39 protein-coding genes and 1 pseudogene are annotated in these 53,543 nt (G+C 71.7%); 27 read left to right on the forward strand and 13 right to left on the reverse strand.

Going from position 1 to position 53,543, the window contains the following annotated elements:
* The first annotated feature begins 161 nt into the window (after positions 1–161).
* The 3 genes from dnaK to AB0O67_RS14105 all read left to right on the forward strand — a co-directional run bounded on the left by dnaK (position 162) and on the right by AB0O67_RS14105 (position 8,769).
* Complete coding sequence (dnaK, locus tag AB0O67_RS14095) at positions 162–2,033, forward strand: molecular chaperone DnaK (RefSeq protein ID WP_365449615.1); 1,872 nt, start codon at positions 162–164, stop codon at positions 2,031–2,033.
* Between the two features lie 204 nt (positions 2,034–2,237).
* Entirely contained in the window at positions 2,238–6,242 is a 4,005-nt protein-coding gene (locus AB0O67_RS14100; RefSeq protein ID WP_365449617.1) for a HAMP domain-containing protein, read from the forward strand.
* Between the two features lie 91 nt (positions 6,243–6,333).
* Positions 6,334–8,769 carry a SpoIIE family protein phosphatase gene (locus AB0O67_RS14105; RefSeq protein ID WP_365449619.1) on the forward strand — a complete coding sequence of 812 codons (2,436 nt, stop codon included), beginning with the start codon at positions 6,334–6,336 and terminating at the stop codon, positions 8,767–8,769.
* Between the two features lie 16 nt (positions 8,770–8,785).
* On the opposite strand, the gene AB0O67_RS14110 is transcribed toward AB0O67_RS14105, so the two are convergent.
* Positions 8,786–9,652, reverse strand: coding sequence for a helix-turn-helix transcriptional regulator (locus tag AB0O67_RS14110; RefSeq protein ID WP_365449621.1), 867 nt, complete (start codon positions 9,650–9,652; stop codon positions 8,786–8,788).
* A gap of 296 nt (positions 9,653–9,948) precedes the next feature.
* On the opposite strand from AB0O67_RS14110, the pseudogene AB0O67_RS14115 reads away from it, so the two are divergent.
* A pseudogene (locus AB0O67_RS14115) lies at positions 9,949–10,254 on the forward strand (hypothetical protein); the annotation flags it as partial.
* On the opposite strand, the gene AB0O67_RS14120 reads toward AB0O67_RS14115, so the two are convergent.
* Complete coding sequence (locus tag AB0O67_RS14120; RefSeq protein WP_365449623.1) at positions 10,236–11,066, reverse strand: helix-turn-helix transcriptional regulator; 831 nt, start codon at positions 11,064–11,066, stop codon at positions 10,236–10,238. The pseudogene AB0O67_RS14115 and the gene AB0O67_RS14120 sit on opposite strands and share 19 nt — an antisense overlap.
* A gap of 158 nt (positions 11,067–11,224) precedes the next feature.
* Here AB0O67_RS14120 and AB0O67_RS14125 point away from each other — a divergent pair, with 158 nt between their 5' ends.
* Positions 11,225–11,530 carry a 4a-hydroxytetrahydrobiopterin dehydratase gene (locus tag AB0O67_RS14125; protein ID WP_365449625.1) on the forward strand — a complete coding sequence of 102 codons (306 nt, stop codon included), beginning with the start codon at positions 11,225–11,227 and terminating at the stop codon, positions 11,528–11,530.
* A 7-nt stretch (positions 11,531–11,537) separates the two neighbouring features.
* On the forward strand, positions 11,538–12,281 hold the full coding sequence (locus AB0O67_RS14130) for a class I SAM-dependent methyltransferase (protein ID WP_365449627.1): 744 nt from the start codon (positions 11,538–11,540) through the stop codon (positions 12,279–12,281).
* Positions 12,282–12,312: 31 nt separating this feature from the next.
* On the opposite strand, the gene AB0O67_RS14135 is transcribed toward AB0O67_RS14130, so the two are convergent.
* Positions 12,313–13,146: a hypothetical protein gene (locus AB0O67_RS14135; RefSeq protein WP_365449629.1), complete on the reverse strand. Its 834-nt coding sequence runs from the start codon at positions 13,144–13,146 to the stop codon at positions 12,313–12,315.
* A 182-nt stretch (positions 13,147–13,328) separates the two neighbouring features.
* Between AB0O67_RS14135 and AB0O67_RS14140 the strand changes: the two genes are divergently transcribed.
* On the forward strand, positions 13,329–14,234 hold the full coding sequence (locus AB0O67_RS14140; RefSeq protein WP_365449631.1) for a methyltransferase: 906 nt from the start codon (positions 13,329–13,331) through the stop codon (positions 14,232–14,234).
* A 123-nt stretch (positions 14,235–14,357) separates the two neighbouring features.
* Here AB0O67_RS14140 and AB0O67_RS14145 read toward each other — a convergent pair whose 3' ends face one another.
* From AB0O67_RS14145 to AB0O67_RS14155, 3 genes are all read right to left on the reverse strand, one after another.
* A complete protein-coding gene (locus AB0O67_RS14145; protein WP_365449633.1) occupies positions 14,358–15,194 on the reverse strand; it encodes an aldo/keto reductase in 837 nt (278 codons plus the stop codon).
* Between the two features lie 96 nt (positions 15,195–15,290).
* Complete coding sequence (locus AB0O67_RS14150) at positions 15,291–17,117, reverse strand: AMP-dependent synthetase/ligase (RefSeq protein ID WP_365449635.1); 1,827 nt, start codon at positions 17,115–17,117, stop codon at positions 15,291–15,293.
* 236 nt (positions 17,118–17,353) lie between these two features.
* Positions 17,354–18,217 carry a LysR substrate-binding domain-containing protein gene (locus AB0O67_RS14155; protein ID WP_365449637.1) on the reverse strand — a complete coding sequence of 288 codons (864 nt, stop codon included), beginning with the start codon at positions 18,215–18,217 and terminating at the stop codon, positions 17,354–17,356.
* 171 nt (positions 18,218–18,388) lie between these two features.
* Between AB0O67_RS14155 and AB0O67_RS14160 the strand changes: the two genes are divergently transcribed.
* On the forward strand, positions 18,389–19,402 hold the full coding sequence (locus AB0O67_RS14160; RefSeq protein WP_365449690.1) for a bile acid:sodium symporter family protein: 1,014 nt from the start codon (positions 18,389–18,391) through the stop codon (positions 19,400–19,402).
* Here the strand turns inward: AB0O67_RS14160 and AB0O67_RS14165 are convergent.
* Both AB0O67_RS14165 and AB0O67_RS14170 read right to left on the reverse strand, forming a co-directional pair.
* Complete coding sequence (locus AB0O67_RS14165; RefSeq protein ID WP_365449639.1) at positions 19,338–20,564, reverse strand: DUF4185 domain-containing protein; 1,227 nt, start codon at positions 20,562–20,564, stop codon at positions 19,338–19,340. The two genes, AB0O67_RS14160 and AB0O67_RS14165, sit on opposite strands and share 65 nt — an antisense overlap.
* A gap of 11 nt (positions 20,565–20,575) precedes the next feature.
* Entirely contained in the window at positions 20,576–22,453 is a 1,878-nt protein-coding gene (locus AB0O67_RS14170; RefSeq protein WP_365449641.1) for an exo-alpha-sialidase, read from the reverse strand.
* A 289-nt stretch (positions 22,454–22,742) separates the two neighbouring features.
* Between AB0O67_RS14170 and AB0O67_RS14175 the strand changes: the two genes are divergently transcribed.
* Positions 22,743–23,177: a MarR family transcriptional regulator gene (locus AB0O67_RS14175; protein ID WP_365449643.1), complete on the forward strand. Its 435-nt coding sequence runs from the start codon at positions 22,743–22,745 to the stop codon at positions 23,175–23,177.
* A 97-nt stretch (positions 23,178–23,274) separates the two neighbouring features.
* Here AB0O67_RS14175 and fdhD read toward each other — a convergent pair whose 3' ends face one another.
* From fdhD to AB0O67_RS14200, 5 genes are read right to left on the reverse strand one after another with little or no spacing between them, the layout of a single operon-like run.
* Positions 23,275–24,123, reverse strand: coding sequence for a formate dehydrogenase accessory sulfurtransferase FdhD (gene fdhD / locus AB0O67_RS14180; protein WP_365449645.1), 849 nt, complete (start codon positions 24,121–24,123; stop codon positions 23,275–23,277).
* A 7-nt stretch (positions 24,124–24,130) separates the two neighbouring features.
* Positions 24,131–24,991 (reverse strand): 2Fe-2S iron-sulfur cluster-binding protein, encoded by an 861-nt coding sequence (locus tag AB0O67_RS14185; RefSeq protein WP_365449647.1) that lies wholly within the window; start codon positions 24,989–24,991, stop codon positions 24,131–24,133.
* A complete protein-coding gene (locus tag AB0O67_RS14190) occupies positions 24,988–26,805 on the reverse strand; it encodes an NAD(P)H-dependent oxidoreductase subunit E (protein WP_365449649.1) in 1,818 nt (605 codons plus the stop codon). The genes AB0O67_RS14185 and AB0O67_RS14190 overlap by 4 nt, the downstream gene beginning before the upstream one ends.
* A gap of 5 nt (positions 26,806–26,810) precedes the next feature.
* Complete coding sequence (locus AB0O67_RS14195; RefSeq protein WP_365449651.1) at positions 26,811–28,733, reverse strand: molybdopterin-dependent oxidoreductase; 1,923 nt, start codon at positions 28,731–28,733, stop codon at positions 26,811–26,813.
* Positions 28,730–29,701 (reverse strand): 2-dehydropantoate 2-reductase, encoded by a 972-nt coding sequence (locus AB0O67_RS14200; RefSeq protein WP_365449653.1) that lies wholly within the window; start codon positions 29,699–29,701, stop codon positions 28,730–28,732. The genes AB0O67_RS14195 and AB0O67_RS14200 overlap by 4 nt, the downstream gene beginning before the upstream one ends.
* A gap of 201 nt (positions 29,702–29,902) precedes the next feature.
* Here AB0O67_RS14200 and AB0O67_RS14205 point away from each other — a divergent pair, with 201 nt between their 5' ends.
* The 18 genes from AB0O67_RS14205 (at position 29,903) to AB0O67_RS14290 (ending at position 53,407) form a co-directional block, all read left to right on the forward strand.
* On the forward strand, positions 29,903–31,237 hold the full coding sequence (locus AB0O67_RS14205) for an OFA family MFS transporter (protein ID WP_365449655.1): 1,335 nt from the start codon (positions 29,903–29,905) through the stop codon (positions 31,235–31,237).
* Positions 31,238–31,504: 267 nt separating this feature from the next.
* On the forward strand, positions 31,505–32,443 hold the full coding sequence (locus AB0O67_RS14210; protein WP_365449657.1) for a beta-ketoacyl-ACP synthase III: 939 nt from the start codon (positions 31,505–31,507) through the stop codon (positions 32,441–32,443).
* A gap of 171 nt (positions 32,444–32,614) precedes the next feature.
* A complete protein-coding gene (locus AB0O67_RS14215; protein ID WP_365449659.1) occupies positions 32,615–33,292 on the forward strand; it encodes a GntR family transcriptional regulator in 678 nt (225 codons plus the stop codon).
* A gap of 284 nt (positions 33,293–33,576) precedes the next feature.
* The gene (locus AB0O67_RS14220) at positions 33,577–34,758 is read left to right on the forward strand and encodes an ROK family transcriptional regulator (RefSeq protein WP_365449661.1); all 1,182 of its coding nucleotides are present in this window, start codon (positions 33,577–33,579) and stop codon (positions 34,756–34,758) included.
* 101 nt (positions 34,759–34,859) lie between these two features.
* A complete protein-coding gene (locus AB0O67_RS14225; RefSeq protein WP_365449663.1) occupies positions 34,860–36,377 on the forward strand; it encodes a sugar ABC transporter ATP-binding protein in 1,518 nt (505 codons plus the stop codon).
* Positions 36,374–37,393, forward strand: coding sequence for an ABC transporter permease (locus AB0O67_RS14230; protein ID WP_365449665.1), 1,020 nt, complete (start codon positions 36,374–36,376; stop codon positions 37,391–37,393). The genes AB0O67_RS14225 and AB0O67_RS14230 overlap by 4 nt, the downstream gene beginning before the upstream one ends.
* Positions 37,394–37,410: 17 nt before the next feature.
* A complete protein-coding gene (locus AB0O67_RS14235) occupies positions 37,411–38,451 on the forward strand; it encodes a substrate-binding domain-containing protein (RefSeq protein WP_365449667.1) in 1,041 nt (346 codons plus the stop codon).
* Positions 38,452–38,536: 85 nt separating this feature from the next.
* Positions 38,537–39,742, forward strand: coding sequence for a Gfo/Idh/MocA family oxidoreductase (locus tag AB0O67_RS14240; protein WP_365449669.1), 1,206 nt, complete (start codon positions 38,537–38,539; stop codon positions 39,740–39,742).
* A gap of 12 nt (positions 39,743–39,754) precedes the next feature.
* Positions 39,755–40,753 (forward strand): sugar phosphate isomerase/epimerase family protein, encoded by a 999-nt coding sequence (locus AB0O67_RS14245; RefSeq protein ID WP_365449671.1) that lies wholly within the window; start codon positions 39,755–39,757, stop codon positions 40,751–40,753.
* Positions 40,754–41,016: 263 nt separating this feature from the next.
* The gene (locus AB0O67_RS14250; RefSeq protein WP_365449673.1) at positions 41,017–44,736 is read left to right on the forward strand and encodes a ThuA domain-containing protein; all 3,720 of its coding nucleotides are present in this window, start codon (positions 41,017–41,019) and stop codon (positions 44,734–44,736) included.
* 83 nt (positions 44,737–44,819) lie between these two features.
* On the forward strand, positions 44,820–46,046 hold the full coding sequence (locus AB0O67_RS14255) for an inositol-3-phosphate synthase (RefSeq protein ID WP_365449675.1): 1,227 nt from the start codon (positions 44,820–44,822) through the stop codon (positions 46,044–46,046).
* Complete coding sequence (locus AB0O67_RS14260) at positions 46,043–47,011, forward strand: SCO3242 family prenyltransferase (protein ID WP_365449677.1); 969 nt, start codon at positions 46,043–46,045, stop codon at positions 47,009–47,011. Before AB0O67_RS14255 ends, AB0O67_RS14260 begins: the two co-directional genes overlap by 4 nt.
* Positions 47,008–47,982 carry a sugar phosphate isomerase/epimerase family protein gene (locus AB0O67_RS14265; RefSeq protein WP_365449679.1) on the forward strand — a complete coding sequence of 325 codons (975 nt, stop codon included), beginning with the start codon at positions 47,008–47,010 and terminating at the stop codon, positions 47,980–47,982. The genes AB0O67_RS14260 and AB0O67_RS14265 overlap by 4 nt, the downstream gene beginning before the upstream one ends.
* On the forward strand, positions 47,979–48,698 hold the full coding sequence (locus tag AB0O67_RS14270) for an EboA domain-containing protein (protein WP_365449681.1): 720 nt from the start codon (positions 47,979–47,981) through the stop codon (positions 48,696–48,698). Before AB0O67_RS14265 ends, AB0O67_RS14270 begins: the two co-directional genes overlap by 4 nt.
* Complete coding sequence (locus tag AB0O67_RS14275) at positions 48,698–49,546, forward strand: TatD family hydrolase (protein WP_365449683.1); 849 nt, start codon at positions 48,698–48,700, stop codon at positions 49,544–49,546. The genes AB0O67_RS14270 and AB0O67_RS14275 overlap by 1 nt, the downstream gene beginning before the upstream one ends.
* A gap of 3 nt (positions 49,547–49,549) precedes the next feature.
* Positions 49,550–50,719: a metabolite traffic protein EboE gene (eboE, locus tag AB0O67_RS14280; RefSeq protein ID WP_365449685.1), complete on the forward strand. Its 1,170-nt coding sequence runs from the start codon at positions 49,550–49,552 to the stop codon at positions 50,717–50,719.
* Complete coding sequence (locus AB0O67_RS14285) at positions 50,716–52,110, forward strand: nucleotide pyrophosphatase/phosphodiesterase family protein (RefSeq protein WP_365449687.1); 1,395 nt, start codon at positions 50,716–50,718, stop codon at positions 52,108–52,110. The genes eboE and AB0O67_RS14285 overlap by 4 nt, the downstream gene beginning before the upstream one ends.
* A 91-nt stretch (positions 52,111–52,201) precedes the next feature.
* On the forward strand, positions 52,202–53,407 hold the full coding sequence (locus AB0O67_RS14290) for a sugar phosphate isomerase/epimerase family protein (RefSeq protein ID WP_365449688.1): 1,206 nt from the start codon (positions 52,202–52,204) through the stop codon (positions 53,405–53,407).
* Positions 53,408–53,543 lie beyond the last annotated feature (136 nt).

Consider the following 53,543-nt stretch of genomic DNA (forward strand, 5'->3'; position numbering starts at 1 on the left):
GCCGGGCCTCCCGCGCCGGTGCGGGGGCCGCGCGCGGACTGAGCGGGCCCTGCCCGGGTATGTACCTGAATGGCCGCATGAACGACCTAGGGCCCCGTTGACAGGAGCCCACTCAAGTTTTGTGCTGGACTTCAAGGGCGCCCTGGCGGAAGGGGACAGCGATGGCACGCGCGGTCGGAATCGATCTCGGGACCACGAACTCGGTGGTGGCCGTCCTGGAGGGCGGCGACCCCACGGTCGTCGCCAACGCGGAGGGGGCCAGGACCACACCGTCGGTCGTGGCCTTCGCCAAGAACGGCGAGGTACTCGTCGGCGAGGTCGCCAAACGGCAGGCCGTGACCAACGTCGAGCGCACCGCGCGCTCCGTCAAGCGGTACATGGGGGACGCGAACTGGCGGTTCCCCGAGGAGGGCTCCGTCGACGGCACCCGCTATCGGGCCCAGGAGCTGTCGGCGCGGGTGCTGCAGAAGCTGAAGCGGGACGCCGAGGCGTATCTCGGCGAGGACGTCACGGACGCGGTGGTCACCGTGCCGGCGTACTTCGACGACGCCCAGCGGCAGGCGACCAAGGAAGCCGGGGAGATCGCGGGCCTGAAGGTGCTGCGGATCATCAACGAGCCCACCGCAGCCGCCCTCGCCTACGGCCTCGACCGGGGCGAGGAGCAGACCGTCCTCGTCTTCGACCTGGGCGGCGGCACCTTCGACGTCTCGCTCCTGGAGATCGGCGACGGCGTCATCGAGGTCAAGGCCACCAACGGCGACACCCACCTCGGCGGCGACGACTGGGACCAGCGGATCGTCGAGTACCTCGCCAAGCGCTTCAAGGGCCAGAACGGCATCGACCTCGGCAACGACAAGATGGCGCTCCAGCGGCTCCGCGAGGGCGCCGAGAAGGCCAAGATCGAGCTGTCCAGCTCCTCGGAGACGACGATCAACCTGCCGTACATCACCGCCTCCGCCGAAGGCCCGCTGCACCTGGACGAGAAGCTGACCCGCGCCCAGTTCCAGGAGCTCACCGCCGATCTCCTCGACCGCTGCAAGACCCCCTTCCACCAGGCGGTCAAGGACGCCGGCGTCAAGCTCGCCGCGATCGACCACGTCATCCTCGTCGGCGGCTCCACCCGGATGCCGGCCGTCACCGACCTGGTCAAGGAACTCACCGGCAAGGACCCGCACAAGGGTGTCAACCCGGACGAGGTGGTGGCTGTCGGCGCCGCCCTCCAGGCCGGTGTCATCCGCGGCGACGTCAAGGACGTGCTGCTCCTCGACGTCACCCCGCTGTCCCTGGGCATCGAGACCAAGGGCGGCATCATGACCAAGCTGATCGAGCGCAACACGACGATCCCGACCCGGCGTTCGGAGATCTTCACGACCGCCACCGACAACCAGCCGTCGGTCGGCATCCAGGTCTACCAGGGTGAACGCGAGATCGCCGCCTACAACAAGAAGCTCGGCACGTTCGACCTCACCGGCCTGCCGCCCGCCCCGCGCGGCGTCCCGCAGATCGAGGTCGCCTTCGACATCGACGCCAACGGCATCATGCACGTCTCGGCCAAGGACCTGGCGACCGGCCGTGAGCAGAAGATGACCGTCACCGGTGGCTCGGCGCTGCCCAAGGACGACATCGACCGCATGATGCGGGAGGCCGAACAGTACGCCGAGGAGGACCGCAGGCGCCGGGAGGCCGCCGAGACCCGCAACCAGGCAGAGCAACTCGTCTACCAGACGGAGAAGTTCCTCCGCGAGAACGAGGAGCGCGTCCCGGCCGACACCCGGTCGGAGGTCGAGTCGGCGATCACGGAACTGAAGCAGACGCTGGAGCGCGACGCGGACACCGGCGAACTGCGCACCGGCGTCGAGAAGCTCGCCGGCGTCAGCCAGAAGATGGGCCAGGCCATGTACGCGCAGGCCCAGCAGACGCCCGCCGAGGGCGCCGCCGGAGGCGACGGGGAGCGTGCCGCCCCGCAGGACGAGGACGTGGTCGACGCGGAGATCGTCGACGACGAGAAGGACACCAAGGGCGGGGCGGCCTGACCGCCGGGCGGCGTCACGGAATCTCCCTCACCCGGTGCCGCCCGAGAGGTTCCGTGGTCTGTTTCCGCCAGGTGATCCCCCCGTATGTGCACGCAGGGGGGAGAGTTTGTGCGCACCCTGGAGACTGTTAGCCTGCGGCGTATTTCCCGTCGCGCAGATCCATGGACAGTCGGCATTGCCCCTGGGAGGGGAACGAGGGTGCGCATGACCAGCAACACGGGCGAGGTCACCGAGTCGGTGCCGGGCGACCAGGAGCTCGGGCGGCTCCTGGCGGGCCTGACAGCGGTGCGGGACGGTGACTTCGGCACGCGGCTGCCCGAGGACGCAGACGGCCTCATGGGCGACATCGCCACGGTGTTCAACGGCATGGTGGACCAGCTGTCCGTGTTCACGTCCGAGGTCACCCGCGTCGCCCGCGAAGTGGGCACCGAGGGGACGCTGGGGGGCCAGGCGGAGGTGCCGGGGGTCTCCGGCACCTGGGCCGACCTGACCGACTCGGTCAACGCCATGGCCGGCAACCTCACCACCCAGGTCCGCGACATCGCCCAGGTGGCCACGGCGGTGGCCAAGGGCGACCTCTCGCAGAAGATCGACGTCCCCGCGCGGGGCGAGATCCTGGAGCTGAAGAACACCATCAACACGATGGTCGACCAGCTCTCGGCCTTCGCCGACGAGGTCACCCGGGTCGCCCGCGAGGTGGGCACCGAGGGGCGCCTCGGCGGCCAGGCGGACGTCAAGGGCGTCAAGGGCACCTGGCGTGACCTCACCGACTCGGTGAACTTCATGGCGGGCAACCTGACCTCCCAGGTGCGCAACGTCGCCCAGGTCGCCACCGCGGTGGCCAAGGGCGACCTCTCGCAGAAGATCACCGTCGACGCGCGCGGGGAGATCCTGGAGCTGAAGAACACCATCAACACGATGGTCGACCAGCTCTCGGCCTTCGCCGACGAGGTCACCCGGGTCGCCCGCGAGGTGGGCACCGAGGGAAGCCTGGGCGGCCAGGCGCACGTGCGGGGCGTGTCGGGCACCTGGAAGGACCTGACCGACAACGTCAACGTGATGGCGTCGAAGCTGACGAGCCAGGTCCGCTCCATCGCCCAGGTCGCCACGGCGGTCGCGCGCGGCGACCTGTCCCAGAAGATCACCGTCGAGGCCAAGGGAGAGGTCGCGGCCCTCGCGGACGTCATCAACACGATGGTGGACACGCTGTCCGCGTTCGCCGACGAGGTCACGCGCGTCGCCCGGGAGGTCGGCACCGAGGGACGCCTCGGCGGCCAGGCACAGGTGCCGAACGTGGCGGGCACCTGGAAGGACCTCACCGACAACGTCAACTCGATGGCCAACAACCTCACCGGCCAGGTCCGCAACATCGCCCTGGTCACGACGGCGGTGGCCAGGGGCGACCTGTCGAAGAAGATCGACGTCGACGCGCGCGGGGAGATCCTGGAGCTGAAGACGACCATCAACACGATGGTCGACCAGCTCTCCGCGTTCGCCGACGAGGTCACGCGCGTCGCCCGGGAGGTCGGCACCGAGGGACGTCTCGGCGGCCAGGCCGAGGTGGAGGGCGTCTCCGGCACCTGGAAGCGGCTGACCGAGAACGTCAACGAGCTGGCCGGCAACCTGACCCGGCAGGTCCGCGCGATCGCCGAGGTGGCCAGCGCGGTCGCCGAGGGCGACCTGACCCGGTCGATCACCGTGGAGGCCTCCGGCGAGGTCGCCGAGCTCAAGGACAACATCAACTCCATGGTGTTGTCCCTGCGCGAGACGACCATGGCAAATCAGGAGCAGGACTGGCTCAAGACCAACCTGGCGCGGATCGCCGGCCTGATGCAGGGCCACCGCGACCTGCCCGTCGTCGCGGAACTGATCATGGACGAGCTGGTGCCGCTGGTCTCCGCCCAGTACGGCGCCTTCTACCTCGCCGAGGACCGCGCACCGGGCCCCGAACTGCGGCTCGTCGGCTCCTACGGCCGCCCCGAGGACGACACGCGGCCCGAGCGCATCCCCTTCGGCCGCTCCCTGGTCGGCCAGGCCGCGCGCAGCCGCCGCACGATCTCGGTCGACCAGCTGCCGCCGGACTACGTGACCATTTCCTCCGGGCTCGGCCGGACGGTGCCGACCGCTCTGCTCCTGCTGCCGATCCTCTTCGAGGACCAGGTCCTCGGCGTCATCGAGCTGGCGTCCGTCACGTCCTTCACCCCGATCCACCGGGACCTGCTGGAACAGCTCCGGGAAACCATCGGCGTCAACGTCAACACGATCGTGGCCAACGCCCGCACCGACGAGCTGCTCGGCGAGTCGCAGCGTCTGACGGCCGAACTCCAGGTCCGCTCGGCGGAGTTGCAGTCGCAGCAGGAGGAGCTGCAGCACTCCAACGCCGAACTGGAGGAGAAGGCCTCGCTGCTGGCGGCGCAGAACCGCGACATCGAGGCGAAGAACCTCCAGATCGAGCAGGCCCGGCAGGAACTGGAGGCGCGGGCGCAGCAGCTGGCGCTGGCCTCGAAGTACAAGTCGGAGTTCCTGGCGAACATGAGCCACGAACTGCGCACCCCGCTCAACAGCCTGCTCATCCTCGCCCAGTTGCTCGCCCAGAACCCCTCGCGCAACCTCACCCAGAAGCAGGTCGAGTACGCGGGCATCATCCACTCCGCGGGCTCCGACCTGCTCCAGCTGATCAACGACATCCTCGATCTGTCGAAGGTCGAGGCCGGGAAGATGGACGTGGCCCCGGAGCGGGTGTCGCTGCGCCAGCTCATCGAGTACGTCGAGGCCACCTTCCGGCCGATGACGACTCAGAAGGGCCTGGAGTTCACGGTGACCACCGCGCCGGGCGCGCCCGGCGACCTGCTGACCGACGACTCCCGCCTGCGTCAGGTGCTGCGCAACCTGCTGTCGAACGCGGTGAAGTTCACCGAGCAGGGCGGCGTCGAGCTGCTCATCCAGCCGGCCGCGGACGAGGAGGTGCCCCGGGGCGTCGTCAAGGGCGGCGCCGTCGTGGCCTTCCGCGTGAAGGACACCGGTATCGGGATCCAGGAGCAGCAACTGGAGTCCATCTTCGGCGCCTTCCAGCAGGCGGACGGCACCACCAGCCGCAAGTACGGCGGCACCGGCCTCGGCCTGTCCATCACCCGGGAGATCGCCCATCTGCTCGGCGGCGCCGTAACCGTGGACAGCACGCCCGGCCGGGGCAGCGTCTTCACGCTCTTCCTGCCGGTGGCCCGGCCCGACTTCGAAGCGCTGGCAGGCCGGTTCGCGCAGAAGCCGGCGGAACTGCCCGCGGCGCGGAGCACCGTCGACGCCCCCGAGCTCGCCCCGCGTCCCGGCCCGACCGGACGGGGCCCGCGCCGGCGCCGGCTGCTCGTCGTGGAGGAGCGGCCCCGGGGTCTGCTGACCCTCGTCGCCGAGAGCGTCGTCGCCGACGTGGCCCGGCACGGCGCGGACGAGGCGGTGCCGCGGCCCGACGTGGACCTGATCACCGCCGTCAGCGCCCAGGAGGCGGCCGGAGCTCTGGCCGCCGAACCGTGCCACTGCGTCGTCCTCGACCTGGACATGCCCGCCGGCGCGGCCACCCGTCTCCTGGAGGCGCTCCAGGGCGACTCGGCCGTCGCCGACGTGCCGGTGCTGGTGCACAGCAGCAACCGCCCCGACGTGGCGCGGGCGGAGGCCCTGCGCTCGCGCGCCGACGAGGGGACCCTGGAGTTCCTCTCCAGCCTGGACGAACTGCGCGAGCGCATCGCGCTGCACCTGTCCGCCGAGGAGCCCGGCGACGTCCTGACCCTGGTCAGGGCGGAGGAGCCGCAGAACCTCGCCTCGCACGCCGTCGACCGCTCCTTCGCCGGGCGCACCGTGCTCGTCGTCGACGACGACGCGCGCAACCTCTTCGCGCTCAGCGGCATCCTGGAGCTGCACGGATTCCGGGTGCTGCACGCGGAGGACGGCCGCAAGGGGATCGAGACGCTCCTCGACAACCCGGACGTCGCCCTGGTGCTGATGGACGTCATGATGCCGGAGATGGACGGATACACCGCCACGGCCGAGATCCGCAGGATGCCCCGGTACGCGGACCTGCCCATCATCGCGGTCACCGCCAAGGCGATGCCCGGGGACCGGGAGAAGTCCCTGGCGTCGGGGGCGAGCGACTACGTCACCAAGCCCGTCGACACCCATGACCTGATCACCTGCGTACGACGCTGGCTGGCCCCCTGAGCACGCCGCAGCCCGCCCCGCACCCCGCGCGGGCGGGCCAGGCCCGACCGTCCGCGCCCCAGGGGGCCTCCCGCCGAGGAGCATGCACATCGTGAGCACGCCCGACCAGCCTTCCGACCGGCCCGCCGCCCCGCCCCACCGAACGCCGGGCGCGCAACCGCGGTCCCGCACGGCCGCCTCCGGCGCGGGTGACTGCTCGACCTCCCCCGTCGGCCGGCTCGCCGCCACGGTCGAGCGGTTGCGGCGGGAGGTGCGGGCGGCGCAGGCCGAGGCCGAGGGGCGGGCCCTGGTCGAGCTCGCCAAGGGCATCCTGGTCGAGCGGCTCGGATGTGGCCCGGCGCAGGCCGCCCGGCAGCTCGCGGAGCTCACCGCGCAGGCCCGGGTCACCCCGCTGGAGTTCGCCGTCGAGGTCATCAACGAGGCCGCCAGCGACCGGATGTCGGAGGTCACGGACGCCTTCCTCGCGGCCGCCAACGGCACCGGCCCGATGGAGCGCGACGCGGCCGCCGTACGACTGCGCGCCGCCGAGAGCGGCGCGCTCGCCGCGTCCGACGCGCAGGCCGTCGCCGACTCGCTGCTGGAGCACGCGCTGCGCCCGCTGGGCGCGGTGGCCGTGGCCGTGTGGACCGCGGGGCCCGACGGCTCCCTGACCTTGGCGGGCAGCGCCGGTTTCTCCCCGGCCGAGGCCTCCCGATGGCGCTACGTGCCGCCGGACGTCGCCACGGTGGCGCGTCGCGGGCTCGTCGAACGCAGCGGCCAGTGGTTCACGTCGCTGGCCGGGACGGGGCTGCCGACGATCGGACGGCATCCGTACCCCGACGGCGGCCGGGCGGCCGTGCCCGCCGGCACCGGAGGGCGCATCCACGGCGTCCTGGAGATCGCCTGGCCGGGGCCTCTGGAGCCGCAGCCGCCGCAGGTCGTCCGCCAGGTCGAGGCCCTCGCGGAGCTGTGCGCCCACACCCTGGAGACGTACCCGCCACACCCCGACGCGGTCCAGGAGCCGCGGATCCTGCCGGACGCCGCGGAACTCAGCGACCTCGCCGACGGGCTGCACGACCCCGCCCTGGTCCTCGTGCCGCAGGTCGACGACTCCGGGCAGCTGGTCGACTTCCGCATCCAGCACGTCAACACCCGCTTCCTCGACCCGGCGGGCCGGCCTCGCGCGGTGGTGAGCGGCGCGCTGCTGCTGGAGGCGTACCCGATGACTGCCGGGGACAGCGAGCTGTTCCAGCGCATCGAGCGGGTCTACGCCACCGGCGAGCCGTTCCGGGCACGGCGGATGCAGCTGACCGCGCTGGTCGACCAGGTGCCCCTGTCGGCCGTGGCGGACATCAGCATCAGCCGGCACGCGGGCAGCGTACTGCTGATCTGGCGCATCGAGGACGAGACGGCACGGCTGGCGAGCCTGCTCCAGCACGCCCAGCGGCTCGGCCGTATCGGCGGCTTCGAGGAGAACCTGCTGACCGGGCAGATCACCTGGAACAGCCAGATGTTCGACCTGTACGGCCGAGCCACCACGACCCCGCCGGTACCGCTGGAGGACCTCCCCGCCCACGCCCACCCCGACGACGCGGTGGCCATCGGACGCTTCCTGCGCACGCTGCTGCACCACCGGCGGCCCGCCACCGCGGCCTTCCGCCTGCAGCGGCCCGACGGGGTCAACCGCCACATCCGGGTGGTCGCCGAGCCGGTCCTCGACACCGACGGCCGGCTGTTCGTCGTTCGCGGGGCCTGCCAGGACATCTCGGCCCAGCACTGGACGGAGGTGGCGCTCGCGGCCACCCGCGACCAGCTCGCCCACACCGAGCAGCAGGCCGCCGAACGCAACCGGCTCACGCTCCAGTTGCAGCACGCCATCATGCCCCCGGAGCAGGCCCCGCTGCAGATGCCCGGCCTGGAGGTCGCGGTGCGCTACCGCCCGGCGGAGACCGAGCAACTGGTGGGCGGCGACTGGTACGACGCCGTGGTGCTGCCCTCGCGGCGTGTGCTGCTGTGTGTGGGAGACGTCGCCGGTCACGGCATGGAGGCGGCGACGAGCATGGTCGTCCTGCGCAACGCGCTGCGCGGCCTGGCGGTCACCGGCGCCGGACCGGGACAGCTGCTGTCGTGGCTCAACATCGTCGCGCACCACCTCACCGGCTCGGTCACCGCGACCGCCGTGTGCGCCCTGTACGACCCCGAGCGGCGCACCCTGCGCTGGGCCAGGGCGGGTCATCTGCCGCCCGTGCTGGTACGCGACACGGAGGCCACGCCGCTGCCGCTGGTCAAGGGCATCCTGCTGGGTGCCGTGCCGGAGGCGGCGTACGAGGAGGCCGAGGTGCAGCTCGCGGCCGAGGACACGCTGCTGATGTACACCGACGGCCTCGTCGAACGCCGGGACCGCTCCGTGGAGGAGTCGCTGACCCATCTGCTGACGGCGGCCCGTGCTGCGCCGCGGACCCTGGACCAGCAACTCGACCGGCTGCTGACGTACAGCAGGTCGGACACGGACGACGACACCTGCCTGGTGGGCGTCCGGGTGGACTAGCCGGGGGCGCGGAAGTTCAGAGACCCCCGCGGCACTCCCGCAGGAGCTTCTTGGTGCGCTGCGCCGACGCGGCGTGCGCGCTCATGTGGTCCAGCACCTCCAGATGCGCGGAGACCTCGCCGCGGGAGTCGAGATACAGCGCGCCGCTCAGGTACTCGGTGAAGACCATGTCCGGCAGTTCCGGTTCGCCGAAGCGGAACAGCGAGAAGGGGGCGTACGTCCCCGGGTGCGGGCCACCGGCGAACTCGGCGATCTGGAGGGTGACCCGGTCGCTCTCGGCCGCCTCCAGCAGCCGGTCCAGCTGGCCGCCCATGACCTCAGGGCGGGTGCTCACCGGGCGGCGCAGCACCGTCTCGTCCATGACCACCCACAGGTGCGGGGGGTCGGGACGGCGCAGCAGTTCCTGCCGGGCCATGCGCAGCGAGACATGCCGTTCGATCGTCTCCTCGCCGCCGGACTGGCCGATCGTCCCGGCCTCCAGCACGGCACGGGCGTAGTCCTCGGTCTGGAGCAGTCCGGGCACGAAGTGCGGTTCGTAGGAGCGGATCAGCCGGGCGGCGCCCTCCAGGCTGACGAACAGGCTGAACCAGTCGGGCAGGACATCGCTGAACCGCTGCCACCAGCCGGGCCGGTTCGCCTCCTCGGCCAGCGTGACGAACGCCGTCACCTCGTCCTCGGGGATGCCGTAGGCCGGCAGCAGGATCTGGAGGTACGGAATCCGGAGCGCGACCTCGGCCGTCTCCATCCGCCGTACCGTCGCCGGGGCCACCCGCAGGACGCGAGCGGCCTCCTCGCGTCTGAGCCCGGCCGCCTCGCGCAACTCCTGCAGCCGTCTGCCGAGCACCACCTGGCCCACGGTGGGCGCGGCCCGCCGCTCACTCACGCCACGCCTCCCCTACGCGCCGAAAGCATGTGCGCAGTCTGTCATGTTCCGCTTACGGCCACACGGGCGCGGCGGTGCGGCATGGGCCACTCCGCCGGCCCCTCGGCATGACGTCCAGGGCGGTCTGCGGCTCGGTGGTGCGGGCGAGAGCGGCGAGCTGAATTGCGGACATGGCGGATCACCCTCCGTCGAGGTCGAGTTGGGCGGAGACCCGGGGGCCGGGCCGGAGTGCGCCGGTCCGGCCCCCGGTACGACCACGATGCCCCGCGCGGACGAACGGGGTCGATTACCCCGGCTCCGGGCCGCTCGGGCGGCTCCTCGGCGTGGACTCCGGGTTGCTGGTGGTGCTCGGCGCGGTGCTGGTGGCGTACGCGGGCGGCGTCGCGCTGCTCGCCTCCCGGCCGCGTCCGGCGGCACTGCCCGTGCGGGCGGTGATCGAGACCAATCTCGCGTGGGCGGTGCTCAGTCCCCTCGCCCTGGCCCTGTGGCTCACGCCGAGCACGGCGGGCGCGGTGTGGGGCGTGTCCCAGGCCCTCGTGGTGGCCGGGTTCGCGGCGCTGCAGCATGCCGCGCTGAGGGCGTGTCAGGGAAGCAGTGAGTGAAGGTACTTGACCGTCGCCGGGTCGGCCGGGAGCAGCGTCTCGATGGCCAGCTCGGCGACCGTCACGTCCATGGGCGTGTTGAACGTGGAGATGGACGAGACGAACGACAGGATCCGGCCCTGGTGCTCGATCTGCATCGGCAGCGCGAAGTAGGGCACGGGCTCAGCCGGTTCCGCTCCGGGCGCCGCCGCGGGGGCCGGGTACGCGGTCACCTCCTCGTACAGCTCGCGCAGCGCCGCCGAGCGGTGGAGCGCGATCTGCCGCTCCATCTGGGCGAGCAGATGCCCGCGCCACTCGGGGAAGTTGCGGATGCGCGGTGCCAGGCCCCGCGGGTGCAGCGTCAGCCGCATCGCGTTCGGCGGCAGGGCGAGCAGGGACTCCGGCAGGCCCTCCAGCAGCATGGTGACGCCCCGGTTGGCGGCCAGCACGTTGTACGTCGCGTCCACCACCAGCGCCGGGTAGGGCTCGTAGCCCTGGATCAGCCGTTCCACGCCCTCGCGCACGGCGTCCAGCGCCGGGTCGTCCAGGGGCGTCTCCGGATAGCGCGGGGCGTAACCGGCCGCCAGCAACAGCGCGTTGCGCTCCCGCACGGGCACGTCCAGGTGTTCCGCCAGCTTCAGCACCATCTCCTCGCTGGGGCGGGAGCGGCCTGTCTCGACGAAGCTGATGTGCCGCGCCGAGGAGCCCGCGCGCAGCGCCAGCTCCAGCTGGCTGACCCGCCGCCGCTCCCGCCAGGCCCGCAGCAGCGGGCCGACGCCCTGGCCGGCGGGGACGACTGCGGGCGTGCCGGGCGCGGACGGGAGGAGGGTCATACGTACGACGGTAGTCGAGGAGGCGCCGCGGCGCGCCCCTGGCCGGGTGCGTCCGGTCCCGCCCGTCGCCGCTCAGGGGCGCCGGGTTGACCAGGCCCGCAGCCGCCCGGCTGTGGCACGCTGAAGAGGTACGCGACGTCCACGGAGGGAGTCCGCTCATGCCCGTCGAAGCGCTGTCGCGGAAGGAGATCGAGGACCGGCTGGAGCAACTGCCCGGCTGGTCGCTCGACGGCGACCGGCTCACCCGCTCCTACCGGCTGGCCTCGCACTTCGCCGCGACGGCCCTGGTCGTGCACATCGCCCAGGTCCAGGAGGAGCTCGACCACCACTCCGATCTGACCCTCGGCTACCACACCGTCGCCCTCACCGTGACCACGCACAGCGCCGGAGGCAAGGTCACCGCGCTGGACTTCGGGCTCGCCGAGCGGGTGGAGGCCCTCGCCCCGGCGCACGGCGCCGGCTGAGCGCACGGTGCTGGACTACACCGAGGAGGCCGCGTGCTACGACGTCTCCCGCGGCGGCGAGCCCAGGGCGGCCGCCGCCGCGGAGGGCGTACTGAGCCTCCTGCCGCGGGGAACGCGCAGCCTGCTGGACGTGGCATGCGGTACCGGCATCGTGACCCGGCGGCTCGCGACGGTCCGGGCCGGGCTGCGGGTGACGGGCGCCGACCTGACGTACGCCATGGCCCGGCACGCCGCCGACCGCCTGCCCGGCGCCGTGGTCCTCGCCGACTGTCGCCGACTGCCCTTTCGGGACGGGGAGTTCGACGCCGTCACCAGCGTGTGGCTGCTGCACCTGCTGCGACGGCCCGAGCACGTCCGGACCGCCGTCGCCGAGTGCGCCCGGGTGCTGCGCCCTGGCGGCGTGTATGTCACGACGGTCGACAAGGCGGCCGCCCACAACGTGGGCAGTGACATCGATGCCGTTCTCGCCGCGCGCCCCCGCAGCCCCTTCCTCGACACGTCACGCGCCGTCGAGGCGTACGCCGCCGAGCACGGTCTGCTGCCCGCCGGGCTGACCCGCTTCCCTGGCCGGGGACAGGGCCGCAGCCCCCGCCGCACCATCGCCGACCTGCGCCGTGGCTGGTTCGTCACGCTCCCGCCCGGCCACCCCCTCGCCGACGACTTCGCCGCCCGCCTCGCCGCGCTGCCCGACCAGGACCGCCCCCGCCCGGATCCGTGGTTCACCCTCCGCGCGTTCCGGAAGGCCGGCTGAGCGGCCGGAGCTCAGCGCCGCGCGCCGGGATCTACACGCCGTGACTCGCCGGCTCGCCGATGCCCTCCGACCACTCGATGCCGAGGGACTCGGTGAGTGCGCGGACGGCCTCCTCGGTGCGGCCGTACGCGGTGAGTGCGAGGTCGTGCATGCCGGTGTCGTGGCGGACGATGACGTCCGGGCCGCCGAAGTACTCGCTCCGGGCGCCCAGTTCACGCCACGGCAGCAGGCCCAGCGGGCTCAGGTGCGCCCGCAGTCGCGTCACCGTCTCCGGGGCGATCTCGCTCTCCCCGGCGGTCCATCCGAAGTGCTCGGGCAGCCGGTTGACGGCCAGCTGGAGGAAGAACTCCGAGACCGAGTGGCTCTGCAGCATCCACCCTTCCTTGCCGTCGTCGTCCTCGGCGGCGACCAGCACCGGCGGGTCGGCGAGGGCGCTGCGGGCCGCCGGATAGCCCCACTCGTTGCCGTACTGGTACTCCGCCATGAACACACAGACCCGCAGGTCCTCCTCCGGCCCGACGAAGGGGTTGTCCGGCGGCAGCGCGCCGCAGACGCCGTGGCCGGCGGGATCGGGGCGGATCGTCGGCGGCCACTCCAGGTGGGTCCAGTACAGGCGCGGCTGGTCGGCGAAGGAGTTGAAGGGCAGGTCCCACCACTCGGCCAGCGCGGCCGGTATCGCGAGCGTGGGGTCGACGGGCCCGGAGGTCTCGTCCGCGTCGTCCGTCCGCACCCGTTCCCGGTCGCCGCTGGGCTCGTACCCCCACTCCTCCTGGAAGGAGCGCAGCAACTCCCAGCGGGCGGCGGTGTCCGCACCGCGCGCGTGCGCCAGGCGCTCGGGGAAACGTGCGTAATCGATCTCTGTCACGCGGCGATCCTACGGAGGCCGCGCACCGCCGGCACAGGCCTTCGCCCGGTCCACCCACCCCGCGGTGTTCCGCGCACGGGGGCGCCCTTCTCGGCCCTCTCGTTTGCCGCTTCGGCAACGCATCTTGCCCTTCGTCCGGGCGCCGTCGCACGCTGGCGGCATCCGGAGGAGAGGCTGACCCCATGGCGCACGACCACCACACCGACCACCAGCACGAGCACCCGCGCGGTCACCACCACGACCACGCCGAGGTCGACTGGACCGAGATGGCCCCGCTGCTGGAGGAGGGCGCGGAACTGTTCGCACCCCTGTACGAGCGGGCTCTCGCCTGGCTGTCCCGACAGCAGACCGACCCCGGCCTGGTGGTCGACGTGGGCAGCGGTCCCGGAGTCGTCTCCTGCCAGCTCGCCGAGACCTTCCCGGGAGCCCGGATCGTCGCCGTCGACGGCTCCGGGCCGCTGCTCGCCCGGGCCCGCGACCGCGCCGCACGCCTCGGCGTCGCCGACCGGTTCGGGACCCTGGCCGGTGAGCTGCCGGGCGTACTCGACGAGCTGGACTACCCAGCCGACCTGCTGTGGGCCAGCCGCAGCCTGCACCACCTCGGCGACCAGCGGGCAGCCCTCGCCGCCTTCGCGGGGCGGCTGGCACCCGGCGGCACCCTGGCGATCGTGGAGGGCGGCCTGCCGACGCGGTTCCTGCCGCGCGACATCGGGATCGGCCGGCCGGGGCTCCAGGCCCGCCTGAACGCGCTCGAGGAGGAGTGGTTCAACGAGATGCGCGCGTCGCTGACCGGCACGGTCGAGGAGACGGAGGACTGGCCGGCGCTGCTGACCGCCGCCGGCCTGACCCACGCCCGCAGCCGCAGCTTCCTGCTCGACCTGCCCGCACCGGCTCCCGAGCGGGCCCGCGCGTATGTCGCCGCCACCCTCGCCCGAACCCGGGAGGCGGTCGCCGAGCGCCTCGACGCCACCGACCTCGCCACCCTCGACCGACTCGTCGACCCCGACGACAAGGCGAGCGTCCACCACCGTCCGGACTTCTTCCTGCTGACGGCGCAGACGGTGCATTCGGCGAGCAGGCCTCTCTAGCGCCTTCGGCCCCCGACCCGCCGGTGGTGCCCCACCAGGACGTCCGCGACACGGGAAGCGCCCCGGGACCGCCGAGGTTCCCGGGGCGCTTCGCGTGCGGCCCTCGAAAGGTGGCCGCGAGGGTCAGCCCACGTCGAACGTGGCGGGGTCCGGGCCCAGCCGGCGGTCCTCGTTCAGCGCGCTGATCGCCGCCAGGTCCTCGGTGTCCAGGCTGAAGTCGAAGACGTCGATGTTCTCCGCGATCCGGGAGGGCGTCACGGACTTAGGGATCACCACGTTGCCCAGCTGGAGGTGCCAGCGCAGCACGACCTGGGCGGGCGTGCGGTTGTGCTTCTGGGCGATGGCCACGATCGCCGGGACCTCCAGCAGGCCCCTGCCCGAGCCCAGCGGGGACCAGGCCTCGGTGGCGATGCCCTGTTCCGCGTGGAACTCCCGGGCGGCGTGCTGCTGGAGATGCGGGTGCAGCTCGATCTGGTTGACGGCCGGGACGACCGACGTCTCGCCGATCAGCCGCTCGAGGTGCTCCGGCAGGAAGTTGGAGACGCCGATGGCCTTGATCCGGCCGTCGGAGTGCAGCTTCTCGAACGCCTTGTACGTGTCGACGAACAGGCCCTTCGCCGGGAGGGGCCAGTGGATCAGGTACAGATCCACGTAGTCCAGGCCGAGCTTGTCGAGGGAGACGTCGAAGGCGCGCAGGGTGGAGTCGTACCCCTGGTCGCCGTTCCAGAGCTTGGTGGTGACGAAAAGCTCTTCGCGAGGGAGGCCGGAGGCGCCGAGGGCCTTGCCGGTGCCCTCTTCGTTGCCGTAGATCGCCGCTGTGTCGATGCTGCGGTACCCGGCCTCCAGCGCCGTGGCGACCGCGCGCTCCGCCTCGTCGTCCGGCACCTGCCAGACGCCGAAGCCCAGCTGGGGCATCTCGACGCCGTTGTTGAGGATGATCGGGGGGACCTTGCTGCTCACGAGCTCTGATCCTTCGGTTGTCGTCAGGTGGAACTCATATCGTCAACGATCACGGGCCCGGATGCATTCCTGACGCGGAAATGACCGGAAGCCGCCTCACGTGCCGTACAGGGCCTCGACCTCCTTGGCGTACGCCCTCTCGATCGCCCTGCGCTTCAGCTTCAGCGACGGTGTGAGCAGGCCGTGCTCCTCGGTGAAGGGCTGCGCCAGGATCCGGAAGGTGCGGATCGACTCCGCCTGCGAGACGAGCGTGTTCGCGGCGACCACGGCCCGGCGCACCTCCATCTCCAGATCCGGGTCGCGCACCAGCTCGGCCGGGGTGAGCCGGGGCTTGCTGCGCATCTGGAGCCAGTGCTCGACGGCCTCCTGGTCCAGCGTGACCAGGGCGGCGACGAAGGGGCGGTCGTTGCCCACGAGGATGCACTGGGCGACCAGGGGGTGGTCCCGGACACGTTCCTCCAGCAGGCCCGGCGCCACGCTCTTGCCGCCGGACGTCACGAGGATCTCCTTCTTGCGGCCGGTGATCGTGAGGAAGCCGTCCTCGTCGAGGGAGCCTAGATCGCCGGTGGCCAGCCAGCCGTCGTGCAGGGTCTCGTCGGTGGCCTTGGGATTGTTGAGGTAGCCCTGGAACAGCGTGGGGCCGCGCAGCCAGACCTCGCCGTCGTCCGCGATGTGCACGGTGACACCCGGGACGGGTTGCCCGACCGTGCCGTAGCGGGTGCGCTCGGGCGGGTTGGCGGTGGCGGCCGCCGTGGACTCCGTCAGGCCGTACCCCTCGTAGATCTGCACGCCCGCGCCCGCGAAGAACAGGCCGAGCCGCCGGTCCATCGCCGAGCCACCGGACATGGCGTGCCGCACCCGGCCGCCCATCGCCTCGCGCACCTTGGCGTAGACGAGCTTGTCGAACAGCTGGTGCTGCATGCGCAGCCCCGCCGACGGGCCGGGCCCGATGCCCCACGCCTTGGCCTCGATTGCGTCCGCGTAGCGCACGGCGACGTCCACGGCCTTCCCGAAGGGCCCCGCCTTGCCCTCCCGCTCGGCCTTGCGGCGGGCGGCGTTGAAGACCTTCTCGAAGATGTACGGCACGGCCAGGATGAACGTCGGGCGGAAGGCGGCCAGGTCGGGCAGCAGGGCGGCCGCGTTGAGCTGCGGCTGGTGGCCGAAACGGACCCTGCCGCGGATCGCCGCCACCTCCACCATTCGGCCGAACACGTGCGCGAGCGGCAGGAAGAGAAGGGTGGCCGCCTCGTCGCCGCGCCTGGAGTGGAACACCGGCTCCCAGCGCTCGATGACGGTGTCCGCCTCGTACATGAAGTTGCCGTGCGAGATGACACACCCCTTGGGGCGGCCCGTGGTGCCGGAGGTGTAGATGATGGTGGCGACCGAGTCCGGGGTGACCGCCTTGCGGTGCCGGTGCACCACCTCGTCGTCCAGGTGGGCGCCCGCGTCGTACAGCTCGTGGACCGCGCCCGCGTCGAGCTGCCACAGCCGGCGCAGCCTCGGCAGCCGGTCGATGACGGTGGCGATGGTCATCGCGTGGTCCTCGTGCTCCACGATCGCGGCCGTCACCTCCGCGTCGTACAGCATCCAATAGCACTGCTCGGCCGACGACGTCGGGTAGAGCGGCACCACCTGGGCCCCGATCGTCCACAGCGCGAAGTCGAACAGCGTCCACTCGTAGCGGGTGCGGGACATGATGGCGACCCGGTCGCCGAACCGTATGCCCTCGGTGAGCAGGCCCTTGGCGAGGGCCAGCACCTCGTCGCGGAACTCGGCGGACGTGACGTCCCGCCATCGCCCGGCGTCGTCCTTGCGGCCGAGCGCGATGTGCGGTGGATCGTCCTGGGCGTGCTGGAAGACGACGTCGGCCAGGCCGCCCACCGGGGGCGCCAGCTCCAACGGAGGATTGGTGAACTCGCGCAAACCCGTTCCCCGCTCTCTGTGACGGCTCCCTGTGACGCCCGCACAGGCGGTGAAAGCTACCCCACGGCCCGTCCGGAAGGGAGGGGTGCGAAGGCGGAGGGGCGCTCGGTTACGTGCTGGTCAGCAGGGGACAATGCGCGCAGATGAGGACGGGTCGGACGGATTCCTGACGGTGGAGTAAGTTTCGGCGGCGTAATCTCCACGGAATCTGTACGACCCACTCACCGTGCCGGGCGTCAGCGGCGGTGCAGCCGCTCGCCCGCTGCCAGGACCGCCGCCGCCAAGGCGTCCGCCGGGTCCTGGGAGGCGGTGCGGCGGCGGCCGTGGACCAGCACGAAGTCGACCTGGCCGAGTTCGGGCAGGCCGAAACGGTCCGGGACGCGGACCAGGCCTGGCGGGACGAAGCCCCGGGAGTGGGCCATCACGCCGAGACCCGCTCGGGCGGCGGCGATGAGCCCGTTGAGGCTGCCGCTGGTGCAGGCGACGCGCCACGCGCGGCCCTGGCGCTGCAAGGACTCCAGGGCGAGGGCGCGGGTGATACCCGGCGGAGGATAGACGATCAGCGGGACCGGCCGGTCCGGGTCGAGACGCAGGCGTTCCGCGCCGATCCACACCAGACGGTCGCGCCACACCAGCTCACCGCGCGGGTCCTCGGGCCGCCGTTTGGCCAGGACCAGGTCCAGCTTCCCGGCCGCGAGCTGCTCGTGCAGGGTGCCGGAGAGCTCCACGGTCAGCTCCAGGTCGACCTCGGGGTGGTCGTGCCGGAAGCCCTCCAGGATCTCCGGGAGCCGGGTGAGCACGAAGTCCTCCGAGGCCCCGAAGCGCAGCCTGCCGCGCAGCCGGGTACCCGTGAAGAACGCCGTGGCCTGCTCGTGCACCTCCAGGATCCGGCGCGCGAAACCGAGCATGGCCTCGCCGTCCTCCGTCAGCTCCACGGAGTGCGTGTCCCGGCTGAACAGCTGGCGTCCGGTGGCGTCCTCCAGCCGCCGTACGTGCTGGCTGACCGTGGACTGGCGCAACCCGAGCCGCCGCCCGGCCTGGGTGAAGCTCAGCGTCTGGGAGACGGCCAGGAACGTGCGCAGGTGGGAGGGGTCGTACACGGGACCAGGGTAGCGGGGTCATTGAGATTCGTGATGACAGTCAGAGTGGTATGCCGGATTCACGATCGGCAGGTGAGGGAGCAGGATGGAGCGGGGACCCGTGACCCCGTACAGGCCCTGAGACAAGAAGTTAAGTGGAGCACCGTGAAACGCCTGCGTTGGCCGTCCTGGATGCCGATCGACCCGTACATCCTGCTGTTGCTCGGGACGGTGGGCCTCGCGGCACTCCTCCCGGCCCGGGGTACGGCCGCCGACGTGTCCTCCGGCGCCTCCACCGCGGCGATCGCCTTCCTCTTCTTCCTCTACGGCGCCCGCCTGTCCACCCGCGAGGCACTGGACGGGCTGAAGCACTGGCGGCTCCACGTCACCGTCCTGGCCTGCACCTTCGTCGTCTTCCCGCTGCTCGGGCTGGCCGCGCGCGGTCTGGTCCCGGTGTTGCTGACCCACTCCCTGTGGACCGGCCTGCTCTTCCTCACCCTGGTCCCGTCGACCATCCAGTCGTCGATCGCGTTCACCTCGATCGCCCGCGGAAACGTGCCCGCCGCGATCTGCGCCGGCTCCTTCTCCTCGCTCGCGGGCATCGTGATCACCCCGCTGCTCGCGGCGTCGCTGCTGGGCGGCGGAACGGGCGGGTTCCAGGCCGACGCGATCATCAAGATCGTGCTGCAGCTGCTGGTGCCGTTCCTTGCCGGGCAGCTGCTGCGGCCCTGGATCGGCGACTTCGTCGCCCGCCACAAGAAGGGCCTCGGCTACGTCGACCGCGGCTCGATCCTGCTCGTCGTGTACACGGCGTTCAGTGAGGGCATGGTCCACGGCGTCTGGCACCAGGTCAGCCCCGCCCGGCTGGCCGGGCTGCTCGGTGTGGAGGCGGTGCTTCTCGCCGTGATGCTCGCCCTGACCTGGTACGGCTCCAAGGCCCTCGGCTTCAGCCGGGCGGATCGCATCGCCATCCAGTTCGCCGGCTCGAAGAAGTCGCTGGCGTCCGGGCTGCCCATGGCGAGCGTGCTGTTCGGCGCGCAGGCCGCGCTGGCCGTGCTGCCGCTGATGCTCTTCCACCAGATGCAGCTGATGGTGTGCGCGGTGATCGCCAAGCGCCGCTCCCACGACCCGCGCGAGGAACTCACTGTGCCGGCTTCAGCCTCAGCGTCACGAACCGTGGTCGGTACAGGGTCACGTTCCCGCTGATCGCCGCCGCCGCGCCTGCCGTCTCCAGCCAGTTGACGTCGTAGCTGAGGACCAGACGCCCGTCGCCGCCGATGTCGGGATGCGCCTGCGGGTTGTACGCGGCGACCCCGCCGGACGGCAGCGGCGGGCTGAAGCCGCGCGTCGGCCCGTGCCAGGGCCCGGTGGGGGAGCAGGCCCAGTACGCCGTGACCGTGCCGAGGCCGGCCGCCCCCGCCGCCATGGTGAACAGCACGTAGGCGTCCCCGTCCCGCACCACCGAGAACGCGCTGCCCACCCCGGTGCGCCGCCCGTCGCCGAGGACCGGGGCCGGGCGGGTCCCGGTGACCCACTCGGAGCCGTTCCAGTACTCCCAGGCGGCCGGGTCCGCGAGCCCGCCGTCCGGCACCCGCGCCACGTACGCCGACGAGACGGGGCGGGACACGGCCTGCCCGTCGTCGCCGCCGAAGACGTAGCTCCAGCCGTCCCGCGCCACCAGCGTCGTGCCGAACAGCACCCGCCGGGACGGATCCGGCACCGCCTGCTGGTCGAAGACCTTGGTGATGGACTCGACCCGCAGCCCGGGCAGGGAGAGCGTGGCGACCTCGGTGGCGAGCGGCACCCCGTAGATCCACGGAGCCTGGCCGGCCGCCCGCGTCCACAGCAGCACCCGCACGACCCGCTCCGCCCCGCCGGGGGAGCGCGGCTCGACCCGGGCGGCGACGGGCCAGCGCCACTGCCCGCCTGCCGGTTCGGGAAAGAGCGGCGCGGGGAGCGTCGTGCGCAGCCGGCCCCCGGACATCACCACCGCCGAGTTGCGCACCATCGGCGTAGTGGTGTCGCGCCAGGCGTACGACTCGCCGGACGGATTGGGCGGGGGGTGCACGGGACCGAGGAAGGTGTCGGAGAACAGCCACAGCACCCGGCCGTCCGGCAGCCGCAGCGAATGGGTGCCGTCACCGCCGGTCCAGTCGTCGGTGCGGCCGGCGTCGTCGCCGTACCGGGCGAACTCGCCGGTGAGCGTGTCGGCGGCCGACCAGGAGGCGACCGTACGGCCCGTGCACGCGCCGCCGCCCTCCCGGTCGCCGTCCGGGAGGGCCGTGAGCAGCACGGCCGCGAGAACCAGGACCAGCAGCACCGCGGCCCAGGTTCCCGTGCGCTGTCGTGCTCGTCGTTCGTCGGGCACGCTCCGCGACGTTAGCGTGCGGCGGTCACCTGGTCCATGGGGAGCCACAGGATGTTGCCGAAGAAGGGGCCGGTGTGGGTGCGGCGGAGCCGGTCGATCTCCTCGTCGGACAGGTCCGTGTCCCAGACGCGGACCTCGTCCAGCGCGCCCGTGAAGAAGGCCCGGCTGTCCATGCGCTGGCCGATGTGCACCCCGAAGGGCGAGTTGCGGCTCACCGAGCCGGGCACGTCCTCTGTGCTGATCGCGGTGCCGTCGATGAACAGGGTCAGCTGCCCGCCGCCGCGGCGCAGCGCGAGGTGGTGCCAGTTGCCGTCGTTGTAGGCGCCGGCCGTCGCGACGGCGGCCGTGCCGACGGTACGGACGCCCTCCCGGGTGGTGATGAGGCCGCGCACCCGCTTGCTCTCCGGCTCGGCGCGCAGCCAGACCTGGGGCTGGCTGGTACCCACCCCGCCCATCCACAGCAGCGGCTGCTCACCGGTGGTGGCCGTGTAGCGGAACCACAGGGAGGCGGTGAAGTCGCCGTCGCCGAGCGGGAGTTCCTCGCGGTAGGGGAGCCGCACGGCGTCGTCGGTGCCGTCGAAGGCGAGGGCGTTGTTCAGCACGCCGGTGGTGGTCGAGGCGCCGCCGAGGACGCTCGCCTCGGGGGCGAGCAGGGCGCGGTCGGTGGTGGTCGGATCGGCGCCGCGGCGGGGCGTGAGCCACTCCTCGTTGAAGCGGGCGAAGCGGATCTCGTCGCGGGCGTCGACCGTGCCGGCCTCGTACATCAGGCCGACGGTGGTGCCGGAGATGTGCACCAGGTCGGAGTAGCCGGCCCAGTCGCGGGAGACGACCGTGCCGCGGTCCACGCTGTCCCAGGTCTCGCCGTCGTCGTAGGAGGAGCGGATCATCATCGTCCGGCGGCGGTCGGGGTCGCCCGGGCAGGCCAGCAGGAGGCGGTCGCCGAGGCGCAGGGTGGCGCCCTGGACCTGGGGGGCGTAGAGGTCGGGGACGGACTCGAAGGGGCCCTTGAAGGTCTGGCCGCCGTCGTTGCTGATCGCCTGGGAGCGGTGGCCGAGTTCGGTGCCCTCCTGTTCCCGGGCGCTGACCAGGACGTTGCCGTCGGAGCGCTCGGTCATGGAGATCTCGGAGGGCTTCTGGCCGAAGGTGCCGTCGGCGGAGAGCGGCCAGGAGTCGGTGGCGCCGATCCGCCAGGTGGTGCCGCCGTCGTCGCTGAGGACGAGGGCGGCGTGGTTCGCGGTGACCCGGTTGCCGTCCCAGGTCTCGGTGTTGACGCCGAAGACCAGCCGGCCGGCGTGGGCGCCCTGGGTGAGCTGGATGCCGTGCACGGGGCCGGTGGCGTACCAGGAGTTCCAGTGCGAGGGCAGGATCTGCGGGCTGAGGTCGCGCGGGGTGGACCAGGTGGCGCCGTCGTCGTCGCTGTGCTGCAGATGGGGGACGCGGTCGCAGGGGATGTCGCAGTGCTCGCTGTCGGGACGGCCCGTGTTGTACGTCTCCGCGAGCAGGATCCGGCCGGTCTCCCGGTCGACGACCGGGGTCGGGTTGCCGTGCGTGTCACCGCCGCCGTCGTTGACGACCTGCAACGGGCCCCAGGTGCGGCCGCCGTCGGTGGAACGCTTCAGCACGATGTCGATGTCTGTCGCGTCCCCGCAGTTGAGGACCCGCCCCTCGGCGAAGGCGAGCAGGGTGCCCTTCGTGGTCTGGACGACCGCCGGAATCCGGAAGCACGCATAGCCCGGGTCCTGCGAGGCCTTGAAGAGGACCTGCTCGTCGAAGAGCGGTGCGGCCGAGGTGGGTTGGGCCTGGGCGGGGCCCGGGAGGGCGGCGGCAGCCGTCAGGACGGCGCCCGCGGTGAGGGTGACTCTCAGACGTGCGCGGAGTCGAGACGGCATGAATGGCCCTTCATTTGTCTGAACATCTGGACATCCCACGTCCAACCTATGCGCCACAGACGGTAGTTGGCGGCAGCGACACACCGCAAGAAGCGTGCCGGGGCAACAGGGGTGATGTTCAGGTGGCCTGACGGACCGTCAGGAGAGCGTGACGAACTCGCCGCGAGTGCGGCGCGACGGGTTTGCCGCGGGCGCGGCGCATCGAATCGAGCCTCCCGAGTTCGTTGGAGTTCCCAACGATAAATCAGGTCGTGGGGAAATCCAATGAATTCCGCACTAGGCTGGATTCATGGCCGAAGCACCACTCTCCGCGATCCGCTCGCTGCCCAGCTGGATTCTCGGCCGGGCCGCCGCTCGCGGGCGCGCCCTGGTGGGGGAGGCGCTGGCCGCCGAGGGCATGAAGATGTGGCACCACGTGGTGCTGGTCGCCGTGCGCGACCTCGGCCCGATCGCCCAGGCCGACCTCGGCCGGAGTGTCGGGCTCGACCCCAAGGACGTCGTCGGCGTCCTCAACGACCTGCAGTCGGCCGGCCACGTCGTGCGCGCGCCCGACCCGAAGGACCGGCGCAAGAACGCCGTCTCCGTCACCGCGGAGGGCGTCCGGCTGCTGCGACGCTGCGAGCAGGCCGCCTGCGAGGCGAACGAGGCCCTGCTGGCCCCGCTCACCGCGGCCGAACGCCATCAGTTCATGAGCCTGCTCGGCAGGATCTCCGGTACGGAGTGACGCCCGCCGGCGACTGAGGCGGGCTGAGGCGGGACCCCTGCGGCGCAGGGGGCGCTCCCCGCCGGTCGGGGCCCCGCCGCCGTGTCGCGGGGGACCGTCAGCCCTGGGCGGTCGCGGTCCGCAGAGCGATGCGGTCCTCGCCCGCGTACACGTTCATGGAGCTGCCCCGCAGAAAGCCCACCAGGGTCAGCCCGGTCTCCTGGGCCAGGTCCACCGCCAGCGACGAGGGCGCCGAGACCGCCGCCAGCACCGGGATGCCCGCCATCACGGCCTTCTGCGCCAGCTCGAAGGAGGCCCGGCCCGAAACCAGCAGGATGGTGCGGGACAGCGGCAGGTCTCCGCTCTGCAGGGCGCGGCCGACCAGCTTGTCGACCGCGTTGTGCCGGCCCACGTCCTCGCGCACGTCCAGCAGCCGGCCCTCCTCGTCGAACAGCGCCGCCGCGTGCAGACCCCCGGTCCGGTCGAAGACCCGCTGGACCGCGCGCAGCCGGTCGGGGAGGTCCGCGAGCAGCTCGGGCTCGACGCGGACCGGGGGAGTGTCGGCGATGGGCCAGCGGGCCGTGGTCCGTACCGCGTCCAGGCTGGCCTTGCCGCACAGCCCGCAGGACGAGGTCGTGTAGACGTTGCGTTCGAGCGTGATGTCCGGGATCACCACCCCGGGCGCCGTCTGCACGTCGACCACGTTGTACGTGTTCGAGCCGTCCACGGTGGCGCCCGCGCAGTACACGATGTTCCGCAACTCGTCCCGCTCGCCCAGCACACCCTCGCTCACGAGGAACCCGGCCGCGAGCGCGAAGTCGTCGCCGGGGGTGCGCATGGTGATCGCGAGCGGTTTGCCGTTCAGCCGGATCTCCAGCGGTTCCTCGGCGACGAGTGTGTCCGGACGGGTGGAGACCGCGCCGTCCCGGATGCGGATCACCTTGCGTCGTTCCGTGACTCGTCCCATGTCCTGATCAGCCCCGGTTCTGTACGTGCTGGTAGCCGAAACGGCCCTTGATGCAGAGGTTGCCGTGGGTCACCGGGTTGTCGTGCGGCGAGGTGACCTTGACGATCTCATTGTCCTGCACATGAAGCGTGAGGTTGCAGCCCACTCCGCAGTAGGCGCAGACCGTCGTCGTCTCCGTCTGCTGCGACTCGTCCCACGTACCCGCCGCGCGCATGTCGAACTCCGACTTGAACGACAGCGCTCCCGTAGGGCAGACCTCGATGCAGTTGCCGCAGTACACGCACGCCGAATCGGTGAGCGGGCCGTCGTGCTCGACCGCGATCCGGGCGTCGAAGCCGCGGCCCACGACGGAGATCGCGAAGGTGTTCTGCCACTGGTCGCCGCAGGCGTCGACGCACTTGTAGCAGAGGATGCACTTGTCGTAGTCACGGACGTAGAGGTCGTTGTCGATCCTCGGTTCCTCGTCCAGGCGGGCGGCCTGCGGGCCGAAGCGGTCCGGCTTCGCCTCGTACTCCTTCAGCCACCCCGCCACCTCGGGAGTGGTCGACAGGTCGACCGATGAAGCGAGGAGTTCGAGGACCACCTTGCGGCTGTGCCGGGCGCGCTCGGTGTCCGTGTGTACGGTCATGCCCGGTTCCGCCTTGCGCGAGCAGGCCGGGACGAGGGTCCGGGAGCCCTCGACCTCGACCATGCAGACCCGGCAGGCGTTCTTGGGCGTGAGCGTGTCACCCTGGCAGAGGGTCGGGATGTCCTTCCCGGCCGCCCGGCAGGCGTCCAGGACGGTCGAGCCCTCCGGGACCCGGGCCTCCTGCCCGTCGATGGTGAACTCGACCAGCCGGCGCGGCACACCCAGTGGTATCGCGGTCATTCGTACGCCCCCAGACGGTCGATGGCGGATTCCACGGCGTTCCAGGCGGTCTGTCCCAGACCGCAGATCGAGGCGTCCCGCATCGCGCGGCCCACCTCTCTGAGCAGGGCGATGTCGCCCGAGGCGGCGGCACCGGTGCGCTCCACGATCCGGTGCAGCGCCTCCTCCTGCCGCACGGTCCCGACCCGGCACGGCACGCACCGCCCGCACGACTCGTCGCGGAAGAACTCGGCGATGCGCAGCAGCAGCCGGGGCAGCGGGACCGTGTCGTCGAAGGCCATCACGACACCCGAGCCGAGGGTCGTGCCGGCCTCGCGGGTGCCTTCGAAGGTGAGCGGGATGTCCGTCTCGTCGGGCCGTACGAAGCCGCCGGCCGCGCCGCCGAGCAGGACCGCGCGCAGCCCGTCCCGCACGCCCGCCAGCTCCAGCAGCTCACCCAGCGTGGCGCCGAACGGCAGCTCGTAGATCCCGGGCCGCGCCACGCTCCCGGACACGCAGAAGAGCTTCGGGCCGGTCGAGGCCCGCGTGCCGATCGCCGCGTACGCCGGGGCGCCCATCGTCAGGATCGGCAGGACGTTGACCAGTGTCTCGACGTTGTTCTCCACGGTGGGCTTGCCGAACAGGCCCTTCTCCACGGGGAAGGGCGGTTTGGAGCGCGGCTCGCCCCGGTAGCCCTCGATGGAGTTGAACAGGGCCGTCTCCTCGCCGCAGATGTACGCGCCCGCGCCCCGCCGGATCTCGATGTCGAAGGCGTACCCCTGCCCCAGGACGTCGTCGCCCAGCAGGCCACGCGCGCGTGCCTGGGCGAGGGCGTGCTCCAGCCGCCGCAGGGCGCGGGGGTACTCGCCACGCAGGTAGAGGTAGCCGCGGTGCGCCCCGGTGGCGTACCCCGCGATGGTCATGGCCTCCACCAGCGCGTACGGGTCGCCCTCCATGAGCACCCGGTCCTTGAACGTGCCCGGCTCGGACTCGTCGGCGTTGCACACGACGTAGTGCGGATGGTCGGGCTGGGACGCCGTGGCCTGCCATTTGCGGCCGGTGGGGAAGGCGGCGCCGCCGCGCCCGACCAGGCCCGAGTCGGTGACCTCGCGGATCACCCCGGCGGGGCCGAGCTCGAAGGCGCGGCGCAGGGCGGTGTAGCCGCCGTGCGCCCGGTAGTCGTCGAGCGACGTGGGGTCCACGACGCCGATCCGCCGCAGCAGCACCAGATCCGGTGAGCCCGCCTGCGGCACGGCCAGCGCGGCCGGCGGCTCCTGCGGCGCCGAGTCGGGCGCGGTCGCGGCGAGCACGGCCGCGTCCACCGTCGCCGGTGCCGACACCGCCGTACGGACCGGGTCCCCCGCCCTGACGGCGAGCGCTGCCGGGGCGCGTTCGCACAGGCCCAGGCAGGGGGAGCGCTCGACGTGGACGCCGGGACCGAGACGGGCCTCGATCCCGGCGCACAGCTCCTGCGCTCCGGCGGCCGCGCAGGCGAGGTCCGTGCAGACGTGCAGCACGGTCGCCGGACGCGGCTTCACCGAGAACATCGCGTAGAAGGTGGCCACCCCGTACGCCTCCGCCGGCGGCACGGTCAGCCGCCGGCACAGGTAGTCCAGGGCGCCGTCGCTGATCCAGCCGATCCGGTCGTTGATCGCGTGCAGCCCCGGCAACAGCAGGTCGCGGCGGTCCCGGGCCTCCCGCCCGCCACGTGCCCACCTGAGGTCGGCATCGGAGCGGTCGGCACCCTCCCAGGAGGACTCGGGCGGGCCGAGGAGCGCGTCGACGGCCGCCCGCTCGTCGTCCGTCGGTTTGCTGTCGCCGAAGTGCAGGTCCACTTACGTCACCTCACGATGGTCGCGACGGGAAGCTTGTCGATCCGGATCGCCGACGCCTTGAACTCCGCCGTCCCCGCGATCGGGCAGTTCGCCTCGATCGTCAGCTGGTTGGTGTCCACCTCGTCGGGAAAGTGCATGGTCATGAAGGCGAGGCCGGGCCGCAGCGCCGGGTCGATCCACACCGGCGCGACCACGGCGCCACGCCGGGAGGACACCTGGACCTCCTCGCCCACGACGACCCCGTACCGCTCGGCGTCCTCCGGGCACAGCTCGACGTACTCGCCGCGCCGCAGCGGGGAGGCGAAACCGCCGCTCTGCACACCCGTGTTGTACGAGTCGAGCCGGCGGCCGGTGGTGAGCCGGATCGGGTACTGGTCGTCGGTGAGGTCGACGGGCGGGTCGTGCTGGACCAGCCCGAAGGGCGCGAGCCTGCCGCGCCCGGCCGGGTCCGGGTCCCACAACCGGCCGTGCAGATAACTGGGTTCGATGCCGTCGGTGCTCGGGCACGGCCACTGGATGCCCTGGTGCTCCGCCAGGCGGTCGTACGTCATCCCGTAGTGGTCCGGCGAGACCGAGCGCAGCTCGTTCCAGACGGCCTCGGCGTCGGCGTACTTCCAGTCGTGGCCCAGGCGCGCGGCCAGGTCGCAGAGGATGTCGATGTCCTCGCGGGCCTCGCCGGGCGGGGTCACGGCCCGGCGCACCCGCTGGACGCGGCGTTCGCTGTTGGTCGTCGTGCCGTCGGTCTCGGCCCAGCCCGCGGTCGCGGGCAGCACGACGTCCGCCAGCTCGGCGGTCTTCGTCAGGAAGATGTCCTGGACGACCAGGAAGTCCAGCGCCTGCAGCCGCCGTACCGCCTGTCCGCTGTCCGCCTCCGACTGCGCCGGGTTCTCGCCGATGCAGTAGACGGCCTTGAGGGTGCCCTCCTCCATCGCCTCGAACATCTCCGTGAGGTTCAGTCCGTAGTGCGGCTGGATGACGGTGTCCCAGGCGGACTCGAACTTCAGCCGGGTGTCGGCGTCGAGGATGTCCTGGAAGCCGGGCAGGCGGTTGGGGATCGCGCCCATGTCGCCGCCGCCCTGCACGTTGTTCTGGCCGCGCAGCGGCTGGAGCCCGGAGCCGTAGCGGCCGACGTGGCCGGTCAGCAGGGACAGGTTGATGAGCGCGCGGACGTTGTCGGTGCCGTTGTGGTGCTCGGTGATGCCGAGGGTCCAGCACAGCTGGGCGCGCTCGGCCCGGGCGTAGGCGTGCGCCAGCTCGCGGATCGCCTGCGCCGGTACGCCCGTCACCTTCTCGGCGAGCGAGAGCGTCCACGGCTCGACGAGTGCCTTGTACTCCTCGAAGCCGGTGGTAGCCCGCTCGATGAACGCCTCGTTGGCGAGCCCGGCGTGGATGATCTCGCGGCCGATCGCGTGCGCCATCGGGATGTCGGTGCCGACGTTCAGCCCGAGCCAGCTCTCCGCCCACTCGGCGGTGGAGGTACGGCGCGGATCGACGGCGTGCATGCGCGCCCCGTTGCGGATGCCCCGCAGGACGTGCTGGAAGAAGATCGGATGCGCGAAGCGGGCGTTGGAGCCCCACATCACGATGACGTCGGTGTGCTCGATCTCCTCGTACGACGACGTCCCCCCGCCCGAGCCGAAGGCGGCGGACAGGCCAGCGACGCTGGGGGCGTGGCAGGTGCGGTTGCAGGAGTCGACGTTGTTGGTGCCCATGACGACCCGGGCGAACTTCTGGGCGACGTAGTTCATCTCGTTCGTCGCGCGGGCGCAGGAGAACATGCCGAACGCGCCCTGTGCCGCCCGCAGTCCGCGTGCGGCACGGTCGAGGGCCTCGTCCCAGGTGGCCGGGCGGAAGGGGGCCTCGCGCGAGTCCCTGACGAGGGGGTGCGTGAGCCGGGTGTAGGTCTTCGGGGACTGGCGTTTCCTCATGCGGCGCTCCTCAGCGCGAGCAGGTCCGAGATGGCGTGCACCGTGCGCAGGGTCGGCACGTCGACGCCGGTGATCTCCGCCAGCTCGACGACCGCGGCGAGCAGCACGTCGAGTTCGAGCGGTTTGCCGCGCTCCAGGTCCTGGAGCGTGGAGGTGCGGTGGTCGCCCACCTTCTCGGCGCCCGCGAGGCGGCGTTCGATGGAGACGCCGACCTCGCAGCCGAGGGCGTCGGCGACGGCGAGCGTCTCGGTCATCATGATCTCGATGACCCGCCGGGTGCCGCCGTGCAGGCACATCTGGCGCATGGTCGCCCGGGCGAGCGCGCTGATCGGGTTGAAGGAGATGTTGCCGAGCAGCTTCAGCCAGATGTCGTTGCGCAGGTCCGGTTCGACCGGGCACTTCAGGCCGCCGGCCCGCATGGCGTCGCCGAAGGCGGAGCACCGTGCGGACACGCTGCGGTCGGGCTCGCCGATGGAGAACCGGGTGCCTTCCAGATGCCGTACGACGCCCGGTGCCTCCAGTTCGGTGGCCGCGTAGACCACGCAGCCGATGGCGCGTTCGGGCGCGAGCACCGCGCTGACCGAGCCGCCGGGGTCCACGCTCTCGATACGGTGGCCGTCGTGGGGGCCGCCGTGGCGGTGGAAGTACCACCAGGGGATGCCGTTCTGGGCGGCGATCACCGCCGTGGTGCCGTGCAGCAGTGGCTCGATCAGCGGCCCGCACGCCGCGTACGAGTTGGCCTTCAGGCCCAGGAAGACGTAGTCGACCGGGCCGACTTCGGCCGGGTCGTCGGTGGCGTGGGCGTGCGCGGTGAAGTCGCCGCGCGGGCTGAGCACCTGCACGCCGTGCCGCCTCATGGCCGCGAGATGCGGTCCACGGGCGATGAGATGCACATCGGCGCCCGCGCGGTGGAGCGCGGCACCGACGTAGGCGCCGATTGCTCCGGCGCCGAGGACTGCGACTTTCACAAGAACACTCCGTTCGGTTTGAGGGATACCGCGGAGATGGCCGGGGACGGCTTGTGTCGACGAAATATTGTCTACAGTATGGAGGTTGGGTCGACAAGGGTCCGCGCGATGACCGTTCGGCGCAGGTTGGATACCGCTCACCGCATACGGTCGACCCGCCGTCTTCTCAACCCCCTTGATCCTTCCTACCGTCCGGGATCCATGAGTCCCCCCGTCGCACCCCCGGGATGGAGCCGCTGGCTGGTGCCGCCCGCCGCGCTCTCCGTCCATCTCTCCATCGGGCAGGCCTACGCCTGGAGCGTGTTCAAGCCGCCCCTCGAATCCGCGCTCGGCCTCAGCGGCACCCAGAGCGCGCTGCCCTTCCAGCTCGGCATCGTCATGCTCGGACTGTCGGCCGCGTTCGGCGGCACGCTCGTGGAGCGCAAGGGGCCGCGCTGGGCGATGACCGTGGCGCTGGTCTGCTTCTCCTCGGGCTTCCTGCTGTCCGCGCTCGGCGCCGCAACGGAGCAGTACTGGCTGATCGTCCTCGGCTACGGCTTCGTCGGCGGCATCGGCCTCGGCATCGGCTACATCTCACCGGTCTCCACGCTGATCAAGTGGTTCCCGGACCGGCCCGGCATGGCCACCGGCATCGCCATCATGGGCTTCGGCGGTGGCGCGCTGATCGCCTCCCCCTGGTCCGCGCAGATGCTGGAGTCCTTCGGCTCCGACAGCTCCGGGATCGCGCTCGCCTTCCTGGTGCACGGGCTGACGTACGCCGTGTTCATGCTGCTCGGCGTGGCGCTCGTGCGGGTGCCGCGGGTCGAGCGGCCGGTGGCGTCCGGCCCGGCGGTGACCGAGGGCGTGCAGGTGTCGGCGAAGAGCGCCGTGCGCACCCCGCAGTTCTGGTGCCTGTGGGTCGTGCTCTGCATGAACGTGACCGCGGGCATCGGCATCCTGGAGAAGGCCGCGCCGATGATCACGGACTTCTTCGCGGACACCGCCACCCCGGTCTCGGTGACCGCGGCCGCAGGCTTCGTCGCGCTGCTCTCGGCGGCGAACATGGCCGGCCGCATCGCCTGGTCGTCGACCTCCGACCTGATCGGGCGCAAGAACATCTACCGCGTCTACCTGGGCGTCGGCGCGCTGATGTACCTGCTGATCGCGCTGTTCGGCGACTCGTCCAAGCCGCTGTTCATCCTGTGCGCGCTGGTGATCCTCTCCTTCTACGGCGGTGGCTTCGCGACGATTCCGGCGTATCTGAAGGACCTCTTCGGCACGTACCAGGTCGGCGCGATCCACGGGCGGCTGCTCACCGCCTGGTCCACGGCCGGTGTGCTCGGGCCGCTGATCGTCAACTGGATCGCCGACTGGCAGGAGGAGGCCGGCAGGCACGGCGCGTCCCTGTACGGACTGTCGTTCACGATCATGATCGGGCTGCTGGTCGTCGGCTTCGTCGCCAACGAACTCGTCCGCCCCGTCCACTCCCGCCACCACATCCCCGCACCCCGTCAGGAGGCCGTCGATGCCAGACGACAACAGCCAGAGTCCGCCTGACCGGCGCCCGCTGATCGCGTTCGCCTGGCTGTGGGTGGGCGCACCGCTCGCGTATGGTTTGTACGAACTCGTACGGAAGGCGACACAATTGTTCACAGGATGAAGGTGCCTGGATTTTTTGCGCGAACCGTTTGGTCGGACGTTCGACAGCCTGCGGGAAACCGACAAGCCGCGGGTCCCATTCCTGTGCCTTTGCCTGCACCCTTACTCGTGAGTCGCTGACCAGACTGGTGGGTCCCGCATCCCGCAGCAACGAGGGGACCACCCATGAACGGCTCGCGCATCGCCGCCGTCGGCCACTACCAGCCCGCCAAGGTGCTCACCAACGAGGACCTGGCGGGCATGGTCGACACCAGCGACGAGTGGATCAGAAGCCGGGTCGGCATCCGCACCCGGCACATCGCCGGGCCCGACGAGCCGGTGGACGAGCTGGCCGCGCACGCCGCCGCCAAGGCGCTCGCGGCGGCCGGGCTGGCACCGGCCGACATCGACCTCGTCCTCGTCGCCACCTCGACGGCCGTCGACCGATCCCCGAACATGGCCGCCCGGGTGGCGGCCCGGCTCGGCATCCCGAGGCCCGCCGCGATGGACGTCAACGTGGTGTGCGCCGGCTTCACCCATGCCCTCGCCACCGCCGACCACACCGTGCGGGCGGGCGCCGCGAGCCGGGCGCTGGTGATCGGCGCCGACAAGATGTCCGACGTCACCGACTGGACCGACCGCAGCACCTGCGTGCTCGTCGGCGACGGGGCGGGGGCCGCCGTCGTGGAGGCCTCGGACGAACCGGGCGTGGGGCCGGTGCTCTGGGGGTCGGTGCCGGACATGGGGCACGCGGTGCGGATCGAGGGGGAGCCCGCGCGGTTCGCGCAGGAGGGGCAGAGCGTCTACCGGTGGGCGACCACCCGACTGCCGCCGCTCGCCCGGCAGGCCTGCGCGCGCGCCGGGTACGCGCCGGCGGACCTCGCCGCGGTGGTGCTGCACCAGGCCAACCTGCGGATCATCGAGCCGCTCGCCGAGAAGCTGGGCGCCGTCAACGCCGTCATCGCGCGCGACGTCTCCGAGTCCGGGAACACCTCGGCGGCCAGCATTCCGCTCGCGCTCTCCAAACTGGTGGAACAGGGGGCGATTTCGACCGGCGACCCGGTGCTGCTGTTCGGGTTCGGGGGGAACCTGTCGTACGCCGGGCAGGTCGTGCGGTGTCCCTGAGCGCCGGCGCGGGCCGGAGTGTGACGAGGCCAACTACCGCTCCCGCTGGTCATTGTGCGCCGTAGACTGTAGACAAAAGGCAATTGATACTCTCTTTCCCAGGGCTTTACGGCCCCGGGGGTTGCTCCGGGGTTGACGTCCGCTGTGCACGGCCCAGCCAGGAGGGGACCGATGTTGTCGACAGGACTGCCGCAGGGTGCGGTGCCCAAGCTCGAACGTCCCGGCCCGCTGCGCGACCGCGTCTACGAGGCGCTGCTCGAACTCATCACCACCCGCGCCCTCCAGCCCGGCCAGCACCTGGTCGAGAGCGAACTCGCGGGGCACCTCGGCGTCTCCCGGCAGCCGGTGCGTGAGGCGCTGCAGCGGCTGAACACCGAGGGGTGGGTCGATCTGCGCCCGGCGCAGGGCGCGTTCGTGCACGAGCCGACCGAGGAGGAGGCCGACCAGCTCCTGACGGTCCGTACGCTGCTGGAGGCCGAGGCCGCCCGGCTCGCCGCCGTCAACGCGGGCAAGGCCGGCGTGGCCGTCCTCGAAGAGCTGTGCGCGCAGGGCGAGCGCGCGGTCGCCGCCGACGACGTGGACGGCGCGGTCGCGCTCAACGCCCGCTTCCACGCGAAGATCATGGAGCTGGCGGGCAACGCCGTCCTCGCCGAACTGGCCGCGCAGGTCGACCGCCGGGTCCGCTGGTACTACACGCCTGTCGCCCGGCAGCGCGGCAAGCAGTCCTGGATCGAGCACCGTGAGCTGATCGCCGCGATCACGGCGCGTGACGAGCAGCGGGCGACGACCGTCATGCGCGCGCACACCGAGCACACGCGCAAGTCGTACCACGAGCGCCCGCGCGGCTAGCCGGCTCTTACCGGTGCGCCCGTAATGGGGCGTACCCGGCTGTGTACCGGGGTGTGGTCCTCTACGGGCCGCACCCGTCGGCATGTCATGCCTCCTCGTCACTGCGCGTAAGTCCGGCCATGCCCTCGCAGGCCCACCCTCGTCCCATCTTTGTCCTGCGAGTGGAGAAAGTCCGCAGCAATTCGTGCGCACCTTCTTCCCAGTCCCGGCGCCCACTGCTACGTTCCCCCTCGAAAGCCGGACAGCGATGGCCGATTCGAGGCGGGGAGGGGCTCGTGAGACGCATGACCGCACGACCCGCGAACGCCCACCAGGCCAGACTGCTGAAGCTGTTGCGTGACGGTGGGCCCAACTCCCGGGCCCAGCTGGGCGATCAGGTCGACCTCTCGCGATCCAAGCTGGCCGTCGAGGTCGACCGGCTGCTGGAGACGGGCCTGATCGTCGCCGACGGACTCGCCGCCTCGCGCGGCGGCCGTCGCTCGCACAACATCCGGCTCGCACCCAACCTGCGCTTCCTCGGCGTCGACATCGGCGCGACCTCCATCGACGTCGCGGTCACCAACGCGGAGCTGGAGATCCTGGGGCACATCACCCAGCCGATGGAGGTGCGCGAGGGACCCGTCGCGGTCTTCGAGCAGGTCCTCGCCATGGCGGCCAAGCTGCGGGCCTCCGGGCTCGCGGAGGGCTTCGACGGCGCCGGCATCGGCGTCCCGGGCCCGGTCCGCTTCCCCGAGGGCGTGCCCGTGGCACCGCCGATCATGCCGGGCTGGGACGGCTTCCCCGTGCGGGAGGCGCTCAGCCAGGAACTCGGCTGCCCGGTCATGGTCGACAACGACGTGAACCTGATGGCGATGGGGGAGATGCACGCGGGCGTCGCACGCTCCGTGGGCGACTTCCTCTGCGTCAAGATCGGCACCGGCATCGGCTGCGGCATCGTCGTCGGCGGTGCCGTGCACCGTGGTACCACGGGCTCCGCGGGCGACATCGGGCACATCCAGGCCGTGCCCGACGGACGTCCGTGCGCCTGCGGCAACCGCGGCTGCCTGGAGGCCCACTTCAGCGGCGCGGCACTCGCCCGCGACGCGCTGGAGGCGGCCCAGCAGGGAGACTCGGCCGAACTCGCGGCACTGCTGGAGTCGAACGGCATGCTCAGCGCCGTCGACGTCGCCACCGCGGCCGCCGCGGGCGACGCCACCGCCCTCGAACTGATCCGTGAGGGCGGCAACCGCACCGGCCAGGTCATCGCCGGCCTGGTCAGCTTCTTCAACCCCGGCCTGGTGGTGATCGGTGGCGGGGTGACCGGCCTCGGCCACACCCTGCTCGCCGCGATCCGCACCCAGGTCTACCGTCAGTCGCTGCCGCTGGCGACCGGCAACCTTCCCATCGTCCTCGGCGAGTTGGGCCCCACCGCCGGTGTCATCGGCGCGGCCCGGCTGATCAGCGACCACCTCTTCTCACCCGCGTAAGCACCTCCGACGCGCGCACCATCCGTACAGCGCCCTGCTTCGCCCTGCCCTGCTCCGCCCTGCCCTGAAACCGGCCCGCACGCCTGCCAAGGGGAACCCACATGGCCCCAGAACCACCCCTGCTCAGCATGTCCGGCATCACCAAGTCGTTCCCCGGCGTCCGCGCCCTGGACGGCGTCGATCTCGACGTCCAGGCCGGTGAAGTGCACTGTCTGCTCGGCCAGAACGGCGCAGGCAAGTCCACCCTGATCAAGGTGCTGGCCGGCGCCCATCAACCCGACACCGGCACCATCAGCTGGCGCGGCGAGGACGTGACCCTGCGCTCGCCCATCGCCGCCATGCGCCTGGGCATCGCCACCATCTACCAGGAACTCGACCTGGTGGAGCACCTGTCGGTCGCCGAGAACGTCCACCTCGGACACGAGCCGACGGCCGCCGGCTTCGTCGTACGGCGCAAGACGGCCAAGGCATCAACAGCCGCGCTCCTCAAGCGACTCGGGCACGGTGAGATCGATCCGGCGCGGCTCGTCGGCGAGCTGTCGGCCGCCCAGCAGCAGATCGTCTCCATGGCCCGTGCGCTCTCCCACGACGTACGGCTGATCGTGATGGACGAGCCGTCCGCCGCCCTCGACCCAGACGAGGTGGACAACCTCTTCCGCATCGTCGGCGACCTCACCGCCGACGGCGTCGCCGTCGTCTACATCTCGCACCGCCTGGAGGAGATCCGCCGGATCGGCGACCGGGTGACCGTGCTGAAGGACGGCCGGGCCGTGGCGGGCGGGCTGCCCGCGAAGTCGACGCCGACGCGTGAGGTCGTCGCGCTGATGACCGGCCGCAACGTCGAGTACGTCTTCCCCGACCGGCCGGCCTCGCCGAGGCGGGGGGACGCGCTGCTGGAGGTGCGGGGGCTGGCGCGCACCGGTGAGTTCGAGTCCTTCGACCTGACCGTGCGCCCCGGCGAGATCGTCGGCCTCGCGGGACTCGTCGGCTCCGGCCGCTCCGAGATCCTGGAGACCATCTACGGCGCCCGCAAGCCCACCGCCGGTCAAGTCCTCATAGAAGGGAAGCCGTTGAAGCCCGGCAGCGTGCGCGCCGCCGTCCGCGCCGGACTCGGGCTCGCCCCCGAGGAGCGCAAGGCGCAGGCGCTGCTGATGCTGGAGTCGGTCACTCGCAACGTCTCGGTCTCCTCCATGTCCCGCTTCTCGCGCGGTGGCTGGATCGACCGCGGCGCGGAGCTGGGCGCGGCACGCGCGGCGACCCGCGAGCTGTCGCTGCGCCCCGACAACCCCTCGGTACCCGTCCGCACCCTGTCCGGCGGCAACCAGCAGAAGGCCGTGCTGGCCCGCTGGCTGCTGCGCGGCTGCCGCGTCCTGCTGCTCGACGAGCCGACCCGCGGCGTCGACGTCGGCGCCCGCGCCGAGCTCTACGCGGTCGTCCGGCGCCTCGCCGACGAGGGCCTCGCGGTGCTGCTGGTCTCCAGCGAGGTGCCCGAGGTGCTCGGCCTCGCCGACCGTGTGCTGGTGCTGCGGGAGGGGCGCGTCGTACACACCGCTCCCGCCAGTGAGCTGGACGAACACCGCGTACTCGACCTCGTGATGGAAGGAAGCCCGGCGACATGACGCAGCCCGTCTCCCCGCCGCGGGACAGCGCCGACAAGGTGCCGTCGGCCGTTCAACCCCCCGCCTGGCGCGGCATGCTGTTCCGTGCCGACGTCCGCACCCTGTCGCTGCTCGGCGTGCTCGCCGCGCTCGTCGTCATCGGCGGCATCACCAAGCCGGACGAGTTCCTCGACACCCGCAACCTGCAACTGGTCCTCACCCAGGCCTCCGTGATCGGTGTCGTCACGGTGGGGATGACCTTCGTCATCACCTCCGGCGGCATCGACCTCTCCGTCGGCGCGATCGTCGCCCTCGCCTCCGTGTGGGCGACCACCGTCGCCACCCAGGAGTACGGCTTCGCGGGCATCCTCTTCACCTCGGTGCTCGTCGGCGTGGGCTGCGGACTGGTCAACGGACTGCTCATCGCGTACGGCGGGATGGTCCCGTTCATCGCGACGTTGGCCATGCTGGCCTCGGCGCGCGGACTGGCGCTGCAGATCACGGACGGCAGCACGCAGATCGTCACGGTGGACGGCATCCTCGACCTCGGTGAGCGCGACGCCTATGTACTCGGCGTGCCGCCGCTCGTCCTCGTCTTCGCGGTCGTCACGATCATCGGCTGGCTGGTGCTGAACCGCACCACCTTCGGCCGCCGCACCGTCGCCGTCGGCGGCAACGCGGAGGCGGCGCGGCTGGCCGGCATCGATGTCCGCTGGCAGCGGCTGTATCTCTACCTGCTCTCCGGACTGTGCTGCGGCATCGCCGCGTTCCTGCTGATCATCCTGTCCGGATCCGGCCAGAACACCAACGGCAACCTCTACGAACTCGACGCCATCGCGGCCGCGATCATCGGCGGCACGCTGCTCAGCGGAGGCCGCGGCACCATCGTCGGCTCCGTGCTCGGCGTCCTGATCTTCACCACGATCACCAACATCTTCGCCCTGAACAACCTGCAGAGCGACGTCCAGCAGATCGCCAAGGGCGCGATCATCGTCGCCGCCGTGCTGGTCCAGCGCCGTACCGCGAGCACGACCTGAGGAAAGGGTTCACCGCCATGTCTCAACTCACCAGTCGCAGAGGACTGCTCTTCGGGACCGCCGCCGTCTCGGCCGGTGCCCTCCTCGCCGGGTGCACCAGCAACGAGCCCAAGGAGGAGGAGCGGGCCGCCGACAGCCAGCCGGCCGCCGACGACAAGCCGGGCAAGCAGGTCACCATCGGCTTCGCCGGACCGCAGGCCGACCACGGCTGGCTCAACGCGATCAACGAGAACGCCAAGAGCCGCGCCGAGAAGTACGAGGACGTGACGCTGGAGATCACCGAGGGCTCCAACGACACCGCCGCGCAGATCGGCCAGATCGAGACCCTCATCAACAAGAAGGTCGACGTCCTGGTCATCCTGCCCGCCGACGGCAAGGCGCTCACCCAGGTCGGGCTCAAGGCGATGCGGGCCGGGATCCCGGTGATCAACCTGGACCGTATCTTCAACACCCCGCAGGCGTACCGCTGCTGGATCGGCGGCGACAACTACGGCATGGGCCTCAACGCCGGCCACTACATCGGCGAGAAGCTCAAGGACAAGTCCGACGCCCGGGTCATCGAGCTGGCCGGACTGGACAACCTGGAGCTGACCAAGCAGCGCTCCCAGGGCTTCGACGACGCGCTGAAGAACTACCCGAACATCCGCAAGGTGGCCCGCCAGGCCGCCGAGTTCACCGTGGAGTCGGGGCAGGCCAAGATGGCCCAGCTGCTCCAGGCCCAGTCCAAGTTCGACGCCCTGTGGAACCACGACGACGACCAGGGCGTGGGCGCGCTGCGCGCCATCGAGCAGGCCGGGCGCGACGACTTCCTGATGGTCGGCGGAGCCGGCGCGCTCTCCGCGTTCCAGGCCATCGAGGCGGACGACGGCGTGCTGAAGGCGACGGTGCTCTACCCGCCCAGCATGGCCGCCTCGGCCATCGACCTGGCCCGCGCCCTCGGCCAGTCCAAGGGCATCGGCGGCCTCGCCGAGTTCGAGATCCCGGCGTCGCTGACGCTCTACTCGGCCGTCGTCGACAAGACCAACATCGAGCAGTACATGTCCACCGGCTTCAAGTGAGGCGCCCCGCTCGACGGGCCCGGCCCTCGTGAAGGGGCCGGGCCCCCACCCCCCACCGCGCCACGACGACGAGGAGGACATCCGTATGGCACAGCCGCAAGCGCCCGAAGGGACCGGGGCGGACCAGCCCCCGCTGCGTATCGGCATGGTCGGCTACGCCTTCATGGGCGCCGCCCACTCCCAGGGCTGGCGCACCGCGGGCCGCGTCTTCGACCTGCCCCGGCAGCCGGAGCTGACGGTCATCTGCGGGCGGGACGAGACGGCCGTGCGTGCGGCGGCCGCCCGGCACGGCTGGGCGGCGACCGAGACCGACTGGCGGGCGCTGATCGCCCGGGACGACGTCGACCTGGTCGACATCTGCACTCCCGGCGACAGCCACGCCGAGATCGCGATCGCCGCGCTGGCCGCGGGCAAGCACGTCCTGTGCGAGAAGCCCCTCGCGAACACCGTCGAGGAGGCCGAGGCGATGGCGACCGCCGCCGAAGCGGCCCACGAGCGGGGTCAGCTGGCGATGGTCGGCTTCAACTACCGCCGGGTGCCCGCCACCGCGCTGGCCCGGCAGATGGTCGCCGAGGGCCGTCTCGGCACCCTGCGGCACGTCAGGGTGTCGTACCTCCAGGACTGGCTGGTCGACCCGCAGGCCCCGCTGACCTGGCGGCTGCGCAAGGAACTGGCCGGCTCCGGCTCGCTCGGCGACCTCGGGGCGCACATCGTCGACCTGGCGCAGTACCTGGCCGGTGAGCAGCTGGCCGGTGTGTCGGCGCTCACGGAGACCTTCGTACGGGAAAGGCCGCTCGCCGGGGCCGTCCGGGGCCTGGGCGCGGCCTCGGCCGACGGGACCGGGCAGGTCACCGTGGACGACGCCGCCCTGTTCACCGCCCGGTTCACCTCCGGCGCCCTCGCCTCCTTCGAGGCCACCCGGTACGCCACCGGCCGCAAGAACGCCCTGCGCATCGAGCTCAACGGCGAACACGGCTCGCTGGCCTTCGACCTGGAGCGGCTCAACGAGCTCTGGTACCACGACGGCACCGAGCCGGACAACCGGGCCGGATTCCGCCGCATCCTCGCCACCGAACCCGACCACCCCTATCTGGAGGCCTGGTGGCCGCCGGGCCACGGCCTCGGTTACGAGCACACCTTCGTCCACCAGGCCCGGGACCTCGTCCACGCGGTCGCCGAGGGCCGCCTCCCCGAACCCTCCTTCGCCGACGGGCTGCAGGTGCAGCGCGTGCTCGCGGCGGTGGAGGAGAGCGCCGAGAAGAACTCCGTCTACACCCCGATCGCGGTCTAGGAGGCGTTGGTCATGCCGCGCACGTTCACGCTCTTCACCGGCCAGTGGGCCGACCTGCCCCTCGAAGAGGTCTGCCGCCTGGCCCGTGACTTCGGTTACGACGGCCTCGAACTGGCTTGCTGGGGGGACCACTTCGAGGTCGACAAGGCCCTGAGCGACCCCTCCTACATCGAGTCGAGGCATCAGCTGCTCGACAAGTACGGCCTGAAGTGCTGGGCCGTCTCCAACCACCTGGTCGGCCAGGCGGTCTGCGACGCCATCATCGACGAGCGGCACCAGGCCATCCTGCCGGCCCGGATCTGGGGCGACGGCGAAGCAGAAGGCGTACGGCAACGCGCCGCCGCCGAGATCGCCGACACCGCGCGGGCCGCGGCCGCCTTCGGCGTCGACACGGTCATCGGCTTCACCGGCTCGGCCATCTGGCACCTGGTCGCGATGTTCCCGCCGGCCCCCGAGGCGATGATCGAGCGGGGCTACGAGGACTTCGCCGCGCGCTGGAACCCGATCCTGGACGTCTTCGACGCCGAGGGCGTGCGGTTCGCGCACGAGGTGCACCCGAGCGAGATCGCCTACGACTACTGGACCACCCAGCGCGCCCTGGAGGCGGTGGGTCACCGGCCCGCCTTCGGACTGAACTTCGACCCCTCGCACTTCGTGTGGCAGGACCTCGACCCGGTCGGCTTCCTGTGGGACTTCCGCGACCGGATCTACCACGTGGACTGCAAGGAGGCCCGCAAACGCCTCGACGGCCGCAACGGGCGTCTCGGCTCCCACCTGCCCTGGGGCGACCCGCGGCGCGGCTGGGACTTCGTCTCCGCCGGGCACGGCGACGTGCCCTGGGAGGACGTCTTCCGCATGCTGCGCTCCATCGACTACCAGGGCCCCGTATCCGTCGAGTGGGAGGACGCCGGCATGGACCGGCTCCAGGGCGCTCCCGAGGCCCTGGCCCGTCTGAAGACCTTCGACTTCGAGCCGCCCAGCGCGTCCTTCGACGCCGCGTTCAACAGCTGAACCACCGGCCCGGCCGCAGGTCGGGAAGGGGACCGGCACATCCGCCGGTCCCCCCTCCGATCTGCCCGGATCCCGCTTTGTCCTGCGATGGGAGAAAGTTCAACCGGTTCTGCCGCAAGGGGTGTTCGCCCCGGAAGAACGCGGTTACCGTCCCTGAAGCGTTCAGGTCACACACACCTCCGGGGTGACGGCGCACCCCGGCGCCCGCACCGCACGTCTTCGCACCCATCCCGTACGGCCCACCCCGTTCCCGGAGGGACTTCGTGCACAGCACCAGACTCAGTAGTACCCGCACACCGAGGCGTCCCAGGCTTCGTACCGCCCTCGCCCTCTTCACCGGCCTGCTGCTGGCCGTGGGCACCCCGGCGACCGTCGCCGGCGCCCATCCCGGCCACCCCGAACACGACGAACCGGCCGCCGAGGGGCAGTTCCAGCAGGTGCCGCTCGCCAAGGGCGAGCCCGAGATGGGCGAGCCGATGTCGCTCGCCGTGCTCCCGGACCGCAGTGTCCTGCACACCTCGCGCGACGGCACGCTGCGCCTCACCGACCAGGGCGGCGTCACCAAGGTCGCCGGCAAGATCCCCGTCTACAGCCACGACGAGGAAGGTCTGCAGGGCGTCGGCATCGACCCGGACTTCGAGAACAACCGGGCGATCTACCTCTACTACGCTCCGCCCCTCGACACCCCCGCGGGCGACGCCCCGGAGACCGGCACCGCCGAGGACTTCGCGAAGTTCGACGGCGTCAACCGCCTGGCCCGCTTCGTGCTGAACCCCAACGGCACGCTGGACATGGCCAGCGAGAAGAAGGTCCTGGACGTCGCGGCCTCCCGCGGCACCTGCTGCCACGTCGGCGGCGACATCGACTTCGACGCGGCCGGCAACCTCTACCTGTCGACCGGCGACGACACCAACCCCTTCTCCTCCGACGGCTACACGCCGATCGACGACCGCGAGGGCCGCAACCCCGCCTTCGACGCCCGCCGCAGCTCCGGCAACACCAACGACCTGCGCGGCAAGATCCTGCGCATCAAGGTCGCCGAGGACGGCTCGTACACCGTCCCGGAGGGCAACCTCTTCGCCCCGGGCACCGAGAAGACCCGTCCCGAGATCTACGCGATGGGCTTCCGCAACCCGTTCCGGATGAGCGTCGACGACAAGACCGGCATCGTCTACGTGGGCGACTACGGCCCCGACGCGGGCGCCGCCAACCCGAACCGGGGCCCGGCGGGACAGGTCGAGTTCGCCAAGGTCACCAAGGCCGCGAACTTCGGCTGGCCGTTCTGCACCGGCAACAACGACGCCTACGTCGACTACGACTTCGCCTCCGGCACCTCCGGCGAGAAGTTCGACTGCGCCGCCCCGAAGAACACCTCGCCGCACAACACGGGCCTGGTCGACCTGCCGCCCGCGCAGGCCGCCTGGATCCCGTACGACGGCGGTTCCGTGCCCGAGTTCGGCAGTGGCTCCGAGTCCCCGATGGGCGGCCCGGTCTACCGCTACGACGCCGACCTCGACTCCAGCGTGAAGTTCCCCGAGGCGTACGACGGCGACTTCTTCGCCGGTGAGTTCGGCCGCCGCTGGATCAAGCGGATCGAGCAGAACGAGGACGGCTCGGTCGCGAAGATCAACGACTTCCCGTGGACCGGCACGCAGATCATGGACATGGAGTTCGGTCCCGACGGCGCGCTCTACGTCCTCGACTACGGCGTCTCCTGGTTCCAGGGCGACGAGAACTCCGCGCTGTACCGGATCGAGCACGCCGAGGACGGCTTCTCCCCGATCGCCGAGGTGAGCGCCGACAAGACGTCCGGCGCGGCCGGCCTGAAGGTCACCTTCACCGGCTCCGCCAAGGACGCCGACTCCGCCGACCTCACCTACAGCTGGGACTTCGGCGACGGCACCACGGGCGAGGGCCTCAAGCCCACCCACCGGTACAAGAAGGTCGGCACCTACACCGCCACCTTCACCGCCAAGGACGCCGAGGGCAACACCGGCAACGCCAGCGTCCGCATCGTCGTCGGCAACACCGAGCCCAAGGTGCGCATCGACGTCCCGGGCAACGGCACCCTGGCCGCCTTCGGCGAGCCCGTCCCGTTCAAGGTGACCGTCACCGACCCCGAAGAGACGATCGACTGCTCCAAGGTCAAGGTCGCCTACAGCCTCGGCCACGACTCCCACGCCCACGAGCTGACCAGCGAGACAGGCTGCGAGGGCACCCTGAAGCCGCCCGCCGGTGACGGCGGTCACGACCCCAACGCCAACATCTACGGCGTCGTCGGCGCCAGCTACACCGACGGTGGGGCGAACGGCCAGGAGGCGCTGACCGGTACCGCGCGCACCGTGCTCCAGCCGCTGCACCGCCAGGCCGAGCACTTCGCCGCCCAGTCGGGCGTGCGGACCTACGACAAGGCCGGCGCCAACGGCGGCAAGACCGTCGGTGACATCAACGACGGTGACTGGATCTCCTTCAGCCCCTACCGGTTCGACGGGCAGAGGAAGATGACCGTGCGGGCCTCCTCCGGCGGCACGGGCGGCTTCGTCGAGCTGCGCACCGGCTCGCCCGACGGCCCGCTGCACGGCTCGGCCTACATCCCGCCGACCGGCAGCTGGGACACCTTCCAGAACGTCGACGTGCCGCTGCGGGCGCTGCCCAAGGGCACCACGGAGATCTACCTGGTCTTCAAGGGCGGCGAGGGCGCGCTGTACGACGTCGACGACTTCGAGTTCTCCAAGGAGCCGTTCAAGGGGGGCAAGAAGGTCCTGGTCTTCTCCAAGACCGCCGGCTTCCGGCACGACTCCATCCCGGCCGGCATCGCCGCCCTGAAGGAGCTCGGCGCCCCGGCCGGCATCACGGTCGACGCGACCGAGGAGGCCGGACAGTTCACCACGGCCAACCTCGCCAAGTACGACGCCGTGGCCTTCCTGTCCACCACCGGTGACGTCCTGAACGCCGCCCAGCAGACGGCGTTCGAGAACTACGTCAGGAACGGCGGCGGCTACATGGGCATCCACGCCGCCGCCGACACCGAGTACGAGTGGGAGTTCTACGGCGGCCTCGTCGGCGCCTACTTCGACTCCCACCCGGCCATCCAGAAGGCCACCGTCCGCGTCGAGGACCACGACCACCCGGCCACCGGGCACCTGGGCGACGCCTGGGAGCGCACCGACGAGTGGTACAACTACCGCACCAACCCGCGTGAGCAGGCCAAGGTCCTCGCCACCCTGGACGAGACGACCTACCAGGGCGGCACCATGAAGGGTGACCACCCGATCGCCTGGTGCCAGAGCTACGGCGGCGGCCGCTCCTTCTACACCGGCGGCGGCCACACCAAGGAGTCGTACGCCGACGAGGCCTTCCGCGCCCATCTGCTCGGCGGTCTCCAGTACGCCACCGGTCAGGTCAAGGCCGACTGCAAGCCGAGCACGGACTACCGGAAGGTGTTCAACGGCCAGACCCTGGACGGCTGGAAGCAGGCCGGCCCCGGCAAGTTCAACGTCAAGGACGGCACCCTGGAGTCCGAGGGCGGCATGGGTCTGCTCTGGTACCAGGCCAAGGAGCTGAAGTCGTACTCCCTCAAGCTCGACTGGAAGATGCAGGGCGACGACAACTCCGGAATCTTCGTGGGCTTCCCGGCCTCCGACGACCCCTGGTCCGCGGTGAACAAGGGCTACGAGATCCAGATCGACGCCACGGACGCGCCCGACCGCACCACGGGCTCCGTCTACTCGTTCAAGTCGGCGAACATCAAGGCCCGTGACCAGGTCCTGCGTCCGCCCGGCCAGTGGAACTCCTACGAGATCAAGGTCCAGGGCGAACGCCTCCAGGTGTTCCTCAACGGAGTCAAGATCAACGACTTCACCAACAAGGACCCCCAGCGGAGCTTGACCGACGGTCACATCGGCCTCCAGAACCACGGCGCCGACGACCAGGTCTCCTTCCGCAACATCCAGTTGAAGGAACTGCCCACCACGGGCGGCTGAGCGGGCGGCGGGCGGGGGACGCCGGACCCCCGCCCGCCGTCTTTGTCCCCGCCCGGGGTTCGCGCACGACAAGGAGGCTGCCCATGTCCGCGTCCCTCTCCCGACCGCGTGTGGGGGTGTGGCTGATCGGAGCGCGAGGCTCCGTCGCCACCACCGTCGTCACGGGTTGCGCCGCCGTCACCGCGGGGTTGCACCCACCCACCGGCATGGTGACCGAGACCCAGGCGTTCACCGACAGCGGTCTGCCCGCGCTGTCCGACCTCGTCTTCGGTGGCCATGACACCGTCGACTGCCCGCTGCCCAAACGCGCCGAGACACTGACCGCCGGCGGAGTCCTCCCGCCGGGCGTCGCGGCCGCCGTCACCGCCGAACTGGCGGCCGCCGACCGTGAGATCAGGCCCGGCGGCCCCACCCCCGGCGACACCAGGAGCGAGGCCGAACTGATCACGGCCTTCGCCGACGACATACGTGACTTCATGCACCGCAACGAACTGGGGCGGGCCGTGGTGGTGAACGTCGCCTCCACCGAACCCGCGTCCCAGGGCCCCGGCGCCCCGCTGCCGGCCAGCACCCTCTACGCGCTGGCCGCCCTGCGGGCGGGCTGCCCCTACGTCAACTTCACCCCGTCCGAGGGCATGCACCACCCCGTCGCCGCCCGCGCGGCCGAGCGGAGCGGCCTGCCGTACGCCGGCCGGGACGGCAAGACCGGACAGACCTTGCTGCGGGCCGTGCTGGGTCCGATGTTCGCGCAACGGGCGCTGGACGTACGGGCATGGTCCGGTACGAACCTGCTCGGCGGTGGCGACGGCGCGGCCCTCGCCGACCCTGCCGCCGCGGCGGCGAAGAACGCGGGCAAGGAGCGCGTGCTCGCCGACACCCTGGGCACCGTGCCCGAGGGCGAGGTGCACATCGACGACGTCCCGGCCCTCGGCGACTGGAAGACCGCCTGGGACCACATCGCCTTCGACGGCTTCCTCGGCACCCGCATGGTCCTCCAGACCATCTGGCAGGGCTGCGACTCGGCCCTCGCGGCACCCCTGGTCCTGGACCTGGCCCGCCTGACCGCCCGCGCCCACGAGGTGGGCGTCTCCGGTCCGCTCGGCGAGCTCGGCTTCTACTTCAAGGACCCGGTGGGGGACGGGCCCGCGAGTCTGGGGGAGCAGTACGTGGCACTGCGCCGGCTGGGGGAGCGGCTGCGGGCCGCGGGGTCGGCGGGGCCGCAGGAGCGGCCCCAGGGCGAGGGCACCCAGGAAGACGGCACCCAGCACGCGGGAACCCAGGGCGAGGGCACCCAGGGGAAGCGGGCATGAGCCGTAGCCGCGCCTGGGCCGAACTCCTACGGCTTCCCGCGCTGTTCACCGTCCCCGGGGACGCCCTGAGCGGCGCGGCGTCCACGGGCGCCCCGCCCAACTCCCGGACCCTGCTCGCCATCGGTTCCTCCCTCTGTCTCTACGAGGCGGGCATGGCCCTGAACGACTGGGCCGACCGCGAGGAGGACGCCGCCGAACGTCCGCACCGGCCCCTCCCCTCGGGCCGCATCCAGCCGTCCTCCGCCCTCACGGCCGCCTGCGCCCTCACCGTGGCCGGACTGGCCCTCGCCGCCCGCGCGGGCCGCTCCGCCCTTGCCGTGGCCGCACCCCTCGCGGCCACCGTGTGGGCGTACGACCTCGCCCTCAAGCACACCCCCGCCGGTCCGGTGGCCATGGCCGCCGCCCGCGGCCTCGACCACCTCCTCGGCGCCGCCGCCACCACCGGCCGCACCCGCGAGGCCCTTCCCTCCGCCGTCCTCCTCGGCACCCACACCTTCGCGGTCACGACGGTCTCCCGCCGGGAGACCCAGGGCGGTTCCTCCCTGCCGCCCCTGGCCGCCCTCGCCGCGACGGCCCTCCTCACCCGCCTCGTGGCCCGCGCCCCGCGCGGCACGCGGGACGCCACGCCGACCGGCACCGGCACCGGCACGGGCCTCGGGGCCGGCGTCCGTGGCGGCGCCGGACGCCGGACGTCCGCGCGCGAGCGGCCCGGCCTCACGCTCGACATCGCCCTGCGCACCGCCCTGGCCGCCGCCTACGCCGCCACCGCCGGCCGCCCCTACACACACGCCGCCCTCAACCCCTCACCTCCCCTCACCCAACGGGCCGTCGGCGGCGGCATCCGCGCCACCATCCCCCTCCAGGCCGCGCTCGCCGCCCGTGCCGGAGCCGGCCTCACCGCCGTGGCCATCGCCGTGCTCGCCCCGATCGGACGCAGGTACGCGAGGAAAGTGAGCATCACATGAGCCCTCGGCCCCACCCGGCGCAGCACCCCGGCGAACCGGCTGCCCCCCACGCCGCCCTTCGCTTCGGCTACGGCACCAACGGCCTCGCCGACCTCCGGCTCGACGACGCCCTCGCGCTGCTCGCCGACCTCGGCTACGACGGCGTCGGTCTCACCCTCGACCACATGCACCTCGACCCCCTCGCCCCGGACCTGTCCGCCCGCACCCGCCGGGTCGCGCAGCGCCTCGACGTGCTCGGGCTGGGTGTCACCGTGGAGACCGGCGCCCGCTACGTGCTCGACCCGCGCCGCAAACACGGCCCTTCCCTCCTGGACCCGGAGCCCGACGACCGCGCCCGCCGCGTCGACCTGCTCCTGCGGGCCGTCCGGGTCGCCGCCGACCTGGGTGCCCACGCCGTGCACTGCTTCAGCGGGATCCTCCCGCCCGGCACCGACGCGGACTCGGCGTGGAAACGCCTGGCGGACAGCCTCACCCCCGTCCTGGACGCGGCGACCGCCGCCGGCATCCCGCTCGCCGTCGAACCCGAGCCCGGCCACCTCCTCGCCACCCTCGACGACTTCCACCGACTGCGCCGCGCCCTCGGCGACCCCGGCGCCCTCGGTCTCACCCTCGACATCGGCCACTGCCAGTGCCTCGAACCCCTCCCTCCCGCCGACTGCATCCGCGCCGCCGGGCCCTGGCTGCGCCACGTCCAGATCGAGGACATGCGCCGTGGCGTCCACGAGCATCTCCCGTTCGGGGAGGGGGAGATCGACTTCCCGCCCGTCCTGGCGGCCCTCGCCGCCACCGGCTACCAGGGCCTGACCGTCGTCGAGCTGCCCCGGCACTCCCATGCGGGCCCCCACCACGCCGGACTCTCCCTCCCGTTCCTCCGCGCCGCCGCACCACCCGACGGGCCGGTCCCACCCCCGACCCCGCCCGCCGCACCCCACGGCGAACCCTCCGCCACCCCTGAAGGGAGCATCCCGTGAAGCACCTCGACGCCAGCGCGGCGAACCCGGCGGCGAGTTCCGGCGACCCGAGCAGTACCGAGGCCGGCGCCCGCACCTCGCTCGAGGCCTTGCACGACCATCTCGCCTCCCACCTCCCGGGAGCCGCCCGCGCCTGGCTCGACCAGGCCCTCGCCGAGGCCGCCGCCCACCCCGGCACGCACGGGCCCATCTCCGTGTGGGAGCTGCGCATCGCCGAGGCGGGCCGCCGCTGCGGGGACGAGCACGCCGACGCCGCCCGTGTGCTGGTCCTCCATGCCGCCGGCGCCGACCCCGAGGCGCTCAGCCGCGTCTACCGCCAGGGCACCGGAGCCGAGCGCCGCGCCGTGCTGCACGCCCTGCCCCACCTGGTGGCCGGGCCCGACGGCCTCCCACTGATCGAGGACGCCCTGCGCACCAACGACACCCGGCTCGTGGCCGCCGCCGTCGGCCCCTACGCCGCCCGGCACCTCGACGCGCACAACTGGCGCCACGCCGTACTGAAGTGCCTGTTCACCGGCGTCTCCGTCGACAGCGTCGCCGACCTCGAGCGCCGTGCCCGCGGCGACGCCGAACTCGCCCGCATGCTCGGCGACTACGCCACCGAACGCACCGCCGCGGGCCGCCCCGTACCCGAGGACCTGCACCGTGTCCTGGCCCTGACCGATTCCGCGGCCGCACCGCACGGATCGGACACCCCCCACGCCAAGGAGTCCTGATGCGCATCTTCGACCCCCACATCCACATGACGTCCAGGACCACCGACGACTACGAGGCCATGCACGCCGCCGGTGTGCGCGCCGTCGTCGAGCCCGCCTTCTGGCTCGGCCAGCCCCGCACCTCGCCCGCCACGTTCCTCGACTACTTCGACTCCCTCCTCGGCTGGGAGCCCTTCCGCGCCGCGCAGTACGGCATAGCCCATCACTGCACCATCGCCCTGAACCCCAAGGAGGCGAACGACCCGCGCTGCCTTCCCGTCCTCGACGAACTTCCCCGCTATCTCGTCAAGGACCAGGTGGTGGCCGTCGGCGAGATCGGCTACGACTCGATGACGCCCGCCGAGGACACGGCGCTCGCCGCCCAGCTCCAGCTCGCCGCCGACCACGAGCTGCCCGCGCTGGTCCACACGCCTCACCGCGACAAGCTGGCCGGTCTGCGCCGCACCCTCGATCTGGTGCGGGAGTCCGCCCTGCCAACGGACCGTGTCCTGATCGACCACCTCAACGAGACCACCGTCAAGGAGGCCAAGGACGGCGGCTGCTGGCTGGGCTTCTCCGTCTATCCGGACACCAAGATGGACGAGGAACGGATGGTCGCGATCCTGCGCGCCTACGGGACCGAGCAGGTGCTGGTGAACTCCGCCGCCGACTGGGGGCGCAGCGACCCCCTGAAGACCCGCAAGGTCGGCGACCTGATGCTCGCCGAGGGCTTCAGCGAGGACGACGTCGACCAGGTGCTGTGGCGCAACCCCGTGGCGTTCTACGGCCTCAGCGGCCGGCTGAACCTCGACATCGCCGCGACCGACGCCACCCACGAGGGCAACTCCATCCTGCGCGGCGGGGAGTGAGCCATGCGCTTCCGCCACCCCGACGGCTCCACGGTGCACCTCGCCTACTGCACCAACGTCCACCCCGCCGAAACCCTCGACGGTGTTCTCGCGCAACTGCGCGACCACTGCGAACCCGTCCGCCGCCGTCTCGGCCGCGACCGGCTCGGCATCGGCCTGTGGCTCGCCAAGGACGCCGCCCACGCACTCGTCACCGACCCGTCCGCGCTGCGCACCCTGCGCACCGAACTGGACCGGCGCGGGCTCGAGGTCGTCACCCTCAACGGCTTCCCCTACGAGGGCTTCGGCGCCGAAGAGGTCAAGTACCGCGTGTACAAGCCGGACTGGGCCGACCCGGAACGCCTCGAACACACCACCGCCCTCGCCCGCGTCCTGGCCGGACTCCTCCCCGACGACGTCACCGAGGGCAGCATCTCCACCCTCCCGCTCGCCTGGCGCACCGCCCAGGACAGCCGCCGGGCCGACGCCGCCCACGCCGCCCTGCGCACCCTCGGCGAACGCCTCGACGCACTTCAGGAACTGACCGGCCGCTCCCTGCGCGTCGGCCTGGAACCGGAGCCCGGCTGCGTCGTCGAGACCACCGGCGACGCCATCGCCCCGCTGACCGCGATCGCCCACGACCGCATCGGCATCTGCGTCGACACCTGCCACCTCGCCACCTCCTTCGAGGACCCGCACACCGCCCTCGACGCCCTCACCCGGGCCGGCGTCCCCGTCGTCAAGTCCCAGCTCTCCGCCGCACTGCACGCCGAACACCCCCATCTGCCCGAGGTCCGCGAAGCCCTCGCCGCCTTCGACGAACCCCGCTTCCTGCACCAGACCCGCACCGCCACCGCCATGGGCCTGCGCGGCACCGACGACCTGGGCCCCGCCCTGGAGGGCGCCGCGCTCCCCGACGCCTCACCGTGGCGCGCCCACTTCCATGTCCCGCTGCACGCGGACCCCGCCGCGCCCCTCACCTCCACGCTCGCCGTCCTGAGGAGCGCGCTGGCCCGGCTCGTCGGCGGAGCCGCCCCGCTCACCCACCACCTGGAGGTCGAGACGTACACGTGGCAGGCCCTCCCACCGGAGCTGCGGCCCCGCGCCCGCACCCAGCTGACGGACGGCATCGCGGCCGAGCTCACCCTCGCCCGTGACCTGCTGACCGACCTCGGCCTCAAGGAGCTGCCGTGAACGCCCCCGCCCCAGCGCGCCCCACCCCGCTCCTCGTGCTCGACGTCGTGGGCCTCACCCCCCGTCTCCTCGACCACATGCCACACCTCAAGACCCTCGCCCAGTCCGGCGCCCACGCCCCACTGGGCACGGTGCTGCCCGCTGTCACCTGCGCCGCCCAGTCCACCTTCCTGACCGGCACCACGCCCTCCGAGCACGGCATCGTCGGCAACGGCTGGTACTTCCGTGAACTCGGCGACGTCCTGCTGTGGCGCCAGCACAACGGCCTGGTCGCCGGCGACAAACTCTGGGACGCCGCCCGCCGCGCCCACCCCGGCTACACGGTCGCCAACATCTGCTGGTGGTACGCCATGGGCGCCGACACCGACATCACCGTCACCCCCCGCCCGGTCTACTACGCCGACGGCCGCAAGGAACCCGACTGCTACACGCGCCCGCCGGAACTCCACGACGAACTCACCGAGGAACTCGGCACCTTCCCGCTCTTCCACTTCTGGGGGCCCGGCGCGGACCTCGTCTCCAGCCGGTGGATCATCGCCGCGACCCGCCACATCCTGCGCACCCGGCGCACCGACCTGGCCCTGTGCTACCTCCCTCACCTCGACTACGACCTCCAGCGCTTCGGCCCCGACGACCCGCGCTCCCTGAAGGCGGCCGCGGACCTGGACACGGCCGTGGCCCCGCTGCTGGCCGACGCGCGCGCGGAGGGCCGTACCGTCGTCGTGCTCTCCGAGTACGGCATCACCCCGGTCAGCCGGCCCGTCGACATCAACCGCGCACTGCGCCGCGCGGGCCTGCTGGAGGTGCACACGCAGGACGGCATGGAGTACCTCGACCCGATGGCGTCGCGGGCCTTCGCCGTCGCCGACCACCAGATCGCCCATGTCTACGTGCGCCGCCCCGAGGACCTCGACGCGACCCGGGCGGCGCTCGACGGACTGCCCGGCATCGAGCAACTCCTCGACGACGAGGGCAAGAAGGCCCACCATCTCGACCATCCACGGGCCGGCGAACTGGTCGCCGTCGCGGAGCCGGACGCCTGGTTCACGTACTACTACTGGCTCGACGACGAGCGCGCGCCCGACTTCGCCCAACTCGTCGAGATCCACCGCAAACCCGGCTACGACCCGGTCGAGCTCTTCATGGATCCCCTCGACCCCTACGTCAAGGTCAAGGCGGCCACCGCGCTGGCCCGCAAGAAGCTCGGCATGCGCTACCGCATGGCGGTCGTGCCGCTGGATCCCTCACCTATTCGTGGCAGCCACGGCCGCCTTCCCGAGAGCGACGACGACGGTCCGCTGCTCATCTGCTCCACCCCCCGTGCACTCGGTGACCGCGTGGCGGCCACCGATGTGAAACAACTCCTGCTCCAGCTCGCCGGCCTCGGCTGAGATCCGGCTACTGAGAGTGAAACACACGGCACTGACAACGGCCGGTCCCGGCGGCACCGGAGCCGGCCACGACCGAGAAGGCAGGCCATTCGTGACCCTGTATTCCGACTCCTCCCGCACCGAAGCCGCCACCGGTGCCCCCGACGAGGCACTGCGCCGCACCCTCGGTGTGGACCGGCGCCGTTTCCTCAGCACCTGCACCGCGGTGGCGGCCGGCGCCGTCGCCGCCCCGGTCTTCGGTGCCGCCCCGGCCCTGGCCCAGGACCGCGGCAGAGACCACGGCCACGGCCACGATCACGGGCACGGCCACGGCGGGGACGTTCTCGTCCCGCCGCACAAGCGGGGCATCATCCTCTACACCGTCCGGGACGCCACCGCCCGCGACCCCCTCTCCACCGACCTGCCCTCCGGCTTCCGCGAGGTGTTCAAGCAGCTGGCGCGGCACGGCTACCGGCAGGTGGAGTTCGCGGGCTACCGCCAGCACGCGAACGCGCCCGGCGGCGCCGACCTGGAGACCGTCGCGGGCGCCAGGCTGCTGCGCTCCTGGCTCGACGACTACGGTCTGCGCGCCCAGGGCAACCACGGCTTCATCCCGTCGTCCTGGCCGCTGACCACGGCGGACCTGGACACCTTCAAGAAGCACCTCGAGATAGCCAACATCATCGGCATGGACCACATGGGCACCGGCGGCGACCCCACCGGCAGTTCCTACCGCGCCGACTGGGACGTGGCCGCCGACAAGTGGAACGCCCTCGGCGAGATCGCCCGGCGCGCGGGCATCAAGCTCTACACCCACAACCACGACAGCGCGTACGGCTTCCTGCTGGACCGCGGTCCGCTGGACGACCAGGGCCGCCCGACCCGCAGCTCGGGCATCCGGAAGCTGGAGTACTTCCTCAAGGTCACCGACCCGAGGGTCGTCTGGCTGGAGATGGACATCTTCTGGGCGCACGTCGCCCAGTACAAGTTCCACACGTACACCGCCCACGACGGCTCCACCCGCCGGAACGTCTTCGACCCGGCAGGCCTCGTGGCCCGCCACAACAAGCGCTACCCGCTCTTCCACGCGAAGGACGGCGTCGTCAGCACGACCAACGGCATGGGCTACGACATGGTGCCCTTCGGGACCGGGGTCATCGACTACACGACGTTCTTCTCGCGGGTCGGGGAGCGGAACTACCACAACCCGATGGTCGAGGACGACAACTCCCCGAGCGCCACCGACCCCGGGCAGTCGCTGCGCGAGGCCAAGATCAGCTACGACAACCTGGCGGCCCTGCGCAAGCGGCGTCGCTGATCCGCGAACGCGGACCGGGCGGCCCTTCCCCCAGCCGGGGGCGACAATGAGGCCGTCCGTGTCAGTCCCACCAGAGCACGACGAGAAGCTGCCGTTGGGATGCACCACGATAGAACTCGCGCAGGGCGTTGAAGCG

The organism is Streptomyces sp. NPDC086077 (assembly GCF_040686175.1).
In the GTDB taxonomy this organism is placed as follows: domain Bacteria; phylum Actinomycetota; class Actinomycetes; order Streptomycetales; family Streptomycetaceae; genus Streptomyces.

What these genes read in the sequence shown, in the direction of transcription:
- dnaK (WP_365449615.1), top strand. Translation starts at nt 162, where the DNA reads ATGGCACGCGCGGTCGGAATCGATCTCGGGACCACGAACTCGGTGGTG.
- AB0O67_RS14100 (WP_365449617.1), top strand. Translation starts at nt 2,238, where the DNA reads ATGACCAGCAACACGGGCGAGGTCACCGAGTCGGTGCCGGGCGACCAG.
- AB0O67_RS14120 (WP_365449623.1), bottom strand. Translation starts at nt 11,066, where the DNA reads ATGACCCTCCTCCCGTCCGCGCCCGGCACGCCCGCAGTCGTCCCCGCC.
- AB0O67_RS14125 (WP_365449625.1), top strand. Translation starts at nt 11,225, where the DNA reads ATGCCCGTCGAAGCGCTGTCGCGGAAGGAGATCGAGGACCGGCTGGAG.
- AB0O67_RS14140 (WP_365449631.1), top strand. Translation starts at nt 13,329, where the DNA reads ATGGCGCACGACCACCACACCGACCACCAGCACGAGCACCCGCGCGGT.
- AB0O67_RS14160 (WP_365449690.1), top strand. Translation starts at nt 18,389, where the DNA reads ATGCCGATCGACCCGTACATCCTGCTGTTGCTCGGGACGGTGGGCCTC.
- AB0O67_RS14170 (WP_365449641.1), bottom strand. Translation starts at nt 22,453, where the DNA reads ATGCCGTCTCGACTCCGCGCACGTCTGAGAGTCACCCTCACCGCGGGC.
- AB0O67_RS14175 (WP_365449643.1), top strand. Translation starts at nt 22,743, where the DNA reads ATGGCCGAAGCACCACTCTCCGCGATCCGCTCGCTGCCCAGCTGGATT.
- fdhD (WP_365449645.1), bottom strand. Translation starts at nt 24,123, where the DNA reads ATGGGACGAGTCACGGAACGACGCAAGGTGATCCGCATCCGGGACGGC.
- AB0O67_RS14185 (WP_365449647.1), bottom strand. Translation starts at nt 24,991, where the DNA reads ATGACCGCGATACCACTGGGTGTGCCGCGCCGGCTGGTCGAGTTCACC.
- AB0O67_RS14195 (WP_365449651.1), bottom strand. Translation starts at nt 28,733, where the DNA reads ATGAGGAAACGCCAGTCCCCGAAGACCTACACCCGGCTCACGCACCCC.
- AB0O67_RS14205 (WP_365449655.1), top strand. Translation starts at nt 29,903, where the DNA reads ATGAGTCCCCCCGTCGCACCCCCGGGATGGAGCCGCTGGCTGGTGCCG.
- AB0O67_RS14210 (WP_365449657.1), top strand. Translation starts at nt 31,505, where the DNA reads ATGAACGGCTCGCGCATCGCCGCCGTCGGCCACTACCAGCCCGCCAAG.
- AB0O67_RS14215 (WP_365449659.1), top strand. Translation starts at nt 32,615, where the DNA reads ATGTTGTCGACAGGACTGCCGCAGGGTGCGGTGCCCAAGCTCGAACGT.
- AB0O67_RS14220 (WP_365449661.1), top strand. Translation starts at nt 33,577, where the DNA reads ATGACCGCACGACCCGCGAACGCCCACCAGGCCAGACTGCTGAAGCTG.
- AB0O67_RS14225 (WP_365449663.1), top strand. Translation starts at nt 34,860, where the DNA reads ATGGCCCCAGAACCACCCCTGCTCAGCATGTCCGGCATCACCAAGTCG.
- AB0O67_RS14230 (WP_365449665.1), top strand. Translation starts at nt 36,374, where the DNA reads ATGACGCAGCCCGTCTCCCCGCCGCGGGACAGCGCCGACAAGGTGCCG.
- AB0O67_RS14235 (WP_365449667.1), top strand. Translation starts at nt 37,411, where the DNA reads ATGTCTCAACTCACCAGTCGCAGAGGACTGCTCTTCGGGACCGCCGCC.
- AB0O67_RS14240 (WP_365449669.1), top strand. Translation starts at nt 38,537, where the DNA reads ATGGCACAGCCGCAAGCGCCCGAAGGGACCGGGGCGGACCAGCCCCCG.
- AB0O67_RS14245 (WP_365449671.1), top strand. Translation starts at nt 39,755, where the DNA reads ATGCCGCGCACGTTCACGCTCTTCACCGGCCAGTGGGCCGACCTGCCC.
- AB0O67_RS14255 (WP_365449675.1), top strand. Translation starts at nt 44,820, where the DNA reads ATGTCCGCGTCCCTCTCCCGACCGCGTGTGGGGGTGTGGCTGATCGGA.
- AB0O67_RS14260 (WP_365449677.1), top strand. Translation starts at nt 46,043, where the DNA reads ATGAGCCGTAGCCGCGCCTGGGCCGAACTCCTACGGCTTCCCGCGCTG.
- AB0O67_RS14265 (WP_365449679.1), top strand. Translation starts at nt 47,008, where the DNA reads ATGAGCCCTCGGCCCCACCCGGCGCAGCACCCCGGCGAACCGGCTGCC.
- AB0O67_RS14275 (WP_365449683.1), top strand. Translation starts at nt 48,698, where the DNA reads ATGCGCATCTTCGACCCCCACATCCACATGACGTCCAGGACCACCGAC.
- eboE (WP_365449685.1), top strand. Translation starts at nt 49,550, where the DNA reads ATGCGCTTCCGCCACCCCGACGGCTCCACGGTGCACCTCGCCTACTGC.